The organism is Micromonospora sp. CNB394 (genome assembly GCF_000374985.1).
Lineage (GTDB): Bacteria > Actinomycetota > Actinomycetes > Mycobacteriales > Micromonosporaceae > Micromonospora > Micromonospora marina.
In genome coordinates, this window is sequence record NZ_KB895828.1 from 25,924 (window position 1) to 83,594 (window position 57,671).

General features: G+C 72.6%; 50 protein-coding genes, 1 tRNA gene and 2 pseudogenes (1 of these 53 running past the window's edge). 18 read left to right on the top strand and 35 right to left on the bottom strand.

Going from position 1 to position 57,671, the window contains the following annotated elements; all coding sequences use genetic code 11:
• The coding region (locus C569_RS32140) for a C40 family peptidase (RefSeq protein ID WP_018785153.1) at positions 1-689 on the top strand (689 nt) is incomplete at its 5' end.
• Positions 690-748: 59 nt separating this feature from the next.
• On the opposite strand, the gene C569_RS0107385 is transcribed toward C569_RS32140, so the two are convergent.
• The gene (locus C569_RS0107385; RefSeq protein ID WP_026267813.1) at positions 749-1,747 is read right to left on the bottom strand and encodes a TerC family protein; all 999 of its coding nucleotides are present in this window, start codon (positions 1,745-1,747) and stop codon (positions 749-751) included.
• 391 nt (positions 1,748-2,138) lie between these two features.
• Between C569_RS0107385 and C569_RS0107390 the strand changes: the two genes are divergently transcribed.
• Positions 2,139-2,432: an antibiotic biosynthesis monooxygenase gene (locus C569_RS0107390; RefSeq protein ID WP_018785155.1), complete on the top strand. Its 294-nt coding sequence runs from the start codon at positions 2,139-2,141 to the stop codon at positions 2,430-2,432.
• Positions 2,433-2,540: 108 nt separating this feature from the next.
• Here C569_RS0107390 and C569_RS0107395 read toward each other — a convergent pair whose 3' ends face one another.
• The 4 genes from C569_RS0107395 to uvrB all read right to left on the bottom strand — a co-directional run bounded on the left by C569_RS0107395 (position 2,541) and on the right by uvrB (position 6,883).
• A complete protein-coding gene (locus tag C569_RS0107395; RefSeq protein WP_026267814.1) occupies positions 2,541-3,440 on the bottom strand; it encodes a DUF5753 domain-containing protein in 900 nt (299 codons plus the stop codon).
• Between the two features lie 85 nt (positions 3,441-3,525).
• Positions 3,526-3,894: a VOC family protein gene (locus tag C569_RS0107400; protein WP_018785157.1), complete on the bottom strand. Its 369-nt coding sequence runs from the start codon at positions 3,892-3,894 to the stop codon at positions 3,526-3,528.
• 24 nt (positions 3,895-3,918) lie between these two features.
• On the bottom strand, positions 3,919-4,752 hold the full coding sequence (locus C569_RS0107405) for a helix-turn-helix domain-containing protein (RefSeq protein WP_018785158.1): 834 nt from the start codon (positions 4,750-4,752) through the stop codon (positions 3,919-3,921).
• Positions 4,753-4,777: 25 nt separating this feature from the next.
• The gene (gene uvrB, locus C569_RS0107410) at positions 4,778-6,883 is read right to left on the bottom strand and encodes an excinuclease ABC subunit UvrB (RefSeq protein ID WP_018785159.1); all 2,106 of its coding nucleotides are present in this window, start codon (positions 6,881-6,883) and stop codon (positions 4,778-4,780) included.
• Positions 6,884-7,228: 345 nt separating this feature from the next.
• Between uvrB and C569_RS0107415 the strand changes: the two genes are divergently transcribed.
• Positions 7,229-8,848 (top strand): hypothetical protein, encoded by a 1,620-nt coding sequence (locus C569_RS0107415; RefSeq protein ID WP_018785160.1) that lies wholly within the window; start codon positions 7,229-7,231, stop codon positions 8,846-8,848.
• 30 nt (positions 8,849-8,878) lie between these two features.
• Here the strand turns inward: C569_RS0107415 and coaE are convergent, their stop codons facing one another.
• The gene (coaE, locus tag C569_RS0107420) at positions 8,879-10,054 is read right to left on the bottom strand and encodes a dephospho-CoA kinase (RefSeq protein ID WP_026267816.1); all 1,176 of its coding nucleotides are present in this window, start codon (positions 10,052-10,054) and stop codon (positions 8,879-8,881) included.
• Positions 10,055-10,214: 160 nt separating this feature from the next.
• Positions 10,215-11,747: a 30S ribosomal protein S1 gene (gene rpsA / locus C569_RS0107425; RefSeq protein WP_051090457.1), complete on the bottom strand. Its 1,533-nt coding sequence runs from the start codon at positions 11,745-11,747 to the stop codon at positions 10,215-10,217.
• Positions 11,748-12,059: 312 nt separating this feature from the next.
• Between rpsA and C569_RS0107430 the strand changes: the two genes are divergently transcribed.
• The 7 genes and pseudogenes from C569_RS0107430 to C569_RS0107460 all read left to right on the top strand — a co-directional run bounded on the left by C569_RS0107430 (position 12,060) and on the right by C569_RS0107460 (position 16,222).
• On the top strand, positions 12,060-12,863 hold the full coding sequence (locus C569_RS0107430; protein WP_018785163.1) for a class I SAM-dependent methyltransferase: 804 nt from the start codon (positions 12,060-12,062) through the stop codon (positions 12,861-12,863).
• 131 nt (positions 12,864-12,994) lie between these two features.
• Positions 12,995-13,522, top strand: coding sequence for a Uma2 family endonuclease (locus C569_RS0107435; RefSeq protein WP_018785164.1), 528 nt, complete (start codon positions 12,995-12,997; stop codon positions 13,520-13,522).
• Between the two features lie 41 nt (positions 13,523-13,563).
• A complete protein-coding gene (locus tag C569_RS0107440) occupies positions 13,564-13,782 on the top strand; it encodes a DUF2945 domain-containing protein (RefSeq protein WP_018785165.1) in 219 nt (72 codons plus the stop codon).
• Positions 13,769-14,113 (top strand): annotated as a pseudogene (locus C569_RS0107445) (DUF3140 domain-containing protein); the annotation flags it as partial. The gene C569_RS0107440 and the pseudogene C569_RS0107445, both read left to right, overlap by 14 nt.
• A gap of 43 nt (positions 14,114-14,156) precedes the next feature.
• Positions 14,157-15,023 (top strand): CPBP family intramembrane glutamic endopeptidase, encoded by an 867-nt coding sequence (locus C569_RS0107450; protein WP_018785167.1) that lies wholly within the window; start codon positions 14,157-14,159, stop codon positions 15,021-15,023.
• A 40-nt stretch (positions 15,024-15,063) separates the two neighbouring features.
• Complete coding sequence (locus tag C569_RS0107455) at positions 15,064-15,813, top strand: SDR family NAD(P)-dependent oxidoreductase (RefSeq protein ID WP_018785168.1); 750 nt, start codon at positions 15,064-15,066, stop codon at positions 15,811-15,813.
• 16 nt (positions 15,814-15,829) lie between these two features.
• Entirely contained in the window at positions 15,830-16,222 is a 393-nt protein-coding gene (locus tag C569_RS0107460; protein WP_026267818.1) for a MerR family transcriptional regulator, read from the top strand.
• A gap of 105 nt (positions 16,223-16,327) precedes the next feature.
• Here the strand turns inward: C569_RS0107460 and polA are convergent, their stop codons facing one another.
• The 11 genes from polA to C569_RS0107515 all read right to left on the bottom strand — a co-directional run bounded on the left by polA (position 16,328) and on the right by C569_RS0107515 (position 28,851).
• A complete protein-coding gene (gene polA / locus C569_RS0107465; RefSeq protein ID WP_026267819.1) occupies positions 16,328-19,027 on the bottom strand; it encodes a DNA polymerase I in 2,700 nt (899 codons plus the stop codon).
• A gap of 72 nt (positions 19,028-19,099) precedes the next feature.
• Positions 19,100-19,852 (bottom strand): amino acid ABC transporter ATP-binding protein, encoded by a 753-nt coding sequence (locus C569_RS0107470; RefSeq protein WP_196806696.1) that lies wholly within the window; start codon positions 19,850-19,852, stop codon positions 19,100-19,102.
• A gap of 53 nt (positions 19,853-19,905) precedes the next feature.
• Complete coding sequence (locus tag C569_RS0107475; RefSeq protein WP_018785172.1) at positions 19,906-20,883, bottom strand: amino acid ABC transporter permease; 978 nt, start codon at positions 20,881-20,883, stop codon at positions 19,906-19,908.
• 4 nt (positions 20,884-20,887) lie between these two features.
• On the bottom strand, positions 20,888-21,793 hold the full coding sequence (locus C569_RS0107480; RefSeq protein ID WP_018785173.1) for an ABC transporter substrate-binding protein: 906 nt from the start codon (positions 21,791-21,793) through the stop codon (positions 20,888-20,890).
• A gap of 33 nt (positions 21,794-21,826) precedes the next feature.
• A complete protein-coding gene (locus C569_RS0107485) occupies positions 21,827-22,537 on the bottom strand; it encodes an ABC transporter ATP-binding protein (RefSeq protein WP_018785174.1) in 711 nt (236 codons plus the stop codon).
• Positions 22,527-23,372: an ABC transporter ATP-binding protein gene (locus tag C569_RS0107490; protein WP_018785175.1), complete on the bottom strand. Its 846-nt coding sequence runs from the start codon at positions 23,370-23,372 to the stop codon at positions 22,527-22,529. The genes C569_RS0107485 and C569_RS0107490 overlap by 11 nt, the downstream gene beginning before the upstream one ends.
• A complete protein-coding gene (locus C569_RS0107495; protein ID WP_018785176.1) occupies positions 23,365-24,504 on the bottom strand; it encodes a branched-chain amino acid ABC transporter permease in 1,140 nt (379 codons plus the stop codon). Before C569_RS0107495 ends, C569_RS0107490 begins: the two co-directional genes overlap by 8 nt.
• A complete protein-coding gene (locus C569_RS0107500; protein WP_018785177.1) occupies positions 24,501-25,451 on the bottom strand; it encodes a branched-chain amino acid ABC transporter permease in 951 nt (316 codons plus the stop codon). The genes C569_RS0107495 and C569_RS0107500 overlap by 4 nt, the downstream gene beginning before the upstream one ends.
• 106 nt (positions 25,452-25,557) lie before the next feature.
• Complete coding sequence (locus tag C569_RS0107505) at positions 25,558-26,718, bottom strand: branched-chain amino acid ABC transporter substrate-binding protein (protein ID WP_026267821.1); 1,161 nt, start codon at positions 26,716-26,718, stop codon at positions 25,558-25,560.
• A gap of 257 nt (positions 26,719-26,975) precedes the next feature.
• On the bottom strand, positions 26,976-28,193 hold the full coding sequence (locus C569_RS0107510; RefSeq protein WP_026267822.1) for a hypothetical protein: 1,218 nt from the start codon (positions 28,191-28,193) through the stop codon (positions 26,976-26,978).
• Between the two features lie 37 nt (positions 28,194-28,230).
• Positions 28,231-28,851, bottom strand: a complete 621-nt coding sequence (locus C569_RS0107515; protein WP_026267823.1) for an ANTAR domain-containing response regulator — start codon at positions 28,849-28,851, stop codon at positions 28,231-28,233.
• 104 nt (positions 28,852-28,955) lie between these two features.
• Between C569_RS0107515 and C569_RS0107520 the strand changes: the two genes are divergently transcribed.
• Both C569_RS0107520 and C569_RS0107525 read left to right on the top strand, forming a co-directional pair.
• A tRNA-Leu gene (locus C569_RS0107520) sits at positions 28,956-29,028 on the top strand.
• Positions 29,029-29,241: 213 nt separating this feature from the next.
• Entirely contained in the window at positions 29,242-29,814 is a 573-nt protein-coding gene (locus C569_RS0107525) for a hypothetical protein (RefSeq protein ID WP_231394738.1), read from the top strand.
• 6 nt (positions 29,815-29,820) lie between these two features.
• On the opposite strand, the gene C569_RS0107530 is transcribed toward C569_RS0107525, so the two are convergent.
• Positions 29,821-30,996: a PLP-dependent aspartate aminotransferase family protein gene (locus tag C569_RS0107530; protein ID WP_018785181.1), complete on the bottom strand. Its 1,176-nt coding sequence runs from the start codon at positions 30,994-30,996 to the stop codon at positions 29,821-29,823.
• Between the two features lie 83 nt (positions 30,997-31,079).
• Between C569_RS0107530 and C569_RS0107535 the strand changes: the two genes are divergently transcribed.
• Together C569_RS0107535 and C569_RS0107540 are read left to right on the top strand one after the other, a co-directional pair.
• Positions 31,080-31,559, top strand: a complete 480-nt coding sequence (locus C569_RS0107535) for an Lrp/AsnC family transcriptional regulator (protein ID WP_018785182.1) — start codon at positions 31,080-31,082, stop codon at positions 31,557-31,559.
• A 46-nt stretch (positions 31,560-31,605) separates the two neighbouring features.
• On the top strand, positions 31,606-32,631 hold the full coding sequence (locus tag C569_RS0107540; RefSeq protein ID WP_231394739.1) for an LLM class flavin-dependent oxidoreductase: 1,026 nt from the start codon (positions 31,606-31,608) through the stop codon (positions 32,629-32,631).
• Positions 32,632-32,849: 218 nt separating this feature from the next.
• On the opposite strand, the gene C569_RS0107545 is transcribed toward C569_RS0107540, so the two are convergent.
• The 5 genes from C569_RS0107545 to C569_RS0107565 all read right to left on the bottom strand — a co-directional run bounded on the left by C569_RS0107545 (position 32,850) and on the right by C569_RS0107565 (position 37,523).
• Entirely contained in the window at positions 32,850-33,836 is a 987-nt protein-coding gene (locus C569_RS0107545) for a sulfite exporter TauE/SafE family protein (protein ID WP_018785184.1), read from the bottom strand.
• A gap of 111 nt (positions 33,837-33,947) precedes the next feature.
• The gene (locus C569_RS0107550) at positions 33,948-34,418 is read right to left on the bottom strand and encodes an Rrf2 family transcriptional regulator (protein WP_018785185.1); all 471 of its coding nucleotides are present in this window, start codon (positions 34,416-34,418) and stop codon (positions 33,948-33,950) included.
• 70 nt (positions 34,419-34,488) lie between these two features.
• Positions 34,489-35,373: an acyl-CoA thioesterase II gene (locus C569_RS0107555; RefSeq protein ID WP_026267826.1), complete on the bottom strand. Its 885-nt coding sequence runs from the start codon at positions 35,371-35,373 to the stop codon at positions 34,489-34,491.
• Positions 35,374-35,428: 55 nt separating this feature from the next.
• Positions 35,429-36,877, bottom strand: coding sequence for a pyruvate kinase (gene pyk / locus C569_RS0107560; protein WP_026267827.1), 1,449 nt, complete (start codon positions 36,875-36,877; stop codon positions 35,429-35,431).
• Positions 36,878-37,157: 280 nt separating this feature from the next.
• Positions 37,158-37,523, bottom strand: a complete 366-nt coding sequence (locus C569_RS0107565) for a YciI family protein (protein WP_018785188.1) — start codon at positions 37,521-37,523, stop codon at positions 37,158-37,160.
• A gap of 194 nt (positions 37,524-37,717) precedes the next feature.
• Here C569_RS0107565 and C569_RS0107570 point away from each other — a divergent pair, with 194 nt between their 5' ends.
• Positions 37,718-39,304, top strand: a complete 1,587-nt coding sequence (locus tag C569_RS0107570; RefSeq protein WP_018785189.1) for a GMC family oxidoreductase — start codon at positions 37,718-37,720, stop codon at positions 39,302-39,304.
• Between the two features lie 69 nt (positions 39,305-39,373).
• On the opposite strand, the pseudogene C569_RS0107575 reads toward C569_RS0107570, so the two are convergent.
• The 4 genes and pseudogenes from C569_RS0107575 to C569_RS0107590 form a co-directional block, all read right to left on the bottom strand.
• Positions 39,374-40,048, bottom strand: a pseudogene (locus tag C569_RS0107575) (lipase family alpha/beta hydrolase); the annotation flags it as partial.
• 88 nt (positions 40,049-40,136) lie between these two features.
• On the bottom strand, positions 40,137-40,400 hold the full coding sequence (locus C569_RS0107580; protein WP_018785191.1) for a DUF6244 family protein: 264 nt from the start codon (positions 40,398-40,400) through the stop codon (positions 40,137-40,139).
• 152 nt (positions 40,401-40,552) lie between these two features.
• Positions 40,553-41,332, bottom strand: coding sequence for a hypothetical protein (locus C569_RS0107585; protein WP_018785192.1), 780 nt, complete (start codon positions 41,330-41,332; stop codon positions 40,553-40,555).
• A gap of 55 nt (positions 41,333-41,387) precedes the next feature.
• Positions 41,388-43,904: an FtsK/SpoIIIE domain-containing protein gene (locus tag C569_RS0107590; protein ID WP_018785193.1), complete on the bottom strand. Its 2,517-nt coding sequence runs from the start codon at positions 43,902-43,904 to the stop codon at positions 41,388-41,390.
• Between the two features lie 183 nt (positions 43,905-44,087).
• Between C569_RS0107590 and C569_RS0107595 the strand changes: the two genes are divergently transcribed.
• Positions 44,088-45,500, top strand: a complete 1,413-nt coding sequence (locus tag C569_RS0107595) for an alkaline phosphatase PhoX (protein WP_018785194.1) — start codon at positions 44,088-44,090, stop codon at positions 45,498-45,500.
• A 51-nt stretch (positions 45,501-45,551) separates the two neighbouring features.
• Here C569_RS0107595 and C569_RS0107600 read toward each other — a convergent pair whose 3' ends face one another.
• Positions 45,552-45,752, bottom strand: coding sequence for a DUF397 domain-containing protein (locus C569_RS0107600; RefSeq protein ID WP_026267828.1), 201 nt, complete (start codon positions 45,750-45,752; stop codon positions 45,552-45,554).
• On the bottom strand, positions 45,749-46,516 hold the full coding sequence (locus tag C569_RS0107605) for a DUF5753 domain-containing protein (RefSeq protein WP_018785196.1): 768 nt from the start codon (positions 46,514-46,516) through the stop codon (positions 45,749-45,751). The genes C569_RS0107600 and C569_RS0107605 overlap by 4 nt, the downstream gene beginning before the upstream one ends.
• Before the next feature lie 122 nt (positions 46,517-46,638).
• Between C569_RS0107605 and C569_RS34135 the strand changes: the two genes are divergently transcribed.
• Positions 46,639-46,986, top strand: a complete 348-nt coding sequence (locus tag C569_RS34135; protein WP_018785197.1) for a hypothetical protein — start codon at positions 46,639-46,641, stop codon at positions 46,984-46,986.
• Entirely contained in the window at positions 46,983-47,252 is a 270-nt protein-coding gene (locus tag C569_RS0107615; protein ID WP_018785198.1) for a hypothetical protein, read from the top strand. The genes C569_RS34135 and C569_RS0107615 overlap by 4 nt, the downstream gene beginning before the upstream one ends.
• Before the next feature lie 10 nt (positions 47,253-47,262).
• On the opposite strand, the gene C569_RS0107620 is transcribed toward C569_RS0107615, so the two are convergent.
• The 5 genes from C569_RS0107620 to gltB all read right to left on the bottom strand — a co-directional run.
• Positions 47,263-47,688, bottom strand: a complete 426-nt coding sequence (locus tag C569_RS0107620; protein WP_196806693.1) for a hypothetical protein — start codon at positions 47,686-47,688, stop codon at positions 47,263-47,265.
• Positions 47,689-47,695: 7 nt separating this feature from the next.
• Positions 47,696-50,374 (bottom strand): hypothetical protein, encoded by a 2,679-nt coding sequence (locus C569_RS0107625; protein WP_018785200.1) that lies wholly within the window; start codon positions 50,372-50,374, stop codon positions 47,696-47,698.
• 107 nt (positions 50,375-50,481) lie between these two features.
• Positions 50,482-51,267 (bottom strand): SGNH/GDSL hydrolase family protein, encoded by a 786-nt coding sequence (locus C569_RS0107630; protein WP_026267830.1) that lies wholly within the window; start codon positions 51,265-51,267, stop codon positions 50,482-50,484.
• Between the two features lie 272 nt (positions 51,268-51,539).
• On the bottom strand, positions 51,540-53,054 hold the full coding sequence (locus C569_RS0107635; protein WP_018785202.1) for a glutamate synthase subunit beta: 1,515 nt from the start codon (positions 53,052-53,054) through the stop codon (positions 51,540-51,542).
• Positions 53,047-57,671 carry the 3' portion of a glutamate synthase large subunit gene (gene gltB, locus C569_RS0107640; protein WP_018785203.1) on the bottom strand. Its footprint extends 61 nt past the window's final position, so only the last 4,625 of its 4,686 coding nucleotides appear in the window; its start codon lies beyond the right edge, outside the window; the stop codon is at positions 53,047-53,049. The genes C569_RS0107635 and gltB overlap by 8 nt, the downstream gene beginning before the upstream one ends.

A 57,671-nucleotide genomic window follows, 5' to 3' on the forward strand; every position in this document is an offset into this window, starting at 1 on the left:
CCGGTCCGTCCGATACCGGTCCGTCCGATACCGGTCCGTCCGATACCGGTCCGTCCGATACCGGTCCGTCCGATACCGGTCCGGCCGGCTCCGGTTCGGCAGCCGCCGACGGCCCGCTGACCGTCGACGTCGCCCGCACCGCGTTGCGCGCCGGGCCGGACGGCGACGCCACGCTCACCGGCGTGGTCCTCGGCACCCGGCTCACGCCGACCGGGCCTGCGGTGGACGGCAGGCGTCCGGTCCGCGTACCCGGGCGGGCCGACCCGCTCTGGGCGACGGAGGACGACCTGGTGCCGCTGCCCGCCGAGCGCCCCGAGGCCGAGAACGTGCTCGCGGTCGCCGAGCGGCTGCGCGATCTGGTCTACGTCTGGGGCGGCATGTCCACCGACGGCATCGACTGCTCCGGGCTGGTGCACCTGGCCTGGCGGCGGTACGGGGTCACGCTTCCGCGCGACGCCGACGACCAGGCGGCGGCGACGTCGCGGGTGCCACTGGACGCCGAACGCCCCGGCGACCTCTACTTCTTCGCCCGGCCCGGCCGGCACATCCACCACGTCGGGATCGTGTCGGCGGAGCCGCGCGGCGGCCGACGCCGGATGCTGCACGCCTGCTACCTGACCCGCCGCGTGGTCGAGGAGGAACTGCCGGCCGACCGGACCGCCACCCTCGTCGGCGCCCGTCGCGTCTGACCCCGGACGCGCCGAGGGGCGCCCCGGGAATGGGAGCGCCCCTCGCGGTGACGGGTGGGTCAGCGTCGGGCCTCGACCAGTGCCCGACGCCGGTCCCGGGACGACTTCGCCAGGCTGGCGGCCGTGGCCACGGCCAGGGTGCCGAGGATGACGGCGAGCGAGAGCCAGATCGGGATGTGCGGGGCCCACGCCACGTGCTCCCCGCCGTTGATGAACGGCAGCTTGTTGTCGGCCAGCGCCTCCAGCACCAGCTTCACGCCGATGAAGCCGAGCACCACGGCCAGCCCGTAGCTGAGGTAGATCAGCCGGTCCAGCAGGCCGCCGAGCAGGAAGTAGAGCTGCCGCAGCCCCATCAGCGCGAACACGTTGGCGGTGAAGACCAGGTACGGCTCCTGGGTGATGCCGAAGATCGCCGGGATCGAGTCCAGCGCGAAGATCAGGTCGGTGGTGCCGATCGCGATCATGACGATCAGCATCGGGGTGAACAGGCGCCGCCCGTGCTCCTGGGTGGTGATCTTCGCCCCGTCGTAGTCCCGGGACAGCGGCAGCGCGCGGCGGCTCCACCGGATCAGCACGTTCTCGCTGAACTCGTCCTCGTCCGGCTCGCCCTGCCGGGCCAGGTTCACCGCGGTGTAGATGAGGAACGCGCCGAAGATGTAGAACACCCAGGAGAACTGGGAGATCAGCGCCGCGCCGGCCGCGATGAAACCACCGCGCATGACCAGGGCCAGGATGATGCCGACGAGAAGCACCTTCTGCTGGTACTGCCGGGGCACCCCGAACCGGGCCATGATGATCACGAAGACGAAGAGGTTGTCGACCGAGAGGCTGTACTCGGTGAGCCAGCCGGTGTAGAACTCGCCGGCCACGCGACCACCCGCGGTCAGCCAGAGCGCGCCGCCGAAGATCAACGCCAGGCCGACGTAGAAGCCCACCCACAGGCTGGACTCACGGACGCTGGGCTCGTGGGGTCGTCGGCCGATGATGAACAGGTCGGCGAGCAGGATCGCGATCATCGCGATCAGCGTTACCGCCCACACCAATGCGGACACGTTCAAATTCATCCTCCGGCAGACACGCTGCGTCGGAACACACCGAACGCCGGGTGGGGTGCCGGGGTGCGTCGACACTGACAGGGGTGACTGACGGAGGTCTCTTCCGCCGGAGCCCGGTGACCGGTTCCGACCGCGGAGCCGGGTCGGGCGACCGGGGGTGCCGGGCGCTCTTCCGTGCTGACGACTCCGTCGCGGGGGAATACTCCCCTCCTCGATCGCCATTGTTCACCATCGCACCGAGGTGGCGCATCTCCGGACCGCTCGTCGATCTCCCGACGTGCTGCGGCTCACGTTGCGCGCGGCGTCCTAGGAGGCTAGCCACCCGAACCCGACGCGGCTATCCCGACGTCACCCGGGACGTACCCGCGATGCGACGGCATGGCAGGCTGCCAGCATGGTTCTTGAGGTCGCGCTGATCGATGTCACGCCCGGACACGAGGACGAGTTCGCCGCCGCCTACACGCGGGCGCGCCCGATCCTCGCCGGCGCCGAAGGCTGCCGCTCCGTGCGGATGACCCGGGGCGTGGAGTCCCCCACCCGGTTCGTGCTGCTCGTCGAGTGGGACTCGGTCGAGGCGCACGACGTGAACTTCCGCCAGACCGAGCGGTTCGCGCAGTGGCGCGGCCTGATCGGGCCGCACTTCGCCGGCCCGCCGCTGGTCGAGCACTTCATCGACGTTCCGGCCTGAACTGTCGTACCCCTGCCATAGCCTGCGCGCTGCGCGGCCACCGGTCCCGACGGGCATCGGGGGCACCGGGCCCGGTGGCCGCGCCTCGCCGGGAGCGGGCCGCGCGGCTCACTCCAGCTCGTGCGGATCCCGCGGCCGGGGCACCGACGCCGCACCGAGCCGCCGGGCCACCAGCTCGGCGGAGGCGTCCGCCGGCAGCGCCGAGGCCAGCAGTCGTTCGACGACCCGCTCGTAGTGGGCCACCTCCGCCTCGGCGACCAGCCGCAGGTCGGTGGTGAGCGTCTCCACCAGCACGGTGCGCGGGTCCTCGGGGTCGGGGTAGGCGTAGTACGAGAACGGCGCCAGCGGGTGCGGTCCGTCGCCGCCCGACGCCGCGGACGGCAACACCCGGACCGTGACGCGGGGCCGTTCGGCGAGCGCGGCCAGATGCCGCATCTGGTCGCGCCACACGTCGGCGGGCAGGCCGCCCGGGTCGCAGACACGCTCGTCCAGCAGCGCGGTGTAGTGCGGCGGGTCCGGCCGGATCAGCAACTCCTGGCGTGCGACGCGGCCGCGGACGTCGGCCTCCACGTCCACCTCCCCGGTCAGCGCCGCGCCAGCCGACACGCGCAACCGGGCGTACGCCGGGGTCTGAAGCAGACCGGGCACGAGCACGCACTGGTACTCGACGATGCGCGCCGCACCCGCCTCCAGCTCGGCGTACGCCCGCTGGCGCTCCCCCATCTCACCGAGCGCCTTCGACCAGCCCCGGCCGGTGGCGGCGTCGCGGGCGATGACGATCAGCTCGTCGCGCTGCGGCGACGGCACCTCGTAGACGTCGAGCAGGTCGAGCACGTCGGCCAGGTCGGGCCGGCTCTGCCCCAGCTCGATGCGGGACAGCTTCGAGGTGGACGCCCAGCCCAGCCGGGCGCATACCTGTTCGAGCGTGAGCGACTCGCGGCGACGCAGCCGGCGCAGCTCCACGCCGAGCCTCGCCCTGCGGACCACGGGACTTGCTGACAACGGCATGTACGCCTCCCGGGAGGGAGCGTACGCATCGCCGTCACTCTCGGCAATACCTCGCCCACACAGCGCAACCGCGCGGGCCGGCCCGTCAGGGGCGGTAGGTGCCGAACGACCAGACCAGCCCGATCAGGTCGCGGGCGACGTAGTCGCGGGAGCCGTAGTCGGTGTCGGACGGCGCCCGGACGATGTCCGCACCGGCCGCCCGGGCCCGCTCGTGATGCGCGTCGACGTCGTCGATCGCCAGGTAGACGACGTAGTCGTCGTCGGCCGGGCGGGACCGCGGCGCCGGCCCCGGGCCGAGCATCACCAGGTCGCCCGCGAACTCCAGCTCCACGTGGACGACGGCGCCGTCGGGCAACTCGTGCACCTCTCGCACGGTCAGGCCGAACGCGGAACAGAGGAAGTCGACGGCGGCTCGCACGTCGGGATACCGCAAGACGGGATACACGCTCTGCATGCCCTCAGTCTGCCGCCGGGGCGGTCAGGCCGGATTGGACGAATGGGATCCCGGCCCGGCCAGCGCGGCCGGGGTGGCGCCGGCGAACTCGTGGAACTCCCTGATCAGATGCGACTGGTCGTAGTAACCCCACCGGACGGCCCGTTCCGCCCACCCGGCGTCGTCCGGCCCGGCGGCCCCGGCGGTGAGCAGCGTCCGGCCCAGGCTCGCGTACGCCCGCTCGAAGCGCAGCAGGCGGGCGACGGTCTTCGGCGGCAGGCCGAACTCCCGCCGGAACCGGACCGACAGGTGGCGGCGGGACCAGCCCAGTTCCCCGGCGAGCGTGGCCACGCCGACCGCTCCCCCGCTGCCGTCCAGACGCCGCCAGGCCGCCAGCAGGTGCGGGTCCGGCGGCACGGTCGACACCAACCGTGCGGCCAGGGCGGCGTCGAGCCGGGCGAAGCGCTCCGGCCAGCCCCGCTCGCCGGCCAGCTCGTCGCGCAGCCGGGCCAGCCAGCCCGCCACCGCGTCGACCGGCACCACCCGGTTGGTCAGCTCGGCCAGCGGCAGCCCGAGCAGGCGGCGGGCTGCCGGGGCGGTCAGCAACACCTGCACTCCGGTGCCGGTCCCGGTCGTCCGGGTGGCGCACCAGCCGTCGGACGGACCGGCCAGGAAGGCGTTCGCGTACGCGCCCCGGGCCGGGGCACGCGGATCGGTCACGTCCAGCGGGTCGCCCCAGCCGAGGATCAGCACCACGAACGCGCCCGCCGCCTCCCGCCGGACCAGCGGGACGGGCGCCTCCTCGCGGTAGCCGAGGTAGCGGTCCACCCACCGGCGCAGCAGCGGATCGGGGCGCGCGGTGACGACCTCGGTCAGCATCGCGCCGCCTCGGCCGTCGCGCCGGTCACCGGACCCCTGCGGCGTCCATCCCGCGCAGCTCCTTCTTGAGGTCGGCGACCTCGTCGCGGATCCGCGCGGCCAGCTCGAACTGCAACTCGCGCGCGGCGGCGAGCATCTGGTCGTTGAGTTCCTGGATGAGGTTGGCCAGGTCCGCCCGGGCCATCCCCTCGCGCGACGGGGTCGCCGCGGCGCCCCGGCGGCTGCGCGTCTCCTTGACCGGCGCCTTGCCCCGGGAGAGCTGCCGCACGGCCCCGCCGACGTTGCTGTTCTCGGTGTCCTCCGCCTCGCGGTAGATGTCGTCGAGGATGTCGTGGATCTTCTTGCGCAGCGGTTCCGGCTTGATGCCGTTCGCTTCGTTGTGCGCGATCTGCTTGGCCCGGCGCCGGTTGGTCTCGTCGATCGCGTCCGCCATCGACGGCGTGATCTTGTCGGCGTACATGTGGACCTGGCCGGAGACGTTACGGGCCGCACGGCCGATGGTCTGGATCAGTGACCGGCCGCTGCGCAGGAAACCCTCCTTGTCCGCGTCGAGGATCGCCACGAGCGACACCTCGGGCAGGTCGAGACCCTCCCGGAGCAGGTTGATGCCGACCAGCACGTCGTAGTCGCCCTTGCGCAGCTCGCGCAGCAGCTCGACGCGGCGCAGCGTGTCGACCTCGGAGTGCAGGTAGCGCACCCGGATGCCGTTCTCCAGCAGGTAGTCGGAGAGGTCCTCGGCCATCTTCTTGGTGAGCGTGGTGACCAGCACCCGCTCGTCCCGCTCGGTACGCAGCTTGATCTCGTGCATGAGGTCGTCGATCTGCCCCTTTGTCGGCTTGACCACCACCTCGGGGTCGATCAGGCCGGTGGGCCGGATCACCTGCTCGACGAACTCACCCTGCGCCTGCTCCAGCTCCCACGGGCCGGGGGTGGCGGAGAGGAAGACCATCTGGCCCACCCGCTCCAGGAACTCGTCGAAGCGCAGCGGCCGGTTGTCGGCCGCGCTGGGGAGCCGGAAGCCGTGGTCGATGAGCATCCGCTTGCGGGAGGCGTCGCCCTCGTACATGCCGCCGATCTGCGGGATGGTCACGTGCGACTCGTCGACCACTGTGAGGAAGTCGTCGGGGAAGTAGTCGAGCAGGCAGTGCGGCGGGCTGCCCGGCAGCCGGCCGTCGATGTGCATGGAGTAGTTCTCGATGCCGGAGCAGAAGCCCACCTGGCGCATCATCTCGATGTCGTAGGTGGTGCGCATGCGCAGCCGCTGGGCCTCCAGCAGCTTGCCCTGCCGTTCCAGCTCGGCCAGCCGCTCGCCCAGCTCGGCCTCGATGTCGCGGATCGCCCGTTCCATCCGCTCCGGGCCGGCGGCGTAGTGCGTGGCCGGGAAGATCATCAGGCTGTCGACCTCGCGGACCACGTCACCGGTCAGCGGGTTCAGGTAGTAGAGCTTCTCGATCTCGTCACCGAACAGCTCGATCCGGACCGCCAGCTCCTCGTACGCCGGGATGATCTCCAGCGTGTCGCCGCGGACCCGGAAGGTGCCGCGCTGGAAGGCCATGTCGTTGCGCGCGTACTGGATGTCGACCAGACGGCGCAACAACTGGTCGCGGTCCAGCTCCTGCCCGACCTTGACCCGCACGGCCCGGTCGAGGTATTCCTCCGGCGTGCCCAGGCCGTAAATCGCCGAGACGGTGGCGACGACGATGACGTCCCGCCGGGTGAGCAGCGACATCGTGGCCGAGTGCCGCAGCCGCTCGACCTCCTCGTTGATCGAGGAGTCCTTCTCGATGTAGGTGTCGGTCTGCGGGATGTAGGCCTCGGGCTGGTAGTAGTCGTAGTAGGAGACGAAGTATTCGACCGCGTTCTGCGGCAGCAGCTCGCCGAACTCCTTCGCGAGCTGGGCGGCGAGGGTCTTGTTGGGGGCGAGCACCAGGGTCGGCCGCTGGAGCCGCTCGACCAGCCACGCCGTGGTGGCGCTCTTGCCCGTGCCGGTCGCGCCGAGCAACACCGTGTTGCGGTCGCCGCGCCGCACGCGACGCTCAAGCTCGTCGATGGCAGCCGGCTGGTCACCGGCCGGCTGGAACTCACTGACGACCTGGAAGCGGCCGTCGAGCCGGGGAATGTCGAGCGCCATGACACCAACGGTACGCCCGAGGTCCGACACTTCCGGCCACGACCACCGACCGTCCCTGATCAGCTTCGATATTCCCATTGTGTGGCTCATCTCACCGGTCTACCCTCGTACCGTAGGCCGCTCGCGGCGGCCGACCGGGCCGGTGATCGCCCCATGCGGGGCCGGTCGCCCCCGGCGCCAGGGCCGCAGCACCCGGGACGACCGGCGTGCGCGCCGACGGTGGTCGCGCGCAGCGCTGACCGGCCGCCGCGAGCGCCCCTGCTCGTCACCGAACCCCCGCTGCCGCGTTCTCCACTCGTGGGGACCTCTCCCGAGCGCCGGCCGCGACGCGAGCCCAACACCGGCATGCCCCAGCCCGACACCGGCACGCCCCAGCCCGACACCGGCACGCCCCAGCCCGCCGACGAGCCGGGAGGCCAGCGCGGCGTGAGCCGCCCCCACCGGCTCTCTGCGCGAGGCGACGGCGACCAGGCCGTACCCCGCGAACCGGGCCGGGGCCACCGGCGGGGCCGCACCAGCACACCGACCCGTCCCGCCACCGTGGCCGGCCGGCGCCGGCGCGCCGGCCTGCTCGCCGACCGCCGTCCCACGCTCACCACCCGGCCGGACGGCGACCCGGAACTGGACGGCGCCGACGACCCGCCGGACGGGCCGGACCGGCGCCGGATCGCGCTCGCCGCACTCGTGGCGGCGGCAGCGATCTCCGCCGCGACGCTCGTCGCCGGCCTGCTCACCTGGATCCCCGGCCGGACGGGCGAGACCGGAACGGCACGCCCGCTCACCGCCGCCGAGGCCGACCGGGTGGCCGCGCTACGGGTCACCAACCTGCGCGACGTACGCGCCGGCGTCCGGGTCACCGTCGGTGCCGGCACCGCCCGTACCGAACTGGTCGGCTGGGTCGACTGGGCCCGCCCCCTGGTCTATCTCGACGTCGGCGGTCCGGGCGCGGGCGGTGACCGCGGCCTGATCCAGGCCACCGCTTCCGCGCTGCTGGTGCGGCCCGACCCCGGCGCGCTCCCCACCCCGGCCCGGCCCCCGCTGGTGCCGCCGGCGGACCGGTGGCGGATGCGGTCCCCGGCCGGCGGGCACGGCCTCGGTGCGGTACGCGACCTGCTGATCGGGCTCGGCGCCGACCGGGTCGATCCGCCCGCCGAAGGCCGGTGGCTACGCGGCGACCGGACCGGCGGCGTCCCGGTGGACGTGCTCCAGGCGCCCCTCGCACCGCTCGGTGACCCGCGCCCGGCGCTGTGGGTCGACGCGGACGCCCGGCTGCACCGGCTCACCGGGCGGCTGGCCGACGGCACACCCGTCACCGTCGACCTGACCCGCGCCGACCGGGCCACAGTGCACCCGGTGGACGCCCTCGGCGGCCGGGCCGGGCAGCCCCGGGCGCCCACCGACGACGAGGCCGCCCGGCTGGCCGCGCTGCCCGCCCGGCTCCGGGCACTGCGCGGCGCGCCGGTGGCGGTGGACGCCCCGCTCGCCCCGTCGGCCAACCTGCGGGCCACCGGCACGGTGAACTGGGCGAGCCCGTCGGCGTACCTCGCGGTGATCGAGGAGGGCAGCGGCCGGCGTACCCTGCGGTGGGTCCGGCCGGGCCGGGTGGCCGAGGTGCCGCGCTCCTCCGACGGGCCCGCGACGCCCCCGGCGCCGGTGCCGGCCGCGCTGCTCGCGGCACCCGCGGGCCCGCCCGGCGACGACCTGGACCGGCTGCTCGACGCGGCACTGCGGGCGGCCCGGCGCGCGCCCGCCGGCGACGCCGTCCGGGTCCGCGAGGACCGGCTCGGCGGCCGGACGACGGTCGACGTGTTCGAGGTGCCGGGCGGCAGACGCTGGTGGCTGGACCGGGGCGGCCTGCCGCACCGGCTGGAACTGCGGACCGGGCCGGGGGTCTGGATCCGGCTCGACCTCACCGCGGGGCGCGCGGCGGGCAGCGGCGGATCCGCGGCCTCGACGGCCCGCTGAACCGGGCCCGGTGCGGTCCCGACGGCCCGGTCAGGGCCGCCAGCCGGTCTGCGCGGCCCACGCCTCGGCGCGCAGGTGTTCCTCGTCGAACCAGGGATCGGTCACCGTGCCCCAGGCGGCGTGTTCCGGCGCGGCCGCCGCCAGATCCCGCTTCACCTGGAGGTAGTCGGCCCGCCGCGCCGGGTCGGCGCGCAGGTGGTCGCGCATCAGCAGCGCGTACCGCCAGCCGGGCGAACCGGCCTCCCGCAGGTGCAGGCGCACCGGACGTCCCGGGTCCGCGCCGCCGTGCAGCCGCTTGGCCCAGCGCACCGGCTCCGGCTGCCGCGGGGCGTCCCACCAGTCGCCCGGAAGTCGCGGGAAACCCGCCTCGGCCAGCCGCTGCGCGAGCGGCCCGTCCGCCTCGTCGAGCGAGGACACCGTCACCTGGATGTCGATCACGTCCGGGGCGGCCAGCCCCGGCACCGCGGTGGAGCCGACGTGGTCGACCCGGACGTCACCGCCTGCCGCGTGGCGGATTCGGGCGGCCAGCCGGGCGTACTGCTCCGGCCACGCCGGGTCCGGCCCGCCGAACGCCGGGCCGGGCGCGACGGCGCGGCCCTCGCGGACGTTGCGCTCGTAGGGCAGCAGGCGGTCCCGCCACAGGGCGTCCACGGCGGCGTGCAGCTCGGTCAGTGTGCCGTCGTTCGTCAGCAGCACGTCGGCGACCGCGCCGCGGGTGGCGTCGTCGGCCTGCGCGGCGATGCGCCGCTGCGCCTCCTCCGGGGCCATGCCCCGGTCCCGGGTCAGCCGGGCCATCCGGGTCGGCACGGCCGTCCGCACCACGACCACCAGGTGGTACGTCGGCGCGAGCCCCACCTCGGCCAGCAGCGGTACGTCGTTCACGACGATCGCGTCGGCGGGAGCGGCGGCGACCAGTTCGGCGCTGCGCGCGCGTACCCGGGGATGGGTGATCCCTTCGAGCGTGCGGCGGGCGGCCTCGTCGCCGAAGACCAGCGCGCCGAGAGCGGCCCGGTCCAGCGCCCCGTCGGCGTCCACGACCTTGCCGGAGAAGGCGGCGACCACCTCGGCCAGCCCGTCGGTGCCGGGCGCGACGACCTCACGGGCGATGCGGTCCGCGTCGACGACCACCGCGCCCAGCGCGGCGAGGCGGCTCGCCACCGCGCTCTTGCCCGATCCGATCCCGCCGGTCAGCCCCACTTTCAGCACCCGGACAGTCAACCGGATCCGGTGCAGGCATGCCAAACCCGCCCGGCACACGACGCGGGCCCCGCCCCGGCGCTCCGCTGGTGCGGAACGCGGGGACGGGGCCCGTCGTCAGAGGCAGTCGCCGGTTCGTCCGGTGGGACGGACGGGCGTCAGCGTCCGGTCACTTGCCGCCGGCGAGCTTCTCCCGCAGCGCGGCGAGCGCCTCGTCGGTCGCGAGCGTGCCGGCCGGCTCCTCGGCCTGACGGCTCGGGGCCGAGGTCGAGGTCGAGGTGGTGCCGCTGGTGGCGGGCGGAGCCGGGTTGGCAGCGGCCTCGGCGTCGGCGGCGCGGGAGGTCTGCACCTGCTTGGTGTGGGCCTCCCAGCGCTGACGCGCCTCGGCGTACTGCTGCTCCCAGGTCTCGCGCTGCTTGTCGTAGCCCTCGAGCCACTCGCCCGTCTCCGGGTCGAAGCCCTCCGGGTAGATGTAGTTGCCCTGCTCGTCGTACGTCGCGGCCATGCCGTAGAGGGTCGGGTCGAAGTGCTCCTCGCCCTCGACGAAGCCCTCGTTGGCCTGCTTGAGCGACAGCGAGATCCGGCGGCGCTCCAGGTCGATGTCGATGACCTTGACCATGACCTCGGAGCCGACCTGCACGACCTGCTCGGGAATCTCCACGTGGCGCTCGGCCAGCTCGGAGATGTGGACCAGGCCCTCGATGCCGTCGTCCACGCGGACGAACGCACCGAACGGCACCAGCTTGGTGACCTTACCCGGCACGATCTGCTGGATCGCGTGGGTGCGGGCGAACTGACGCCACGGGTCCTCCTGCGTCGCCTTCAGCGACAGCGAGACCCGCTCGCGGTCCAGGTCGACGTCCAGGACCTCGACCTCGACCTCCTGGCCCACCTCGACGACCTCGGACGGGTGGTCGATGTGCTTCCAGGACAGCTCGGAGACGTGCACGAGGCCGTCCACGCCGCCCAGGTCGACGAACGCGCCGAAGTTGACGATCGAGGAGACGACGCCCTTGCGGACCTGCCCCTTCTGGAGCTTGTTGAGGAACTCGGTGCGCACCTCGGACTGCGTCTGCTCCAGCCAGGCACGGCGGGACAGGACCACGTTGTTGCGGTTCTTGTCCAGCTCGATGATCTTGGCTTCGAGCTCGCGGCCGACGTACGGCTGCAGGTCACGCACACGCCGCATCTCGACGAGCGACGCGGGCAGGAAGCCACGCAGCCCGATGTCGAGGATGAGACCACCCTTGACGACCTCGATGACCGAGCCGCGGACGACGCCGTCCTCGTCCTTGATCTTCTCGATCGTGCCCCAGGCCCGCTCGTACTGCGCCCGCTTCTTGGAGAGGATCAGCCGACCCTCCTTGTCCTCCTTCTGGAGGACGAGGGCCTCGATGTGGTCACCCACCGAAACGACCTCGGCCGGGTCCACGTCGTGCTTGATCGACAGCTCCCGAGAGGGGATGACGCCCTCGGTCTTGTAGCCGATGTCGAGCAGGACCTCGTCCCGATCGACCTTGACGACGGTGCCTTCGACAATGTCGCCGTCGTTGAAGTACTTGATGGTCTCGTCGATCGCGGCGAGGAAAGCTTCCTCAGAGCCGAGGTCGTCGACGGTGACCTTGTTGGCGCTCGAGGTGGCCTCGATGCTGCTCGTCATGTGGGCGGTTGCTCCGGTCGGATGGGTTGTCACAGCGGGCATGGGTGTCGCGGTGACTCTTCCGCGCCAGCGGATCCGTCGCCGGGCACACGAACGATCGACGCGAGAAGATCATTAGTGGCTCCGGTGACCGCGCACCTGCTCCCTGCCGAGGCACACGATCCGCGAGCGCATCGTCTAGCCTACCCGCTGCATTACCACAGCGTGCAAGCCCTCCCGGGTCCGTGCGAACTCATCCGCTGCGAAAGCGGAGATTTTGCTCGGTAAGGTGCCACAGCTGTCTCGTCCGTCACACCAGTCCCGGCCGCCACCCCCACCGCACCGGTCCGGGCCGTACGGACCTAGCGTGAACCCGTGGACGACGACAGGGTGACCCGCCGACGGGTCGACGCCGGCGAGATCCGCCGCGCCAACCGCGGATGGTGGGACACCGACGCCGACGCGTACCAGGCCGAGCACGGCGCGTTCCTCGGCGACGCCGACTTCGTCTGGTGCCCGGAGGGGCTGCGCGAGGCCGACGCCCGGCTGCTCGGCGACGTGGCCGGCCGGCGGATCCTCGAACTCGGCGCCGGGGCCGCCGCCGCCGCCCGCTGGCTCGCCGCCCAGGGTGCCCGGCCGGTCGCGCTCGACCTGTCCGCCGGCATGTTGCGGCACGCCGCCGGGGCCGCCGGCCGCACCGGGGTACGCGTGCCACTGGTGCAGGCCGACGCGCTCGCGCTGCCCTTCGCCGACGGGGCGTTCGACACCGTCTGCACGGCGTTCGGCGCGATCCCGTTCGTGGACGACTCGGCGGCGGCGATGCGCGAGGTGGCCCGGGTGCTGCGCCCCGGCGGCCGGTGGGTCTTCTCGGTCACCCACCCGATGCGCTGGATCTTCCTGGACGACCCGGGCGAGGGCGGACTGACCGCCGTGCACTCGTACTTCGACCGCTCCCCCTACGTCGAGCAGGACGAGCACGGCGTGGCCACGTACGTCGAGCAGCACCGCACCCTGGGCGACCGGATCCGGGAGCTGGTCGGCGCCGGGTTCCGCCTGCTGGACCTGGTGGAGCCGGAGTGGCCGGCCGGGCACGAGGGGGTCTGGGGCCAGTGGAGCCCGCTGCGCGGACGGCTGTTCCCCGGCACGGCCATCTTCGTCACCGAGAAGGCGGCCGGCTGACGCCGGACGGACGCGCGGTGCGATCGGGCCGGCGATGACGCCCCCATGCTGCCCTGGTGAGCGCCGAGCCGATCGCGACCCCATCCTCTCCATGGCGTCCGGACCCGCTTCGGCAACAGCGTGCCGACCACATGGTGGAGGAGTTGCTGACGCTGCCGCCCGACGCACCCCGCGTCGAACTGGTCGACGGCATCATCCACGTGACGCCCTTGCCTACTCTCCACCACCAGGACGTCGCCGGCCTGCTGACCTGGTGGCTACGATCCCACGTGCCGGCGCATCTGCGTGCGACCCAGGCGGTGAGCGTCGGGTTGGACATCGACGCCAGCCGCCGACCCGACGTCCTGCTCCACCGCGCCGAACTGCCGTCCGACTGCTGGCTGCTACGACCGGCGGACGTCGTCCTGGCCGTCGAGATCGTCTCCCCCGGCACCCGGCGGGTCGACCGGTTCGCCAAGCCGGGCGAGTACGCCGCCGCCGGGATCCCGTTCTACTGGCGGATCGAGCAGGATCCGGTGCACCTCTACGCGTACCGCCTCGGTGACCGGATCGGCCCGGGCGGCGAGCGGCAGTACGAACTGGTGGACGACGGCAGCGAGGTGATCGAGCTGTCCGAGCCCTTCGCGATCAAGTTGCCGGTCGCGGAGATCCGGCCCTGACGACGCCGTTACTCGGTATCCGCTCCGGGTAACCGCCCGGCATGGCCGAGAAGGAATTCCGCGCCGGCGACCACGTCTCCTGGGCCAGCCACAGCGGCCGGGCGTACGGCGTCGTCAAGGAGAAGCTGACCGAGCGCACCCACGTCCGCGGGCACACCGTGGACGCCTCGCCCGAGCAGCCGCAGTACCGGATCACCAACGACGACTCGGGCCGCGACGTGGCCCACCGCCCGGAGGTGCTTCGCCATGAGTCGCGCTGAGGACCCGCAGCAGACGTACCGGGAGTTCACCGACACGGTGAACATGAAGCCCGCCGAGCTGACCCGCTGGCTGGAGACCGACGAGTCCAAGCACGTCGGCTGGCACAAGCCGGGCACCAAGGGCGGCGAGTCGGTCGGCCACGACTCCGGCCGGCGCATCGTCGACCTGCTGCGCCGCAAGCGCGCCGACCTCACCGCCGCCGACTACAAACACATGCGCAAGGTGATCGGGTACGTGCACCGCCACCTGGCGCAACGCCCCGCAGGCGACGTCCGGGACACCAGGTGGCGCTGGTCGTTGATGAACTGGGGACACGACCCGCTCAAGGGCTGAGCCGCCGGTCCGTTCGCGGCGCGTTGGTACCGTGCCGGCGATGACGACAGACGTCTCGACCGCCGGCCGTCATCCCCGCGCCGGACAGGTGGTCCTCCTGGCCGGCCTCGGGCTCGTCGTCGTCTCGGCGGTCCTCCTGGTGGTCACCGGCAACACCGGCATCAGGTACAGCGCCGACCACGACGGCACCGTACCGATGTGGAGCCGGTGGATCCCGGCGCTGGCCGGGATCGCGCTGATCCGCCTGATCCCACCCACCTCCGATCCGAGGTGGCCGGACCCGGTCGCGCCGTACCGCGAGGCGGTGCCGCTGCTGCTGGCCGGGATCGCGTTCGCCGCCGTCATGCCGCTGCTGGGCGGCGAACCGGCGTACACCGTGTTGAAGCTCGCGCTGCTGCTCGGCGTACCGGCGGGGGTGTTCCTGGCCGCGCGCCGGTGGCCGCCGCGGTCGCGGCCGGGGCCGGCCCCGCCGGACGCCGCCCACCGGTGGGGTCCGGCGCTGCCGGTGGCGGTGTGGCTGGTGCTCAGCTACGCGACGCCGCTGGCCGTGCCGGCCAGCGACTGGGGGCGGACGTTCAGACCGGTGACGCTCGTCGTCATCCTGCTGGCCGGCTTCGCGGTGAACGCGCTGCTGGAGGAGGTCTTCTACCGGCGGTGGCTGCAGACCCGGTGGGAGTCGCTGCTGGGCCGCTGGCCGGCGATCGTGCTCGCGTCGATGGTGTGGGCGGCCTGGCACGTGGCCATCCAGGGCACCGGACGGCCCGGAGTCGACCTGGCCACTGTGGTCGTCAACCACGGCGTGCTCGGGTTGTTCCTCGGTTACCTGTGGTCCCGGTACCGCCGGATGTGGCCGCTGCTCGTGGTGCACGGCGCGCTGAACGCGATGCCCGCACTGACCGGTCTCTGACTTGACCATGCCGCAGGCGGCAGGGTCGGACGATGCCGGCATGGAACGCAGCACGCCACGCGCCGCCGTGGTCACCGGTGCGGGCACCGGCATCGGCCGGGCCACCGCACGCTCCCTCGCCACCTCCGGGTACGCCGTGCTCGCCGTCGGCCGGCGCGCCGCGCCGCTGTCGGAGACCGCCGCCGGCCGGCCGGACATCACCCCGCTGACCGCCGACGTCACCGCTCCCGACGGGCCGGACCGGGTCGTCCGCGCCGCGCTCGACCGGTACGGCCGCCTCGACGTCCTGGTCAACAACGCGGGCGTGGCAGGTGGAGGCCTGCTGGCCGAGCTGGACGAGGACGCCGCCCGGCGGCAGCTGGAGACGAACCTGTTCGCGCCGATCCGGCTGGCGCACGCCGCCGTCGAGGCGCTCGCCGCGACCCGTGGCGTGATCGTCAACGTCACCACGTCGGTCGGCCTGCGCGCCTGGCCGGGCAGTTCGGTGTACGCGGCGGGCAAGGCCGCGCTGGACTCGCTGACCCGTAGCTGGGCGGTGGAACTCGCGCCGCGCGGCGTCCGGGTGGTGGCGGTGGCGCCCGGCGCGATCGACACCCCCATCGGCGAGCACAGTGGCCTCTCCCCCGAGCGGCGCGCGGCGGTGCGGGACTGGCAGCTCGCGCACACCCCGGCGGGTCGGATCGGCCGGCCGGAGGACGTAGTCTGGGCGATCCGGCGGTTGTGCGAGCCGGAGGCGGGCTTCGTCACCGGTGTGGTGCTGCCGGTGGACGGGGGCGCGGTGGTCGCGTGAGAGGACGGTGGCGGCGGTGCGGATCGGCGCGGTGGCGACGGCGACGGGCTGCACGCCACGTGCCCTGCGGCACTACGAGGAACACGGGCTGATCACGTCGACCCGGGCGGCGAACGGCTACCGCGAGTACGACGACGGGGTCGTCACCCGGGTCCGCAACATCCGCCACCTGCTCGACGCCGGGCTGACGTTGGACGACGTGCGGGTCTTCCTGCCCTGCCTGGACGGGGACGTGGCGTCGGCGCCGCCGTCTCCGGCCGGGCTGCGGGTCGGCTGGCAGCGACTGGCTGTGCTGGAGGCCCGGATCGCGGCCCAGGTGGCCGTCCGCGACCGCCTGGCCGCCGCCCTCCAGGCCGCCGCCCCGGCGCCCCAGCCTCTGCTCTCGCCGCCGTCGCCTCCGGCGCGGTGATCAAGGAGTTTGGGTCACGCCCGAGGCCGTTCGGGGACACAAACTCCTTGATCACCGCCGGGGCGGGCGGGTGGTGGCCGGCGCGGGTGGGACGGCGGTGGGGGGTCAGTGGTCGGCGCTGTTCCAGTCGTGGCCCTCGCCCACCGACACCTCAAGCGGCACCGACAGCGGGTACGCCTCGCCCATCTGCTTGCGCACCAGCGCCTCCAGCGTCTCCCGCTCGCCCGGGGCGACCTCGAATACCAGTTCGTCGTGCACCTGCAGCAGCATCCGCGAGCGCAGCCCCGCGTCGCGCAGCGCGCTGTCGACGTGCAGCATCGCGACCTTGATGATGTCGGCCGCCGAACCCTGGATCGGGGCGTTGAGCGCCATCCGCTCGGCCATCTCGCGACGCTGCCGGTTGTCGCTGACCAGGTCGGGCAGGTAGCGGCGGCGACCCAGGATGGTGGAGGTGTAGCCGTCCTGGCGGGCGCGGGCCACCACTTCCTGGAGGTAGTCGCGGACCCCGCCGAACCCGGCGAAGTAGTTCTCCATCAGCCCGCGCGCCTCCTCGGCGCTGATGCCGAGCTGCTGGGACAGGCCGAACGCGCTGAGCCCGTACGCCAGGCCGTAGTTCATCGCCTTGATCTTGCGGCGTTGGTCGGCGGTGACGTCGCCGACCTCGACCGTGAAGACCGAGGACGCGGTGGCGGCGTGGAAGTCGTGCCCGGAGTTGAACGCCTCGATCAGCGCGTCGTCCGACGACAGGTGCGCCATGATCCGCATCTCGATCTGGCTGTAGTCGGCGGTCAGCAGGCACTCGTAGCCCTCACCGACCACGAACGCGCGCCGGATCCGCCGCCCCTCCTCGGTGCGGATCGGGATGTTCTGCAGGTTCGGCTCGGTGGAGGACAGCCGGCCGGTCGCGGCCACCGTCTGGTTGAACGTGGTGTGGATGCGGCCGTCGTCGGAGACGGACTTGAGCAGCCCGTCGACAGTCGACTTGAGCTTCGCCACGTCGCGGTGGCGCAGCAGGTGGTGCAGCAGCGGGTGCTCGGTCTGCGCGTAGAGCCACTGGAGCGCGTCGGCGTCGGTGGTGTAGCCGGTCTTGATCCGCTTGGTCTTGGGCAGGCCCAGCTCGGTGAAGAGGATCTCCTGCAACTGCTTCGGCGAACCCAGGTTGAACTCCCGGCCGACCACCTCGTACGCGCCCTGGGCGGCGGCCTTCACCTCGGCGGCGAAGTGCGCCTCCAGCTCGGAGAGGTAGTCGGTGTCGGCGGCGATGCCGGTGCGTTCCATGGTGGCGAGCACCCGCATCAGCGGCAGCTCCACGCCGGCCATCAGCCGCGCCGACTGCTCGCCGTCGCGGGACAGCTCGGCGTCGATCGCGTCGGCCAGGTCGAGCGTGGCGCGGGCCTGGAGCATCAGGTTCTGCTCGGCCACCCCCTCGTCGCCGAGCCCGTCCAGGGTGAGCTGGCCGGTCTCCGGCGCGTCGACGCGCAGCTCCCGGTGCAGGTAGCGCAGCGCCAAGTCGGTGAGGTCGTAGGAGCGCTGGTCGGGGCGGGCGAGGTAGGCGGCGATCTGGGTGTCGCGGGCGATGCCGTGCAGCTCCCAACCGTGCGCGGCGAACGCCAGCACCGCCGGCTTGCTGTCGTGCAGCACCTTCGGGCGCTCCGCGTCGGCCAGCCACCCGGCCAGCGCGGCCTCGTCGTCGGCGTCCAGCCGGCTCGGGTCGAACCAGGCGCCCGCGCCGGCGGCGGTGGCCAGCGCCATCCCGGTCACCGTGGCGGTGTGCCGGCGGTTGGGGCCGGTGTCGAGCGTCACCGCCAGGCCCACCGGTGCGCCCGCCGCCGCGTGCGTGCCGAGCCAGCCCGCGAGCGCGCCCGGCTCGGTGAGCACCTCGCCGGCCAGGTCGAAGCCCGCCTCGGCCTCCGGCTCGACCGCTTCGAGGTATTGGTAGAGCCGGTCGCGCAGGATGCGGAACTGGAGCGTGTCGAAGACCTGGTGCACCGCTTCGCGGTCCCAGCCCTGCCAGCGGGCGTCCTCGGGGCGGACCGGCAGCTCCAGGTCGGAGACCAGGCAGTTGATCTCGTAGTTGCGGATCACGTCGGCCAGCCGCTCACGCAGGCTGTCGCCGGCCTTGCCCTTGATCTCGTCGGCGCGGGCCACCACGCCCTCGACGCCGCCGTACAGGTTGATCCACTTGGCCGCGGTCTTCGGGCCGACGCCGGGCACGCCCGGCAGGTTGTCGCTGGTCTCGCCGACCAGCGCGGCCAGGTCGCGGTAGCGATCAGGGGTGACGCCGTACTTCGCCTCGACCGCGGCCGGGTCCATCCGGGCCAGGTCGGAGACGCCCTTGCGCGGGTAGAGCACCGTCACCCGCTCGCCGACGAGCTGGAACGCGTCCCGGTCGCCGGTGGTGATCAGCACGTCCATGCCCTGGTCGCGGGCCTGGCAGGCGAGCGTCGCGATGACGTCGTCGGCCTCGTAGCCCTCCTTCTCGACCACCGGCACGCGCAGCGCGGCGAGGACCTCCTTGACCAGGCTGACCTGGCCCTTGAAGTCGGTCGGGGTCTCGCTGCGGCCGGCCTTGTAATCGGAGTATCTCTCCGTGCGGAAGGAGCGGCGGGAGACGTCGAACGCCACGACGATGTGCGTGGGCTGCTCGTCGCGCAGCACGTTGATCAGCATCGAGGTGAAGCCGTAGACGGCGTTCGTCGGCTGCCCCGTGGTGGTGGAGAAGTTCTCCACAGGCAGGGCGAAGAACGCCCGGTATGCCAGGGAATGTCCGTCGACGAGGAGCAGGCGCGGCGTCGTAGCTGTCACGGCTGCGACTCTAGTCCGTACGCCCGACAACTCCGGCCTCCGGTGCGGCGCGCGCCGCACCGGAGGCCGAGGTCAGAGAACCTTGGCCAGGAACGCCTTGGTCCGCTCGTGCTGGGGCGCCGAGATCACCTCGCGCGGGTCGCCCTGCTCGACCACCACGCCGCCGTCCATGAACACGAGGTGGTCGCCCACCTCCCGGGCGAAACCGATCTCGTGGGTCACCACGATCATCGTCATGCCGTCGCGGGCCAGGTCCTTCATCGTGTCCAGCACCTCGCCCACCAGCTCCGGGTCGAGCGCGCTGGTCGGCTCGTCGAACAGCATCAGCTTCGGCCGCATGGCCAGCGCCCGGGCGATCGCCACCCGCTGCTGCTGGCCGCCGGAGAGCTGACCGGGGTACGCGCCGAGCTTGTCCCCCAGCCCCACCCGGTCCAGCAGCTGTGCGGCGTGCTCCCGGGCCTGCGCCTTCTTGGCCTGGCGCAGCAGCACCGGCGCCTCGGTGACGTTCTGGAGCACCGTCATGTGCGGGAACAGGTTGAACCGCTGGAACACCATGCCGATGGCGCGGCGCTGCGCAGCCACCTCCTTGTCCCGCATCTCGTAGAGCTTGCCGCCGCGCTCCCGGTAGCCGATCAGGTCGCCGTCCACCCGGATCCGGCCGGCGTCGATCTTCTCCAGGTGGTTGATGCAGCGCAGGAACGTCGACTTGCCGGAGCCGGAGGGCCCGAGCAGGCAGCACACCTCGCCGGAGCGGACCTCCAGGTCGATGCCCTTGAGCACCTCCAGCGGCCCGAACGACTTGTGCACCTGCTCGGCCCGCACCATCAGCCCGGACTCGGCCGACGGTGCGGTGGTCTGCGCGGGCACGATCAGCTCGGTCACTTCACCACCCCCGCGCCGCCGCCGGTCTCGGCCGTCATACCCCGCAGCTTCAGCCGGGCCCGGCCGCTCACGCCGTAGCCCTTGCCGAAGTGGCGTTCCAGGTAGTACTGGCCGACCAGCAGGATGCTGGTCAGGAACAGGTACCACAGGCACGCCGCGACGTACATCGGAAAGATCTGGAACGTCCGTTTGCCGACCGCGTCGAGCTGGAAGAACAGCTCCACGCTCACCGGCACGTAGAGCAACAGGGACGTGTCCTTGAGCATGGCGATGGTCTCGTTGCCGGTCGGCGGGATGATCACCCGCATCGCTTGCGGCAGCACCACCCGGCGAAGCAACTGGGCGCGGCTCAGGCCGAGCGCCTGGGCGGCCTCGGTCTGGCCGGGATCGACCGACTGGATGCCGGCCCGGACGATCTCCGCCATGTATGCGGCCTCGGAGAGCGCGAGGCCGAGCAGGCCGGCCATGAACCCGGTCAGGATGTCCCGGGAGGAGAAACCGAACAGCCGCAGTTGCAGGTTGTCGATGCCGAACAGCTGGCCGATCTGGGTGTCGAACGGCACCCCGAACTCGACCCGGCTCCACAGGATGCCGATGTTGCCGAAGACGGCCAGCAGCACCAGCCGGGGCACCGCCCGGAAGAACCAGGTGTAGAGCCAGGCCACGCCGCGCAGGATCGGGTTGTCCGACAGCCGCATCACCGCGATCACCACGCCGAGCGTGACGCCGATCAGCATTGCGCTGACGGTCATCAGCACGGTGCCGCGAAGCAGGCCCTCGATGATCGGCGGCCGGAACATCTTGTCGACCATGAAGGACCAGTTGAAGGCCTCGTTTGTGACCAGCAGGTGGACGAACATCGCGGCCAGGACGGATAGCACCGCCACCGCGACCCATCGTCCGGGGTGCCGCACGGGCACGGCCTTGATCGGTTCCGGCCGTGCCCGTGCGGTTGTCGCTTCCTCGGTGGTCATGTCGTCACGGGTTGATCGCGGGGTCCGTGATCGCGCCGTCTCCCACCTTCCACTTGTCGAGCACCTGCTTGTAGGAGCCGTCGGCGATCACGGCCTTGGTCGCGTCGCGCACCGCCTCGGCCAGCTGCGTCTGCTCCTTGCCCAGTACGTAGCCGTACGGCGCCGCTTCGTACTGCTTGTCCAGCAGTTCCAGGGCGTCGTTGGACTGCGTCACCGCGTACACGCCGACCGGGTAGTCGGCCAGCATCGCGTCGTCCTTGCCGGACACGACGGCGGCGGTGGCGGCGTCCTGACCCGGGAACTGGTCGATGGTGATCGCCGGCTTGCCCGCATCGGTGCACGCCTTGGACCGCTTCTGGATGTCCTCGACCTGGACCGTGTCCTTCTGCACCGCGATCTTCTTGCCGCAGGCGTTGTCCAGCGCGACCCCGGCCGGGTTGCCCTTCTTGGTCACCCACTGCGTGCCGACCTGGAAGTAGCTGACCATGTTCGCCTGGGCCTTGCGATCGTCGTTGATGGTGAACGACGAGACGCCCGCCTCGTACTTGCCCGAGTTGACGCCGTTGATGATGTCGCCGAAGGGCGCCGAGACGAATTCCGCCTTGAGGCCCAGCTTGGCCGCCACCGCGGTGAACAGTTCGACGTCGAAGCCGATCACGGTCTTACCGTCGGTGTCCAGGAACTCCGCCGGGGCGTAGGTGGAGTCGGTGCCCACCACGATCTTGCCGTCCGACTTGATCGCGTCCGGGACCTTCGCGGCCAGCGCGGCGTCGACCGACGACGAGACGCTGGGGCCGCCACCGGGCTGCGTGGTGCTCTCCTCCTCGCCGCACGCGGCGAGGGAGAGCAGCAGGACGGCCGCACCGGCGACGCCGAGCGCCGCCCGCCGTCCGGGGTTGGGGTGGAACATGGCTGTACTCCTAGGGTGCGAGGGGTCGGTCGGTCAGGCCACGCCGAGGTATGCCTCTTTGACCGAGGGGTCGTGCAGCAGGTCCGTGCCGGTGCCGCTCTTGACGATCCGGCCGGTCTCCAGCACGTACGCCCGGTGGGCGCGCGCCAGCGCCTGCTGGGCGTTCTGCTCCACCAGCAGGATGGTGGTGCCCTGCTGGTTGATCTCCGTGATGATCGTGAAGATCTGCTGGATCAGCATCGGCGCGAGACCCATCGACGGCTCGTCGAGCAGCAGCAGCTTCGGCCGGCTCATCAGCGCCCGGCCGACCGCGAGCATCTGCTGCTCGCCGCCGGAGAGCGTGCCGCCGGCCTGCTTGCGCCGCTCGGCCAGCCGCGGGAACAGGTCCAGCACCCGGGCCAGGTCCTGGGCGATACCGGCCTTGTCGCGCCGGGTGTACGCGCCCATGTCCAGGTTCTCCAGCACCGACATACCGGGGAAGATGCCCCGGCCCTCGGGTGCCTGGCACAGCCCGCGCCGGACCCGCAGGTCGGCCCGGAGCTTGGTGATGTCCTCACCGGCGAACTTGATCGTGCCGGAGGCGACCGGCCGGATGCCGGAGATCGCCCGCATGGTGGTGGACTTGCCGGCGCCGTTCGCGCCGATCAGCGCGACGATCTCCCCCTCGTCCACGGTCAGGCTGATGCCGTGCAGCGCCTGGATCCGCCCGTAGAGCAGGCTCACGTCCTCGATCTCAAGCAGCATCGTCCGGCACCCCCAGGTACGCCGCGACCACCTTCGGGTTGTCCCGCACCTCGGCGGGCAGCCCTTCGGCGATCTTCTTTCCGAACTCCAGGACCACGATCCGGTCGGTCACGCCCATCACCAGGCGCATGTCGTGCTCGATCAGCAGCACCGTGACGCCCTGATCCCGGATCTGCCGGATGAGCTGGAGCAGCTCCTCCTTCTCCGCCGGGTTGAAGCCGGCGGCCGGCTCGTCCAGGCAGAGCAGCGCCGGGTCGGTGGCCAGCGCGCGGGCGATCTCCAGCCGCCGCTGCTCGCCGTAGGACAGGTTGCGGGCGAACTCGTGCATCCGGTTGCTGATGCCGACGAACTCCAGCAGGCGCTCGGCCTTCTCCCGGCCCTCGCGCTCCTCCTTCCAGTGCCGCGGCAGGCGCAGCAGCGCGGAGATCACGCTCGTCTTGTGGTGCGCGTCCGCGCCCACCTGGACGTTCTCCAGCGCGGTCATCTCCGGGAAGAGGCGGATGTTCTGGAACGTACGGGCCATGCCCATCCGGGTGATCTGGTGGCGCTTCTTGCCACTGATCTTCTGGCCCCGGAACCGGATCTGCCCCTCGGTGGGCTGGTAGATGCCGGTCATCGCGTTGAAGCAGGTGGTCTTGCCGGCGCCGTTCGGGCCGATCAGCCCGAGGATCTCACCCTTGTAGAGGGTGAAGTCCACGTCGTTGAGGGCCACCACGCCGCCGAAGCGCAGCGTGACGTGGTCGACCTCCAGCAACGGCTCCCGCTCGTCGACCGTCTCGACGGCGGGGGCCGCCGCCTGGGCCGGAACGGCCGGGGTCTGCTCGGTGTCACTCACCGACGATCACCTCCTTGCGGCGGTCCTTGAACTCCGCCGCCCGTCGCCGGTTCGGGATCAGGCCCTGCGGCCGGAAGATCATCATTACCACGAGCACCAGACCGAAGAAGAGGAACCGGTACTCGTACAGCTCCACGCCGAACAGCTCGATGCCGCGGAACCGCTCGATCATGTACGCCACCAGGCCGCCACCGACGATCGCGCCGACGATGTTGCCCGAGCCGCCGAAGATGACAGCGGCCAGGATGATGATCGAGTTGAGCAGCTCGAAGTTCTGCGAGTTGACGAAGTTCTGCTTACCGGCGAACAACGCGCCGGCCAGGCCGGCGATGGCCGCGCCGGAGGCGAACGCCCACAGCTTGAACTTGAACGTCGGCACGCCCATCAGCTGGGCCGCGTCCTCGTCCTCTCGGATCGAGATCCAGGCCCGGCCGACGCGGCTGTGGGTCAGGTTCCGCACCCCGATCACGACCAGGATGATCAGCGTGAGCACCAGCCAGTAGTACGGGCGGGCGTCGAGCACGCCGAACCACGGCCGGCCGTCGGCGTACTCGCCGGGCGGGTGCGGGATCTGGTTGAAGCCGCGCTGTCCCTTGAGGAACTCGGAGCTGACCGCCGCGATCCGGATCATCTCGGCGAAGCCGAGCGTCACCAGCGCCAGGTAGTCGCCGCGCAGGCGCAGCGTCGGCGTACCGAGCATGACGCCGGAGACCATGGTCAGGGCGATCGCGATCGGCACCACCAGCAGCCACGGCCACAGCGTCTTGACGTCGCTGCTCGGCGACGTCAGCACCGCGACCGTGTACGCGCCGACGGCGAAGAAGCCGAAGTAGCCCAGGTCGAGCAGGCCGGCGAAGCCGACCACGATGTTGAGCCCGACCGCCAGCAGCACGTAGATCGAGACCGTGAACATCACCTGGGTGAAGTTCGCTCCCGGGGTCGGGATGGGCCCGAGGTACTGGTAGAACTCCTTGTTCGGCAGCGCGTAGAAGAACGCGATGACCGCGACGAGCAACACCCAGCGCACCCAACGCGGCGCGTGGTGCCAGCGCTCCGAGATCGCGTGCCGGCCCTGCCGCAGCTTGTCCGCCGCCGTCTCCCGCCGCTCCGGCGGGTCGATGGTGGTCGTCATGCGCGTGCCCTCCCCAGTGATTCGCCGAGCAGACCGGTCGGCCGGAACATCAGCAGCACGACCAGCACCGCGAACGCGGCGAAGTCCTTCCACTGACTGCCGAACAGGCCCGCGGCGTAGTTCTCCACGACGCCGAGCAGCAGGCCGCCGACGAGCGCACCGCGCAGGTTGCCGATACCGCCGAGCACCGCCGCGGTGAACGCCTTGAGGCCCAGCAGGAAGCCGACGCTGTAGGTGAGCGTCTGGATCCGCACGTCGTAGAGCAGGCCCGCGACGCCGGCCATGCTGCCACCGGCGATGAAGACCATCAGGATGATGCGGTCCTTGTTGACGCCCATCAGGGCCGCCGTGTTGGCGTCCTGGGCCACCGCGCGGATGCCACGGCCGGTACGGCTGCGGTTGATGAACTGGTCCAGCGCGAACATCATCACCAGCGCGGAACCGACGGTCAGCAGCTGCACCGCGTCGATCGGCACCCCGGCGATGTGGAACAGCGGCTTCGAGCTGACCAGGATGGGCGCGCCCTCCGGCAGGCGGCGGGTGTAGACGCCGAACGCCTCGGAGATGGCGATCGACGCACCGATGGCGGTGATGAGGAACGCCAGCGGCGGCGCGTTGCGCTTGCGCAGCGGCCGGTACGCGACCCGCTCGATCACCGTGGCGGTCCCCGCCGAGGCGATGGCCGCCACGATCATCGCCACCAGCAGGTAGAACAGGATCGAGCCGATGCCGCTGACCTGCGAGTTCTGGTCGAGCCCGAAGCCGTTCCAGGTCCAGATCGCGGCGAACGCGCCGGCGATGAAGACCTCGGAGTGGGCGAAGTTGATGAGCCTTAGCACGCCGTACACGAGCGTGTAGCCGAGCGCGACCAGGGCGTAGATGGCGCCCTGCGTCAAGCCGGTCGTGGTGAGTTCTCCGAAGTTGGAGAACAATCCGTCGAAGTCCAAGGGAGGGACGCTCCGTCGCTCAAGAGAAAAAGAGGGTGCGGCCGGGAGCCAGCTCCCGGCCGCACCCGCGATCACTACTCAAATCGCCAGTCCAGCGATCGACCGATCAGGACTTGGGGATCTCCTGGTCCGGGACGACCTTGCCGCCCTGCACCTTGAACGCCCAGACCTTGACCTGCGCCGGGTCGAGCTCGCCGCCCTCGACGAACTTGTAGCTGGCGGCCACGCCCTCGCCGCTGTAGCCCTTCACGAACTCCAGCAGGTCGGCGCGGGTGGTCTTGCCGTCCTTGATGCCCGCCAGCAGGATGTTCGCCGCGTCGTAGGCGGTGTCGCTGTAGGTGCCCGGGTCGGTGCCGTTGAGCGCCTTGAAGTCGGCGGCGAAGGTGCCGCGGGCCTCGGTGGACGGCTGGCACGGGCAGGTGAGGATGGTGCCCTCGGCGGCGGCCGCACCGGCGGAGGTGATGTACGCGCCGTCGTTCACGCCGTCACCGGCGACCAGCGGAGCGGTGACCCCGGCAGCGGTGAGCTGCTTACGGATCAGGCCGGCCTCCTGGTAGTAGCCGCCGTAGAAGACCGCCTTGACGTTGGCGGCCTTGACCTTGGTGATCACACCGGAGAACTCGGTCTGCTTGCCCTCGCCCTGGACCTTGTCGCTGCCCACGACCGAGGCGCCGAGGACCTTCTTGACCTCGTCGGCCAGGCCGGCGCCGTACGCGGACTGGTCGTCGATGACGTAGACCCGGTCGGCCTTCATCACGTTCTTGATGTAGTTACCGGCGGCGGGGCCCTGGCTCAGGTCGTTGCCGACCGCGCGGAAGAAGGTCTTCCAGCCCTGCTCGGCGAGGCTGGGACGGGTCGCGGAGGGGGTGATGGTGACCAGGCCCGCCTCGTTGAACAGCGGACCGGCGGCCTCGGACTCGCCCGAGTAGGCCGGACCCACGACACCCAGGATCTTGGTGTCGTCGATCGCCTTCTGGGCCAGACCCGGAGCCTGGTCCGGGCTGCCCTGCGAGTCGAGCTCGGCGAGCTCGACCGTGCAGTCCGGGTTCTCCTTGTTGTACTTGTCGACGGCCAGCTTGACGCCGTTCTTCTCGTTGATGCCCAGCGCGGCCGAGCTACCGGTCAGCGCGCCGAAGAAAGCGATCTTGCTCCCGCAGGCGCTGCCCCCGGAACCCTCATCGTCGCTGCCGCTGGAACAAGCGGTGCCACCGGCGACGAGCGCCAGCATGGCGACCCCGCCGATCACGCGTGCGAGCTTCTGCCTCAAGGCCCGAACCCTCCTCCGTCCATGATCCGAACCACCCGCCGCTGATTGGCCCTTGCGGGGTGGACGAACCAAGACCGTCGTCGCCGGTCTGGGGCGGGACGTTATCCCACCGCGAGCGGTGGCGTAAGACCTGTAAAGCCGGGTTGACCGAACCGTTACACGCCGTGGCGGATTCAAGCCGATCGCCGTAAGAACCGTAGGCGCGGCAGGGCTTTCACCGAATATTCCTCGGTAACGGGCCATGCCCTCTTCACCCGCTACCGATCGACGACTGACAACGCCCCCCACCAGGCACGGGACGCCTTCCCGTCATCGACGACCATGAGCATCCCGTCGTCGCGAACGGCCACCGCCAGCGCGGCGTCACCCCCGTCCGGCGCCGGCACCGGCGTGATCACCGGAAGCCACGACGCGCCGCCGTCGCCCGACATCCAGAGCCGTCGCGAAGCGCCGTCGCCGGTCACCGCGACGAGCCGCCCACCGGAGGCCGCGAGCGCATCCACCGACGACACCCCGGGGCCCGCCGAGCCGAACCCGCCGACCCGCCGCCACCCCTGCCCCGTACCGGCCGAGCCGCCGGACGACGGCCCGCAGCCGTCGCACGCGCGCCACACCGCGAACCGGTCACCCACCGGACCGGCCGCCACCGGACCGCCGTCGGCAGCCACCACCCGCTCCGCCGCCCCGGCGGCCCCCGCCGGCACCGGCAGAGCCACCCGCCGCCACACCCGGCCGTCGGCCGAGAACCAGGAGAGCGGCGTCCGGGCCGTCGCGCCGGGCGGCAGCAGCGACCCCACCACCAGCCAGCCCGGCCCCACCGCCGTCACGTCGTACGCCGCCGTCCGGCCCCGGCCGTCACCGGCCAGCTCCGCGACCCCCTCGCGCAGGACGAACCCCTCCGCGTCCGGCGACGACCACACCGCCGCACCGTCCGCGCGCGCCCCGGCGACCAGCCAGCCGCCCGGCCCCGCCGCCAGCCGCGACGCGCTCACCGCGCGCGGGCCGCCGAACAACTCGAACGCCGCCGGCACCTCCCGCAACGGCCCACCAGGACGCCACACCCACGTTCCGGTACGCGGATTGCCGTGCACGCCACCGGTCTTCGCACCCAGTGCGGCCATCCCGTCGTCGCGGCAGGCCACCGCGTAGAGCACGTGCTGGCGGCCGTAGAACGTCTGCGCGCGCACCGAAATCGGCGACCAGGTCACGCCGTCCGATGAGGACCACGCCGCCGGTCGGGTCTCCCCCGCCGGATCGACCAGCCCGCCCACCACGTACCACCGGCCGCCGCACCGCGTCGCGTCGCGCGGCACCGGCCGTCCGTTGGCGCCGGCGGGCAGGACCAGCTCCACGGGCTGCCACCGCGGGCTCACCGGCGCGGGCTGCGGCAGCGGTCGCGGGGTGGCGTGGCACGCCGCCAGCAGCAGCGCGGCGGCAGCGGCGACGAGGACCGGCCGGACGCGCGCGGGAGACATGGATCCGATCCTATCGATCGGACGCCTTCCGGGCGGGTCAGGACGCGGGCTGCTCCACCTCGCCGCCGGCGGTCTCGGCGAGGATCCGCTCGGCGACCTCCTTCATGGTCATCCGGTGGTCCATCGCGGTGCGCTGGATCCACTTGAACGCCTGCGGCTCGCTCATCCCGTACGTGGTCATCAGCGCGCCCTTGGCACGCTCGACGGTCTTGCGGATCTCCAGCCGGTCGGTGAGACCGGCCACCTCCGACTCCAGCGCGGCGATCTCCGAGTAGCGGGACAGCGCGATCTCCACCGCCGGCACCAGGTCGCTCTTCTGGAACGGCTTGACCAGGTAGGCCATCGCGCCCGCCGCGCGCGCCCGCTCCACCAGGTCACGCTGACTGAACGCGGTCAGGATGATCACCGGGGCGATCCGCGCGCCGGCGATCCGCTCGGCGGCGGCCAGCCCGTCCATGATCGGCATCTTGATGTCGAGGATGACGAGATCCGGCTTGAGCTCCTCGGCGAGCTTGACGGCGGTCTCGCCGTCACCGGCCTCGCCGGCCACCTCATAGCCCTCTTCGACGAGCATCTCGGCCAGGTCCAGCCGGATGAGCGCCTCGTCCTCGGCGATCAGAACGCGCTTGCGCTCGGCGTCCGCCTGCATCTCGCCCACGAGCCACTCCCACCGGTTCGAGCCCGACACCCGCCGTGCCGGGTGTCGCCGCCCCTAGCCTAGTAGGTAACCTATGGCTCGACGCGAGAGCGTGGCGTGAGCTCGTCCCCGTATTCCAATGGCAGAGAAGCGGAGCTCAAACCTCCGACAGTGTGGGTTCGAATCCCACCGGGGACACCCGAACTTGTCATACAGGCGTTCGACAATGCCTCTGTGCACTCGACCGTCCTTCGGGCACGAGCCCGTGAACTTCGTTCCAGGGGTGGCAGCATCCAGTCTGTCGCCCGGGCATTGTCGCTCCCCTACACGACCGTCTGGCACTGGTGCGTCGATCGCCCCGAGCGAGCAGTCGTAGGCACCGCCGCGCGTTGCTTCCGCTGCCAGAAGGGGGTGACGCATCCGCCGGACCCAGCTGCTTATGCATACCTGCTCGGCCTCTATCTGGGTGACGGGCACCTCGCAGTTACCCCGAAGGTGCCTGTTCTCCGCATCGCTTGCACCAGCACCTATCCGGATCTGGTCGACGCATGCGCCGAGGCGATGCTCGCCACGCTAGCTCTGAAGGTACAGCGGATCCCGAAAAAGGGCTGCATCTCGGTCGAAAGCAGCGGTCAGCATTGGCCATGCCTATTTCCGCAGCACGGGCCGGGCAAGAAGCACAAGCGCCCGATCGTCCTGGCCGACTGGCAGCGGGCCATCGTCGAGGCTCACCCGGGCGACTTCCTGCGCGGCCTGTTCCACTCTGACGGCTGTCGCTTCGCCAACCGGGTCGTGGTGCGCGGAAAGGAGTACGTCTATCCCCGCTATATGTTCTCCAACCGCTCCGCCGACATCATGGCGCTCTGTCAGTGGGCCCTCGACCTGCTCGGGATCGCATGGCGGATGAATCTGCCGTGGTCCCTGTCAGTCGCCCGCCGGGAGGCGGTCGCCGTGCTGGACCAACACGTCGGCCCGAAGTCCTGAGCAGCCTCAAATCCGCGACAACGCCCGCGCGAGATCCGCCCGCAGGTCCTCCGGGTCCTCCAGGCCGACCGAGACCCGCAGCAGCCCGCCGCAGGGCTTGGCGTCGCCCTCGACCGGCCGGTGGGTGAGCGAAGCCGGGTGCTGGATCAGCGTGTCGACGCCGCCGAGCGACACCGCGTGCGTGATCAGCTCGCAGGCGCCGGCGACCTCGGCCGCGGCGGGCGCGCCGCCGCGTACCTCGAAGGCGAGCAGGCTGCCGGTGCCGGACATCTGACGGCCGACCAGCCCGGCCGGGTCGTGCAGCGACGGGTGGTGGACGCGCTCGACGGCGGGGTGCCCGGCGAGCCAGGCGGCGAGTTTCTCCGCGCCGGCCTGCTGGGCGCGGACGCGCAGCGGGAGGGTCTGGATGCCGCGGTGCAGCAGGTACGCGCCGAGCGGGTGCAGGACGGCGCCGGTGACGGCGCGGACCTGGCGCAGCCGGGCGGCCCACTCGGATGCGCAGGCGACGACGCCGGCGAGGACGTCGCCGTGGCCGCCGATGCTCTTGGTGGCGCTGTGCAGCACGAGCGCGGCACCGTGGCGGGCGGGCTGCTGGAGCACCGGCGTGGCGACTGTGTTGTCGACGAGCAGCGGGACGTCACCGGCGGCGTCGGCGAGCGCGGCGATGTCGACCAGGTCCAGGCTGGGGTTGGCCGGCGTCTCGACCACGACCAGGGCGGTGTCGGGGCGGATCGCGGCGGCCACGTCGGCGGTGGTGGCCCAGGTGACTGTGGTGCCGAGCAGCCCGGTGGCGAGGACGTGGTCGGTGCCGCCGTAGAGCGGGCGGACGGCGACGACGTGCCGCTTGCCGTCGCGGGTGGCGGCGAGCAGGGTGGCGGTGAGCGCAGCCATGCCGCTGGCGAACGCGACGGCCTCGGCGGTGCCTTCGAGCTGGGCGAGGGCGGTTTCGAACCGGGCCACCGTGGGGTTCCAGAGGCGCTGGTAGACGGCGCTGCCGCCGGCCGGGAGGGTGCCGCCGGTGGCGAGTGTCTCGTAGTCGTCACCGCCGCCGGCCACCGAGGGCAGCGGGTTGGTGGTGGACAGGTCGATCGGCGGGACGTGGACGCCGAGCCCGGCGAGGTCGGCGCGCCCGGCGTGTACGGCTGCGGTGTCCACGGAAGTCATGCCGGAAGCGTCGAACATGACGATTGCGGGAGGCAAGAGCAACGAACAAGATTCTGCGAGATCCACTTCCATCCGGCTTTCCTTCGGTGAAGGATCGTCGCATGCCTGCCGCACCGAATGATGTACGGCCGTTCGCCGGCCTGGACGACGTCGACCGCGCGATCCTCACCGAACTGGCGGCCGACGGCCGGCTGCCGAACAACGCGCTGGCCGATCGCGTCGGGGTGGCGGCGTCGACGTGCCTGACGCGTACCCGGGCGCTGCGCGAGTGCGGGGCGATCCGCGGGTTCCACGCCGAGGTGGACCCGGCGGCGGTGGGGCTGCCGTTGCAGGCGCTGGTCTCGGTGCGGCTGACCGCGCACGAGCGGGCCGCCGTGGACGCGTTCCGGGCCCGGTCGGTGCGGCTGCCCGGGGTGGTGTCGGTGTTCCACGTGGCGGGCGCGGAGGACTACGTGCTGCACGTGCGGGCCGCCTCCGGGGACGCGCTGCGGGACTTCGTCCTGGACCATCTCGCTGTCGATCCGGCGGTGCAGCACACCCAAACCAGCCTGATCTTCGAGCAGGCCCGGGGTATGGGGTAGCGCACCCGACGGAACAATTCCGGCACGTGGCCTGTTGCACCCCGCTGTGATCGACGTACCCGTGTCTGTTCTTGATCTTGCCCCGGTGGCGGCGACCGGCAACGCCGGTGAGGCGCTGCGGTACACCACGGAGCTGGCCCGCCGCACCGAGGAGCTGGGCTACCGCCGGTTCTGGGTGGCCGAGCACCACAACATGCCCGCCATCGCGAGTTCCGCCCCGGCGGTGCTGCTCGCGCACCTGGCGGCGAACACCAGCTCGATCCGGCTCGGCTCGGGCGGCGTGATGCTGCCCAACCACGCGCCGCTTGTGGTGGCCGAGCAGTTCGGCACGCTGGAGGCCCTGCACCCGGGCCGGATCGACCTGGGCATCGGCCGGGCGCCCGGCACCGACCAGGTGACCGCGCTGGCGCTGCGCCGCACCATGGAGGGCCTGTCCGCGGAGCACTTCCCGCGCGAGCTGGCCGACCTGATGAACTACTTCTCCGGCGCCGAGCCGGGCCCGATCACCGCGACGCCGGGCCGCGGCCAGTCGCCGCAGGTGTGGCTGCTCGGCTCCAGCGGGTTCAGCGCGCAGCTGGCCGGTCTGCTCGGGCTGCCGTTCTCGTTCGCGCACCACTTCAGCTCGCAGAACACGATCCCGGCGTTGCAGCTCTACCGGCAGAACTTCCGGCCGTCGCAGTGGCTGGACCGGCCGTACGCGATGGTGGCGGTCAACGCGGTCTGCGCGGAGACCGACGAGCGGGCCGAGTGGCTGGCCGGGCCGGCCGGGCTGTCGTTCCTGAAGCTACGGTCGGGGCGGCCGGAGCCGCTGGTCACGCCGGAGGAGGCAGCGGCGTACCCGTACTCGGAGTTCGAGCGGGAGTTCCTCGCCCAGCGCCGCGACGGCCAGGCGACCGGTTCGCCGGAAACGGTGGCCCGGCAGCTCGGTGGGTTGCTGGAGCGCACCGGCGCGGACGAGCTGATGCTCACCACGATGGTGTACGACGTGGCCGACCGGGTGCGCTCGTTCGAGCTGATCGCCGAGAAGGCGGCGGGCGGGCTGCGCCGGGAGGCTGAAACACGCTCTTCATAGCCACGTCACCGCGTCGTCGCGCGGGACGCATAACTTTGTCCTCGGTGGTGGTACGGCATTCCCGGTCGGGACGGGTCGGGAATGCTGCGGTGTGGTGCACCGGGTCGCCGGCGGAGCGGATTCCGCGGCCGGCGACCCGGTGTCTGCCGTTTCAGCGCAGGTAGACGCCGCGGAACGCCCTGCGGGTGTGGGGGCGCGCCCCGGGGAGAGCTGAGGGCTCAGCCTTCGACGGCGGCGGCGAGCTTCCGCGACTCCGCCGCCTCGGCGGACTCCCCCGGCGCCGCCGCGGCGGGCTCTCCCGCCGGAGCAGGGCCGCCGGCGAGGGCCGCGTCGACGGTGGCGCGGGCCCGGCGGGTACGGCGCAGCGCCCGCACCGCCAGCCCGACGGCGACCAGCCAGGCGGCGGCGAGCAGCACGTACACCACCACCGGCACCGAGCCGCCCACGCCGCCGGCGCTCAGCAGCGTGCGGGCGTTCGTCAGCACGATCACGCCCCCGATCACCGCGCCGAGCAGCTGGGCGGGGACGATGCGGACCAGCCAGGCCGCGATCGGCGCGGCGATCAGGCCGCCGACCAGGAGAGCGGCCACAGTGGGCAGCAGGAAACCCTCGGAGCCCAGGCCGATGAGGAAGCCGATGCTGGCCGCGCCGGCCACCACGAACTCGGAGGTGTCCACCGAGCCGATGACCTTGCGGGGTTCCATCCGGCCGGAGACCAGCAGCGCCGGGGTGGCGACCGGCCCCCAGCCACCGCCGCCGGTGGCGTCGACGAAACCGGCGACCAGGCCGAGCGGGGCGAGGAAGCGGCTGCGCAGCCGGCCGGCGGCGCGGTTGGCGCGCAGCGGCCGGGAGAAGCGCACCAGCAGGTACGCGCCGAGGGTGAACAGGATGGCGGCCATCCACGGTGCCGCCGTCTCGGTGGAGATGGAGCTGAGGAACGTCGCACCGGCGAACGCGCCGACCGCGCCCGGGAGCGCGATGCGGCCGACCACCTTCCAGTCGACGTTGCCGAACCGCCAGTGCGAGAACCCGGCGGCGAGCGTGGTGCCGATCTCGGCCAGGTGCACCGAGGCGGACGCGGCGGCCGGTGCCACGCCGGCGAACAGGAGAAGCGTCGAGGAGGTCAGCCCGTATGCCATGCCGAGCGCGCCGTCGACGAGTTGCGCGGCGAGCCCGACGAGGGCGAGGACCAGCAGCTTGCGCACGAGCGCCCCCTGACTTTTCGGTATCTCCTATCGGCTTGGTCGACAATGCGGTACGAAGGCGCCCCGGGTCAAGTCCCCCATCCGGTTGATCAGAGACGCCGGACGGTGTGGTCAGCTCCAGGCGCGCGGGTCGGCGGCCAGCTCGTTGACCCGGCCCGGCAGCGAGCCGGCGGCGACGTCGGCGATGGTGACCAGTTCGAGGATCTCCCGCTCGCTGGCCCGCAACGCGATCCAGACGTCCTGCAACGCGCGGGCCGCACCCTGGTAGCCGAGCTGTTCCGGGCGCTGCCCGCGCACGTGCGCAAGTGGACCGTCGATGACGCGGATCACCTCGGCCAGGGAGATCTCCCCGGCCGGCCGGGCCAGCCAGTAGCCGCCCTCGGGGCCACGCTGGGCGTGCACGATGCCGCCCCGGCGCAGTTGCAGCAGGATGCTCTCGAGGAACTTCGGCGGGATGTCCTGCGCACGGGCGATCTGCTCGGCGGTCACCGGCCGGCTCCGCCCGGTCGTCCCCCGGTCCGCGACCGAGGCCAGCTCAGCGGCCGCGCGGAGGGCGTAGTCGACCCGGGCGGAGAGACGCATAGGGCCAGGTTAGTCCGCTGCGGCGCGGACCGGCCCGCCGACCCGCGCCCGGACGATCACCGACCGGCGTTCAGCCGCCGACGCGCCGCAGCAGCCCCTCCTGGACGGCGCTGGCGATGTGCCGGCCGTCGGTGGTGAACATCCGGCCCGTGGCCAGGCCGCGGGCACCCGACGCGGACGGGCTCCAGCAGTCGTACAGGAACCACTCGTCGGCGCGGAACGACCTGTGGAACCACAGCGCGTGGTCGAGGCTCGCGCCGACCACGCCGCCCGGCCCCCACACCTCGCCGTGCACCGACAGCACCGAGTCCAGCAAGGTCAGGTCGGAGGCGTACGTGAGGGCGCACGCGTGCAGCAGCGGATCGTCCGGCAGCTTGCCGTCCAGGCGCATCCACACCCGCTGGTGCGGTTCGGCCGGGCGGTCGCCGGGGCGGACCCAGCCCGGCTCGCCGACGTAGCGCACGTCGATCGGGCGCGGGATCATCCCCCAGATGCCGAGCCGCTCCGGGTAGCGGGAGAGCCGGTCGGTCATGGTCGGCACGTCGTCCGGGCCGGGCACGTCCGGCGGGAGCGGGGCGTGGTGGTCCAGCCCCTCCTCCTGACGCTGGAACGACGCCGACATGAAGAAGATCGGCTTGTCGTGCTGCAACGCCACCGAGCGGCGCACCGAGAAGGAACGGCCGTCGCGGACGTTCTCCACCTGGTACTCGATCGGCTCGGCCGGGTCGCCGGGGCGCACGAAGTAGCCGTGCAACGAGTGCACGGCCCGCTCGGCGTCGACGGTCCGGCCGGCCGCGACCAGGGCCTGGCCCGCGACCTGGCCGCCGTAGACCCGCTGCGGGCCCACCGGCGGGCTCATCCCCCGGAAGGTCATCTCCCCGGTACGGGCGAGGTCGAGCACCTCCAGGAGCTGGTCGACCGCCGCCTGCCCGGTCGCCACCGCACTGTCACTCACTGCGTCACCTTCGTTCGCGACTGCGGGGCTCGCAAACCCGGCTCACTCCTCGCGCTCACTGGAGAGCCCGGGCCGAAGCGGCGTCGACCAGCGAACCGAGCTGGTGCACGCGCAGCGTGTTGGTCGAGCCGGGGGTGCCGGGCGGGCTGCCCGCCACGATCACCACGTAGTCGCCCGGGTTGGCCCGGTCGAGGCCGAGCAGCGCCTGGTCGACCTGGCGGAACATGTCGTCGGTGTGCTCGACGAACGGCATCAGGAACGTCTCGACGCCCCAGGACAGCGCGAGCTGGTTGCGTACCTCCGGCACCGGCGTGAACGCCAGCAGCGGCAGGTCGCAGTGCAGCCGGGCCAGCCGCTTGACGGTGTCACCGGTCTGCGAGAACGCGACCATGGCCTTGGCGCCGATGGCCCGGGCGATCGACGAGGCGGCGACGGTCAGCGCGCCGCCGTGCGTACGCGGATCGTGCTGCAGCCGGGGGACGGCGATCGAACCGGCCTCGGTGGTGGTGATGATCTTCGCCATGGTGCTGACGGTGAGCACCGGGTACTTGCCGACGCTGGTCTCGCCGGAGAGCATCACCGCGTCCGCGCCGTCGAGCACCGCGTTCGCCACGTCGGAGGCCTCGGCACGGGTCGGGCGGGAGTTCTCGATCATCGAGTCGAGCATCTGGGTGGCCACGATGACCGGCTTGGCGTTCTCCCGGCACAGCTGCACGGCGCGCTTCTGCACCAGCGGCACCTGGTCCAGCGGCAGTTCGACGCCGAGGTCGCCGCGGGCGACCATGACGCCGTCGAAGGAGAGCACGATCGCCTCCAGGTGGTCGACCGCCTCCGGCTTCTCGACCTTGGCCAGGACCGGGCGGCGCACGCCCTCCTCGTCCATGATCGAGTGGACGAGCTTGATGTCCTCCGGAGAGCGGACGAAGGAGAGCGCGACCAGGTCGACGCCGAGGCCGAGGGCGAAACGCAGGTCCTCGGCGTCCTTGTCGGACAGGGCCGGGACGCTCACCGCGACGTTCGGCAGCGAGACGCCCTTGTTGTTGGAGACCGGGCCGCCCTCGGTGACCAGGCACCGGATGTCGTTGCCGGTGACGTCACTGACCTCGACCGCGACCCGGCCGTCGTCGATCAGCAGCCGGTCGCCCGGCTTCACCTCCTGCGGCAACTTGCGGTAGGTGCAGGAGACCCGCTCCTTGGTGCCCGTCACCTCGTCGCCGGTGATCACGACCGAGTCGCCGGTACGCCACTCGTGCGGGCCGTCGGCGAACCGGCCGAGACGGATCTTGGGGCCCTGGAGGTCGGCGAGCACGGCGACCGGCCGGCCGGCCGCCTCAGCCGCCTCGCGGACCAGCCGGTATACCGACTCGTGGTCGGCGTGACTGCCGTGGCTGAAGTTGAGCCTCGCCACGTTCATACCGGCTTCGACAAGCCCGCGGATACGCTCCGGGGAGGCGGTTGCGGGGCCGAGAGTGCAGACGATCTTCGCGCGGCGTGTCACGCCCATCAGGCTAGTCTCTCCTCCGGATCGGCCTCCCGGCCGACCCCTTGCGGACTGCGGAACAGTTGTCCAACGACGCGCGTCAACCGCGTGGGCGGGCGGTAGGCGTACCGCACCGGAACGTCGTGTGGCGGGCATCGGCGACCGCGCGGTGAGAAATCGTACCGCTCGCCGTCACGGGCCGGCCGGGGGCAGGGCCGGGCCGCCGCGCCCGGCCGTACGGCCGTGGGCAGGCCGGGGGTACGCGGCAGCGCACGGCGCCGCCGGAGAAGGCTCGCGCGGAGCCTCAGCTCTCCGTCTTGACCAGCGGGAACTCCAGTGAGCCGGCCGGGCAGAGGAAGATGAGCACCTCGACCCGGTAGAGCCCGGCCTGCACCGCCGGGTCGGCCTCCATGACGCTGCGGACGTCGTCCACCGAGCCGGTCCGGGCCAGGCCGAAGCCGATCGGCGGGTCGGGCTCCCGGGCCGGACCGTCCACCGACCCGTCCACGAGCACGATGCCGCGCCGTTGCAGCGCCTGCATGTGCTGGAGGTGCTCGGCCTGCAACCGCTGCACGGTCTCGTCCGGCAGGGCCCGCCCCGAGGGCCCCGGGTAGAGCACGATGCACTCGTACGTGTCAAGCGCGAAGTCGAGCTGTGGCGTCGCGGCCATGCGCACCTCCTGACCCCCGTTCCGCCCAGCCTCCCACGGCGACCCGGTGCGCGGGGGCCGCTCGCCGCAACTGCCCGGTGATGCCGCCGATCCCATGGCGCCGTCGGGGCCGCCCGACCCGGACGCCCGGCCCCTTTCGCGGAATGTGATCGAGCAACTACTGTCAGAGGGATTCTCGCGAGTGGGGGTCCGCTGTGGAGGAGTTCGACTACGTCATCGTGGGGGCCGGCGCGGCGGGATGCGTGCTGGCCAACCGGCTCACCGAGGATCCGGGGACGCGGGTGCTGCTGCTGGAGGCGGGCGGCTGGGACCGCAGCCCGTACGTGCGGGTGCCGAAGGCGTTCTCCCGGCTGATGGACGACGAGCGCACCGCCTGGCACTACCCGGCCACCACCGGGCCCGGCCGCCAGGAGATCTGGCAGCGCGGGCGGATGATCGGCGGCTCGACGTCGGTCAACGGCATGATCTGGAGCCGCGGCGCGGCCCGGGACTGGGCCGCCCTGGAACCGCTGGGCTGGGGCTGGTCGGCGATGCGGACGGTGTTCCCGCAACTGGAGGACCACCCGCTCGGGCCCGCGCCGCACCGGGGCACGGGCGGACCGGTGCGGCTGTCCATCGCCACCGGCACCGACCCGCTCGCCGAGGAGATGGTGGCCACCGGCGCCGAACTGGGCTGGCGCCGGGCCGACGACCTGGACGCCCACGACGACGAGCGGATCGGCTACCCCGCCGCCACCATCCACGCCGGACGCCGGGTCAGCGCCGCGGACGCGTTCCTGCACCCGGTCCGGCGCCGGCCCAACCTGACCGTCGAGGTCGGCGCCGTCGTCCTGCGGGTGCTCGTCGAGGGCGGCCGGGCCACCGGCGTACGGGTGGCCCGGGGTGGCCGGGAGACCGAGTACCGGGCGGCCGGTGAGGTGATCCTCGCCGCTGGCGCCCTCGCCACCCCGCACCTGTTGCAGGTCTCCGGCATCGGCCCGGCGGACACGCTTCGCGCGGCCGGGGTGCCGGTGCTGCTCGACCGGCCCCGGGTCGGCGCCGGGCTGCGCGAGCACCGGTCGATGGTGCTCCAGTACCGCCTCGCCGGACCCGGCGGCCACAACATGACCATCGGCAGCCCGCTCGGGCAGGCCCGGGCGACACTGCGCTGGCTGCTCACCCGGGGCGGCCCGCTCGCCCTGCCGGTGCTGGACGTGGCGGCCCACCTCAAGTCCCGGCCGGAGCTGGAACGCCCGGACGCGCACCTGCTGATGGCGCCGTTCTCGGCCGCCCCGCCGCGCCCCGGCAGGGCGCTGGTGCTGGAACGGGAGCCGGGCGTGATGTGTCTGGGCACCGTCACCAGGCCGGACAGCGAGGGCAGCCTGACGATCACCGACGCGGACCCGCGTACGGCGCCGGCCATCGTGGCGAACTACCTGACCGCCGAGCACGACCGGCGGGTGGCGGTGGACCTGTTCCGCCGGATGCGCGAGTTCTTCGGCACCGGGCCGATCGCGAAGCGGATCAAGGCCGAGACGGTGCCCGGCCCGGCGGCCACTACCGACGCGGAGATCGTCGACGCGGCGGTGGCACGCGGATACTGCGGCTACCACGCGGTCGGCACCTGCGCGATGGGCGACGGCGACGACCACGTGGTCGACCCCGAACTGCGGGTCCGCGGCGTGGACGGGCTGCGGGTCGTCGACGCCTCGGTGCTGCCGGTGATGGTGGCCGGCTGGACCAGCGCGCCGGTGAGCGCGCTGGCCTGGCGGGCCGCCGACGTGATCAGGGACGCGGACTGACCCGCCCGGCGCCGCGCCACAGGGCCGGGCGCGCCCGGGCGCGCGCGACGGCGGGCCCGGGCACGTCCGTCAGACCGCGAAGCAGTTCGGCCGGACCGGGGCGCCCGCGAGCACCTGGCGCACCGCCGTGTACGTGGTGCCGTCCAGCACCAGCCCGAGGTGGCCGACGACCCGTAGCGGGCACCACGCCTGTACGAGGATGTTCGTGGCGCCGTCGGCGAGCACGGCGTTGTCGACCGGCCGGACCAGTTCGTCCTGCCAGGTGCGTACCGTGGCCCAGCGCACCGGGCCGGGGGTGTCGTCCCCGGCGTTGAGGTCGGCGAGGAAGCTCGACCCGATGGTCATCTGCTGGCAGGCGATCACCCCGGCGCAGCTGCCCAGCCCCAGGACGGCGAGAAGGTTCGCGACGTAGGTGCCGTACTGCGGGCTGCCCAGGCTGACGTACTGGTCGACGGTGGCCGCGCCGCCGAGGTACTTGACGTACCAGCGGCTGACCAGGCCGCCCTCGGAGTGGCCGACCAGGTCGACGCGGGCCGCGCCGGTGGTGGCGCGCACCCGGTCCACGTAGGACGACAACGCCCGGGCCGACTCGCGGATGTCGCCGAGACCGAGGCTCGGCAACTGGAAGATCGAGACCCGGTAGCCGTCGGCGCGCAACCGGGCGGCGATCGGTCCGTAGGCGATGGCGATTCCACTCAGGCCACCGACCACGACGACCGGGTCGGCGGCAGCGGCGGCGGCCCGTTGCGCTGCGGTGACGGCGGTGGCCGTGAAGTTACGCGGCGGTAACCCTTGTCGCGCCCTGCGCGCAAACCGGCATGCCGGACCGGGCTCAGTTGCCCAGCGCCTGAACCTTCGCGATGGTCTCCTGCACGTGCTGCCGGGCCGGCTCCCCGCCCTGCGCGGCCTGCGCCAGCGCCTGCCGGTAGGAGTCGATGACCCCGATCAGCGGGCCCGCCGTGGCTCCCTCCAGCGCACCCGCCACCAGCGCCCGCGCCTCAGCCGCGTCCTGCGCGGCAGCGGCGGTGCGCGCCTTGGCCTCGTCCAGCTTCCGTGCCGCCGCCGCCAGCCTGGCGATGATCTCCGCCGCGCTCACACGCCCTCCCCCAGCTCCACCCGTCCCCGCACCCTACCGTCCCACCCCACCCCACCACCTTCGCGATCTTGCACTTTCCGCCCGCCCACAAGCCACGTGTGCCGCACCGTCGGGGCCGCAACTCCATCATCGACGGAGGAAAGGGGCAGGGGTCAGCGGAGGAGGCGGAACAGGAGGAGGTAGAGGCAGAAGAAGGACGGGGAGACCAGCGCGCAGATCACGAAACCGAGCGGAACGTACCGCCCGGGCAGCGGTGCGTCACCCTCCAGCGCCGGGCGGCCCCAGCGGGCGAGCACGACCTGACCGGCCACGAAGGACAGCAGCGGCACACCCGCGCAGGACAGCGCCGCCACCAGGTCCAGCCCGGACACCGGCATCGACGAGCCCACGATCGCGATCAGCATCAGCAGCGAACCGGCGAGCGCGCAGCCCCCGTACACCGCCACCGCGCGGGCCGGCGCCGACCAGGTGGGCAGCAACACCGGCGTGCGGGCCAGCGCGTCGGCCTGCTGCCCGTACCCGTCGGCCTCCTCGGCGAGCCGGCCGGCCGCCGCCAGCTCCGCCGCCGGGTCACCGGCCCGCGGCGCCGGAACAACCCCCGAGGGGTACGCCCCGACCTCCGGCCGCCCCGGCGCGGCGGCTGCGCCGCCGGTCCCCCCGTCCCCCGGTCCGGGTGCGGGACCGGGCGCTCCCCCGCCGGCCGCCATCGCCGGTGCCGGCGCCTCCGCCGGGACCGACGTCATCGGCACGCCGATCGCCTGCCCGAGCCGGTCCAGGTGCTGCCCCTGGGCGGCGAGCCGCTGCCCGAGCGAGTCGACGGCGCTCTGCAGGCCACGGCGGCGCTCCGCCTCGGCGGCGATCTCCCGCTCCCCGCCCCGCTGCCGCGTCGACAGCTCCCGCAGCAGCGCCGCGTACTCGTCGAATCCGCTCATGTGTTGTCTTTCGTCAGCGACTGCGGGGCTCGCAAACCCGGCTCACTCCTCGCGCTCACGGGGAGCCATCACCCCCGGCGAACGGCACGATCAGCGCGGTGCGGTGCTCGTGCCGGTCGACGAGCAGAGCACGGCCGTCGCGCGGGACGTACGCGAGGTCGTGCACGCCGAGGTGCAGGCCCAGGTCGGCGGCGGGGACGTTGAGCGCGACCAGACCGGTCACGTCGTCGCGGTGCCCGCTGCCGCCGAGGTCGTCGGCGAGCCGGCGCAGCCCGCGCCACCAGCCGAGCACGTGCACGCCGCGCGCCGGGCCGTGGCGCAGCACGGCGCGCAGGTCGTCGTACCCGGATCGGAACGTCGCCGGATCGGAGGCGGCGAGCGTGGTGGCGGCGGCGTCCATCCCGAACACCACCAGGTAGGTGCGCCCGGTCGCCGGGGCGTCGCCGGTCGCGGCGTCGGCGAGCTGGGCGCGCAGCGCGCCGGCGTCGAGGCGCCGGACCGGGTGCCCGGCGGCGGCGAGCGTCATGGCCAGGTCGTCGGCGGCGTCGGTGGTGCCCGGCGCCAGTGGCGCGAACAGGAACCGGGCGGTGCCGGGGGCGTGCTGGCGGGCCAGGGCCAGGGTGGCCGACCGGAGCACGTCCGCGCCGGCCGGGGCGGTGCCGACCACTGCCAGGTGCCGGCCCGGGCTCGCGTCGAGCCCGAACCCGGCCGGGCTGCCGGGGACGTCGACCACGCGGCCGACGAGCGCGTACGGCGGGTCGGCGCCGGGCGTCAGCGCCGTCCAGGCGGGATCGTCGGTGAGCAGCGGCGTCTCGTGTCCCCGGAAGACGGCCGGCGGGCGCGACCCGGCCGGGCGGGCCGCGTGCAGTTCGTGGCGCAGTGCGGCGAGGTCGACCGAGGCGGCGTGCGCGTCGGGGAACCGCACCTCGACGTCGGAGCCGGGCACGCCCGCGCCGGTGTTCACCACGGCGGCGCCGACGGTGAGCCCGCGTGCGGCGTCGTTGCGCGGGTCCAGCACGGCGTCGCCGCCGGGCAGCGCGATACGCAGCGGGAACTGCCCGAAGATGGCCTCGGCCCGGCCGTAGAGCGCCTCGATGCCGGTGGTGCTCTGGCTCGCCAGCACCAGGTGCAGGCCGTACGAGCGGCCCTTGCGGGCCAGCTCCTCGATCAGGTCGACCGCCTGCCGGGCGAGCGCGTCGTTGCCGGCGAACAGCACGTGGAACTCGTCGACCACTGTGACGATCCGGGGTGGCCGGGCGTCGGGCGGCAGGTCCGCCAGGCGGCTGACCCCGTGCCGCTTCAGCAGGTCGGCGCGGCGGCCCAGTTCGGCGCGCAGCTCGCGCAGGACCGCCACGCCGTACTCGCGGTCGGACTCGATGCCCACCGCGTCGGCGTGCGGCAGCCAGGACGGGTCGCGGCCGGTGGGCACGAACTCGGTGAAGCTGACGCCCTCCTTGAAGTCGAGCAGCATCAGCCGCAGCTCGGCCGGGGAGTAGCGGGCGGCCAGGCCGTAGAGCACGTCGAGCAGCAGGACCGTCTTGCCGGCGCCGGTACGCCCGCCGATCAGCCAGTGCGGGGTCACGTCGTCGAACGCCACGCTCAGCGGACGGCGTCCGGCCCGGCCGAGGACGGTACGCAGCCCGGAGGCGGCGGACCCGGCCCAGCGCTGCGCCGGGAGCAGGTCGGCGAACGTGACGCCGTCCTGGACGGCGGCCTCGGCGTACCGGCGGGCCAGCGCGGTGACAGAGGCGTGCGACGGGTCGCCGTCGAGCACCACGGGCGCGGCCAACCCGCTGCCGTCGGTGCTGAACGGACGCCCGGGCGGGTCGCCGACGAGGGTGTAGCGCTCGGTGACCCGGAGCTGGGTGGTGGCGCCCAGCGGCGGCGCGGCGCCCGGCCCGGCCGGTGGATGGCCGGCCAGCAGCACGCAGACGGCAGCGGCCGGGCCGGCGTGGGTGAGCGCGGCCAGACGGGCCAGTTCCCGGGGCGGCGGCGCGGACGCGGCGACCACCACCAGCAGCTCGCGGTCCTCCGGCGCGGACCGCTGGGCGGTGCGCGCGTGCCGCTCGGCCGCGTCGAGCAGGGCCGTCGTCTCCGCCTCGGTGGTCGCCGCCGGGGCGAGCACCCCGGCGTCCTGCAGCGGGCGCAGCGGCAGGAACACCGCGCCGAAGGCGGCCTGGTCGATCCCGGCCACCCGGATCGCGCCGGCCGGCGCGGCGGTCAGCAGCCGTACCACCACCGCGCGCAGCAACTCGCCGACGCGCGGGTCACGGGCGTCCGCGTCGACCGCCAGGTGCGCGCCCGCACCCACCGGCACGAGCACCGGGAACGCGCCGTCGACTGTGGTCGCCGCGCCGAGGCGTACCGGAACGGGGTGGGTGGCGACGCGGGCGGTGCCGGGCACCGCGGCGGCCAGCTCACCGCCGAGGCGGGCCAGCCGCGCGACCAGTTCGGGGCTGCCCACCGGCGCCGGACCGGCGGCGCCCAGCAGCCGCCGGGCCGCCTCCCAGTGCCGCACCGCCCGTCGATGCCGATCGACCGCCTGCCGGTACGCCGTCGCGAGTCTGCCCACCGTCCGCCCTCCGACGTCTGCGATCGAAAGGGAACCCTAACGGACGCGCGCCGCACCGGCACGGGGCGCTCCGCACCGGGGATTCGTCAGCTGTTCACGCGCCGGCGGGCGGGCGCGCCGCCCGCCGTTCCCCCGGCCCGGCTTGCCTTCCCCCAGGCAATGTGTGCACAGGAAGGCGACGACGTGACCACCTCACCTCTTCCCCGGCGGTCCCTGCTGCGCGGCGGCGTGGCCGGCGGACTCGGCATCGTGGTGGCCGGCAGCCTGGAGGCCATCGCCGGCCCGGCCGCGGCCCGGCCCGCGTGCCGCCCCGCAGTCGGCTACGGCGACCTGGTGCCGGATCCGGCCGGTCTGCTGGCGCTGCCGCCGGGCTTCTCGTACACGGTCGTCGCACAGGCGGGCGCGACGCTGCTGGAGTCCGGGCAGCCCACCCCGAGCGACGCGGACGGCACCGGCTGCTTCCGCGGTCCGCACGGCTCGGTGCTGGTGAACAACCACGAGATCGGCGGCGAGGAGCCCTACCCGGTGCCGGCGCTGTCAGGCCTCACCTACGACCCGGGCGCCCGCGGCGGCACCACCACCATCGAGGTGGACAAGCACGGGCGGCGGCTGCGCGAGTACGTCAGCGTGGCCGGCACGCACAACAACTGCGCCGGTGGCATCACCCCGTGGGGCACGTGGCTGACCTGCGAGGAGACCGAGCAGCGGGCCGGTGGGCGGTTCCTGAAGGACCACGGGTACGTCTTCGAGGTCGACCCGCACGACCGGTCCGCCAACACCGATCCGGTGCCGCTGACGTTCCTCGGGCGGTACTCGCACGAGGCGGTGGCGGTCGACCCGTACACCCACTCGATCTACCTGACCGAGGACGCGAGCGGGCCCAACGGCCTGTACTTCCGGTGGACGCCACCGCCCGGCTTCCGGGCCGGCAAGGGCGCGCTGCGGGCGCTCGCCCAGCGGCCCGACGGCGCGACCGCCGGCAGCCTCGCCGCGATGCGCTGCCTGCGCGGCGACGGCCACGTGGCCGACCTGTCGGAGGCCACCACGCCCGGTACCCGCTACCGGGTGGAGTGGGTCGAGGTGCCCGACCGCGACGCCCGGACCGTGTCCGTGCGCAAGCAGTTCACCGATGACGAGGTGACCCGCAGCCGCAAGCTGGAGGGCGCCTGGTGGGGTGACGGCGGCGCCTACTTCGTGGCCAGCTACGCCCGGCTCGACGACGGCAGCACAAACGAGCACGACGGCCAGGTGTGGTTCTACGACCCGCGCCGGCAGACGGTGACGCTGAAGACCATCTTCGGGGTGAACACCGACCCGGAGGCCGACGACGGCAACTACGACGGGCCGGACAACATCACCGTCTCGCCGTACGGCGGGGTGATCCTGGCCGAGGACGGCGAGGGCGTGTCGCACCTGGTCGGGGTCACCGAGCAGGGCAAGGCGTACCCGCTGGCGCGCAACGAACTCAACGACAGCGAGTTCACCGGGCCGACGTTCAGCGCGGACGGGAAGACGCTGTTCGCCAACATCCAGTCGCCGGGGTACGTGTTCGCGATCACCGGCCCGTGGGGGCGGCCGAGCAACGCACACCGCTGAGGGGGCGGCCGGCGGTTCCCGGGCGGGAACCGCCGGCCGTCCGATCTGCTGTCACTGGCCTTCGCGTACGCCGATCTCCTTGGCCAGGTCGACGAAGCGCTGCCAGGCGACTGGTTCGAAGGCCAGCATTCCACCGGCACGGTCCTTGGTGTCTCGGACCAGCACGACGCTCGCGAGGTTGTCGGCGACCTCCACACAAGAGCCGCCGTTGTTGCCGCTCTTCGTGCTCTTGCGCCATCGCGCAGCGGTCATGTCCATGATCCTGCCGCTTCCCTGATCAGGTCTAGTGACTGGGTTCGGGAGAGGGCCTCGCCCCTGATGCGCTCCCACCTACGGCTGAGCGTAGCAACGGCCGCAGCCTCATTAAGGAGCTGCGCGGACGCCTGGCTGTCGACGTGCGCGACATGCTCACCGGTGGGCAGTTCGGCGAGGATGAAGCCACCACCGAGCCCTGGGTACATGCCGATGTCCCTCGGCACGACGTGTATCTGCACACCGGGCAGGGCTGCGCAACGGACCAGGTGCTCAAGCTGCTCCCGCATCAGCTCCCGGTCGCCGTAGGCCGACTGATGCAGCACGCCCTCGAAGATGACCGCGACAACCAGGGGCGGCCGGTCCCGACGGAGGATCGCCTGTCGTTCGAGCCGCGAGGCGACCAGCTCATCGATCTCCGCTGCGGTCAGCGCCTCGCCGGCCAGCGTCGCACGTGCATATGCCTCGGTCTGCAATAACCCGGGCACCCATGTGTGCTCGAACCAGCGGATCGACACGGCGTCCCGTTCCCAGTCGACCCACTCACGCAGCCACGGCGGTTCACGGCGCTTGAGGACGTCCGGCCAAAGATCCCCGACGTCCCGGCCGAGGAGCGCCGCCACCTGGGCACGTCGCCGCGGCTGCGGAGTACGTCCCGGAGAGACCCAGCGGGCCGCCGTCTTCGGATCCACGCCGGTCTGAGCTGCAAGGCTCTCCGCTGTCTCACCGGCTTCGGCCATCGCCACCTGGAGCGCGTGGTTCATCCTTCCTCCCTCATGGACGTCCAGGACACCCCGACACCATACGACAACGCTGTGTATTGGTCCCGTAGCCGTCGGCAAGGTGAGGCACAGGTTGATGCCGCCGATATCCCAAGGGGGAACCCATGCCCGACGACAGGCCGAAGGCGAGGCGTGCCGGCGCACCGCCGACCACGCCGACGCACACTCGACTGATCAAGGCGGGCGACCTCCTGCGCCTCGGCCGCGCGGCGAGCGTGCAGTTCTGCCGCCCAATCACGGTGCGCGTCATTCGGGAGATCGCCGAGCGCCACCCGTACGACGGTTGGGCGTGGATCGAGGCGTACGAGTTGAACGGCAAGGGCGTCGCGGTCGCCAAGCGAGAGCTGTTCGTGCGGCTCGCCGGGCTGCGCTGGCTTAATGCCGGTGCCGGGCAGGGGGCGGCCATTGGGCACCGTGTTCGGATCGCCGCCCGGCCACGGGTGCCGGCATGAACACCGACACCCGTCCGCATCTGCCGATCCGCCCGCTCTGGATCTGCAAGCGCTGCGCCCACCCGTGGCCGTGCGCGGAGGCTCGGCTGGCGCTGCTGACCGAGTACGCGGCTGATCGCCTCGCCCTGTCGGTCTACCTGTGCGGACAGCTCTACGACGCGGCCCAGGAGCTGCATCGCCTCAATCCGCACGAGGCGCCGAGCCCGCAAGCGCTCTTCGCCCGCTTCGTCGGCTGGGCACCGTTACGCACGTCGCCGTTTCGTTGAGCACGAAGCGCTACGCCTCCACAGCTCGATCCTTCGACCTCGACCCGAGCGCTTCGGCGATGGCGGCGAACTCCGCGTGAGCTGCTTGCAGGTCGTCGACGATCTCCTGGGCGATCACCTCGGGTGGCAGTAGCGAGTCGGCATCCTCCTGCGAGGCGTCCTTGAGCCAGGTGATGTCGAGGTTGACCTTGTCCCGGGCAATCAACTCGTCGTACGAGAACGCGCGGAAGCACTCGGTCTCCACCCGCTCGGCGCTCTCCTTGCCCGGCAGGTAGCAGTCGACGAAGTCCTGGAGGTGCTGGCGTCGCTGTGGGTTCTGCTTGAGTGTGAAGTGCCGGTTGGTACGGAAGTCGTACACCCAGAGCTTCTGGGTGTACGACTCCTCACAGGCACGCTTGCGCTCGAAGAAGAGCACGTTGGCCTGCCCACGTACCAAGACCTGCTCAGCGTGTGGCGGCGCGGCAGCCGGGGTCGGGGCCTGCGTCGGCCACCCCGCAGTGGAACACCTCGACCGGGGCGGCGTCCACATCGGGCACCTTCGCCACGGTGAGCAGCGCCAGCCGCTTCGCCACCGGTTCGCCGGAGTCCGGGGCGTACCGGATCAGGCCGCTGACCCCCGGGTAACCGCCGGCGGCGTTCTGCCGCAGCACCTCGGCGTGCACCCCGACCGGATTCACCGAGCGGGGCTCCCAGCGGCGGCCGGTGTCCGCGTGACGCAGCCGGGCGGCGAGGCTCTCCAGCGCGCGTACCGTCATCATTGTCGCGTCGTAGGCCAGGCTGACCCGCTCGCCGACCGGCGGGCCGGTCCCGGCGCGGCAGCGGGGCGGGTCGAGCAGTCCGTCCGCGCCGATCCAGGTGAGGAAACTGCCCCGGGCGTCGTCCCGCCCGGCCTGCGCGGTCCGCAGCGCCGCGCAGGTGGCCAGCGCTGCCTTCGACACGTACGTGACCGGCAGGTTGCCCGGCGCGCTGGCGCGCAGCCCCGGGTTGGCCATGTAGCGGTTCACCGAGTCGTCGGCGACCAGGTGCCGGGGCGGGTTCGCGCCGCACTCCTTGAGCGCCCGCATGAACCCGTCGAACTCCGACCAGCGGCCGGCGAAGAAGAGCATCCCGGGGTAGCCGCACTCCTGGGTGAGCCGCCGTCCACTGCGCCACTCGTCGAGCCGGGTGATCCGGTCACCGAAGCGTTCCCGCAGGCCGTCGACGAGGGTGGCGACGTAGAGGTCGTCGGTGAGCGAGCTGCGGTCGCCGGTGGTCCAGTAGACGTGCGCCTCCCCCACCCGCAGCACCTGCCGGGCATACGCCTCGACCATCCGGGCCTGGTCCCGGTTCGGCGCCGACATGGCCAGGTAGAGGCTGGAGTTGGCGTCCATCCGGTCGGCCGACAGCGTGGGGGCGAGCACCGGCAGGCCGACCCGGTTGAGTTCGCGCAGTGCCGCCGCCGTACTGGTGCGGCTGTCCACCAGCCCGACCACGCCCAGCACCGTGGGGTCGTCGCGGGCCAGCCCCTCCAGCATCCGTACCGCGTCGCCGGCGTGCCGCATCTGCCGCCCGGCGTTCGCCACCACGATGTGCAGCAGCGCCGCGTCGTCCGCCGCCGCCGACTCCTGCAGCAGGGCGTACTGGGCGGTGGCCATGCCCTCCAGTTCCTCCCGCTCGGAGACGTAGGACTCCTCGTCCGCCCGGGTCCGGTTACCGGTGAGGCTGCCCAGGTAGACAAGCGTCAGGTAGGGGCGGCGGTGGTCGCTGCGCCGCCACACCTCCTCGGCGGCCCGGTTCTGGGCGAAGATGCGGCGCTGTACGGCGCGCAGCCGGTCCTGCCCGGGCTCGCTGTTGAAGACCTGCCCGGCGGTGTCGCTGTAGCCGACGCACTCCCCGCCCACGAGCCGGACGGAGACCCGGTCGGCGGGCCAGGGGCGGCAGTCCGGCGCCCACCGTCCGTGCGCCCACACGCCCAGCCCGGCGACGAGCGCCAGAGCCACCGCGGCGGGCAGGAACCGCCGCGCCCACCAGGGCGGGTCGGGCGCGACCAGGGCCGGCGGGACGCCTCCCACCGGGACGTCGACGTCCCGGTCGTCCGCCTCCAGCAGCATCAGCCAGGCGCCGGGGCGGCGCAGCCGTCGGTTCTCCGGCAGCGCCTCGGCCCACTCCTCGTACACCTCCTCGGCCTGGGTGAGCGGCCGGGCCGCGGCCGGTTCCGGCGGCGGGTCGGCGGCGACCGCGACGACGAGCAGCGGGTCGTTGCGGCCGGTCTCGTTGCGCACCTCGTCGACGAGCCGGACCAGCGTGTGCCCGACGTTGTCCGGGCGGGCGCCGTCGAGCACCAGCATCGGATAGGCGGTACGGCGCCAGTCTCCCGGCCGCCAGAACCGCCGCCGGTACGCCAGGCGCAGGTCCTCCAGGAACGCGTGCAGCAGCAGCTTCTCCACCTGGGCCGGGTGTTCGCCGTCGCGCCACCCGGCGGTGAGCCGCTCGGCGAAGCCGAGGAACGTCACCGACTGCCGGGGCGCCAGGTACTGCTGACGCATGAACCAGCGGTACTGCCGGCCCACGAGCGGCACCCGGCCGGACACGGCGATCCGGAACACCACGCTGGGCACGGCCCGCCACAGCAGCCAGAGCAGCAGATGCACCGCGGTGCCGAGGCCGGAGTCGCCGCCGACCTGGGGGTCGTCACCGGCCCGCCGTCCCCGCCAGTCCCGCAGGCGGCGCACCAGCGCGGCCCGGCCGCTGTCGGCGGCGTCCAGGTCCACGGCGAGCGTCTGGTGCATCAGCCAGTCGGCCAGCGGGTAGTGCCGGAACCGCAGCCGGGGAGCGCCGAACGCCTCCACCGAGAGCTGCCGGTGCAGTTCGCGCAGGACGGCCGCGACGTCGTCGCCGGCGGGCCGGTCGGCCAGGTCCAGCACTGCGTGCGGCACCCGCCGCCCGGCCCGGCGCGCCGCGAACCGCCGCAGCAGGGCCGCTGTCGCACCGTCGGCGGCGGGCCGGACCAGCCAGAGCAGCGGCAGCCGGCGGTCGCCGCGGCGTGGGCGGCGCAGCAGCCGGGCCAGCAGGGTGAGAAGTTCCGGGCCGCCGGACGGGAGTTGCTCGCGGACCGGCCGCGGCCGGGTCACCGGTTCGCGCATCGTCACCTCCGGGTGGCACAGGGTGTCACACCATTGTCGACGCTCGATGCAACCGCAGGAGGGCCCCGCTCGACGGGTGCCGAGCGGGGCCCTCCTCGTCGTACGGATCAGCCGATCGCGGCGGTCAGCGCGGCCAGGTAGCCGTAGCGGTAGCCGCTGGCGTTCGGGTGGTACGCCTCGATGACGCCGCTGACGTCACGGATCCACGGATCGGCGGCGCACACGCCGTGGCCGGTGAAGACCGTCCGCGCGTCGACGAACGTACCGCCGGCCGCGCCGGCCCGGCCGGCGATGACGCCGTTGAGCGTGTCGGCGGCCTGGTTGAGGATGGTGCGCTTGTAGCTGCTCATCGCGAACAGTCCGCAGTAGCCGGTCTCGAACAGCCGCGGGTAGCCGAGCACCACCAGCCGGGCATTCGGCGCCCGGTTGCGGATCGCGGTGTACGTGGCGTCGAGGCGGGCCGGCAGCGTCGTGGTGGCGAACGCCTTGGACTCGTTGACCGCACTCTCGCAGCTGGACGTGCTGCCGAAGCGGCAACTGGTCATCACGTCGGCGAAGCCGGCGTCGTTGCCGCCGATGGTGATGGTGACGAGCGTGGTGCTGCTGCTGAGCTGGCCGACCTGGTTGTTCAGCACGTCGGCGGTGACCGCGCCGCCGCAGGCCGGGAACTTGAAGCTGGTTACCGAGTGGGCTGCGGCCCACAGCGGGGCGTACGACTTCTGGCTGCGCAGACAGGTGGACAGGTCGTACGGGCCGGCGCCGACACCGGAGGAGTAGGAGTCGCCGAGGGCGACGTAGTTGACGGTGGCCGCCCGGGCGACGCCGGGCAGGAGCACGGCGCCGAGGACGGCCGCCAGGACGGCGGCGAGCACGGTACGGACGCGACGGGGCATGGTAGAGCCTCCACGGGGCAGGGGTGGTGGAGCCCGTTGACCGCGCGCGTGGCCGAGGGATCGGTGCTGTTACTGGTCGGTAATGCTATCGAAACATTCACCGAAATAGAACAGGTGAGTTCGGCGAGCCGGGGAAGATTCGTTCACATGCGTCGACCCGGTTGCCGGTGACGCCGCAGCGCGTCCCGCCGTGCGACCGCCGCCGCCGTGCGGACGGCGATGTTAAGAAGGGCCCCCTCCTCTACCGGAGGCGTTAAGAGGGGGCCCTTCCTTCAGCGCGCGGCGAGTGGCTGGCGGGCCGGGTCGACCGGGGCGGGCAGCTCGCCCACCCCACCGAGGTACGTGTGGATCGCCGCCGCGGCGGCGCGTCCCTCCGCGATCGCCCACACGATCAGCGACGCGCCCCGGTGCATGTCACCGGCGACGAAGACGCCGTCGGCGGCCTGCCAGTCCCCACGGGCGTCGACCGCGCCCCGGCCGTTGCGGGTCACCCCGAACTGGGCCAGCAGCGGCTGTTCCTCGGTGCCCTCGAAGCCGATGGCGAGCAGCACCAGGTCGGCCGGGATCTCCCGCTCGGAGCCGGGCAGCGGCGTGACGATGCGGCGACCGTCCACCTTCTTCACTGTCACCTCGGCGATCCGGACCGCGCGGACCTGGCCGGTGCCGTCGTCCACGAACTCCTGCACGGCGACCGCGAAGACCCGCTCGCCGCCCTCCTCGTGCGCCGGGTAGTTGCGCAGCAGCCACGGCCAGGTCGGCCACGGGTCGCGGGCCGCGTCGCGCTCCGTGGGCGGCTGCGGGTAGAGGTCGAGCTGGTGTACGCCGGCCGCGCCCTGCCGGTGCGCCACACCGAGGCAGTCCGCGGCGGTGTCGCCACCGCCGATGATCACCACGTGCTTGCCGGCGGCGTCGATCGGCGTACCGTCGGGCAGCGCGGCGAGGGCGGGCCGCCCGTCCCCGGCGGCGGCCACCACGCGGTTCGCGGCGACCAGGTGCGACATCGCCTGGTGCACGCCGCGCAGTTCCCGGCCCGGCGTCTCCGGGGTGTCCCGGCCCTGCAACGCGCCGCAGGCCAGCAGCACCGCGTCGTGCTCGGCGCGGATCTGCTCGGCGGTCACGTCGACGCCGACGTGCACACCGGTCCGGAAGCGCACGCCCTCGGCGGTGAGCTGGGCCAGCCGCTTATCGATGTGCTGCTTCTCCAGCTTGAAGTCGGGGATGCCGTAGCGGAGCAGGCCGCCGATCGCGTCGTCGCGCTCGTACACGGTGACCGTGTGACCGGCACGGGCGAGCTGCTGCGCGGCCGCCAGCCCGGCCGGACCGGAACCGACCACCGCCACCGACCGGCCGGTCGGCGTGGAGGCGGGCCGGGGTCGCAGGCCGTCGCGGGCCACCGCCGCGTCGGCGATCTCCACCTCGACCTGCTTGATGGTGACCGGCTGCTGGCCGCCCAGGCCGAGCACGCAGGCCGCCTCGCACGGCGCCGGGCAGAGCCGGCCGGTGAACTCGGGGAAGTTGTTTGTGGCGTGCAGCGACTCCACCGCCGCGTCCCAGTTGCCGGTGCGGACCAGGTCGTTCCAGTCCGGAATCCGATTTCCAAGAGGGCACCCGGCGGTGTCGCTGTGGCAGAACGGGATGCCGCAGTCCATGCACCGGGTGGCCTGCTCGCGGATCAGCTCCTCGCCGGCCGGCGGGTACACCTCACGCCAGTCGGAGATGCGCACCGGCACCGGACGGCGGGCCGGCAGCCGCCGGTCGTAGCGGAGGAAACCGTTCGGGTCAGGCACGAGCCACCTCCTGGGCGACCACCCGGGGCGCGGGTGGCAAGGACGCGGCCGGCTGAGCCGCCGGGGCGGCTGTCGCCGCCAGTGCACTCATCACCGCGTCGTCGACGTCTCGGCCGGCGGCTTCGGCGGCCCGCATGATCTCCATGACCCGGCGGTAGTCCCGGGGCACCACGGCGGTGAACTCCTCCACCGCCTGCGGCCAGCGCTTGAGCAGGTCCTCGGCGACCGCCGAGTCCGTCTCGGCGAAGTGCCGCTGGACCAGCTCGTGCAGCCGGTCGCGTTCCTCGTCGCGCAGCGGCGACAGGTCGACCAGCTCGGCGTTGACGAGCCGCTGGTCGAGCCGGTGCACGAACGCGGTGCCACCGGACATGCCGGCGGCGAAGTTGCGCCCGGTCGGCCCGAGCACCACGACGGTGCCGCCGGTCATGTACTCGCACCCGTGGTCGCCGAGGCCCTCGACCACGGCCACGGCGCCGGAGTTGCGGACCGCGAACCGCTCGCCCACCCGGCCGCGCAGGAACACCTCGCCGCCGGTGGCGCCGTACAGGATGGTGTTCCCGGCGATGATCTGGTCCTCGGCGCGGCGGCCCGGCTCGGCGTCGACGCCGACGAACGGCGCGGCGGCGTCCGGCCGGACCACGATCCGGCCGCCGGACAGTCCCTTACCGACGTAGTCGTTGGCGTCGCCGTACAGGCGCAGCGTGACACCGCGCGGCAGGAACGCGCCGAACGACTGGCCGGCGGTGCCGTGCAGCAGGAATTCGACGGTGTCGTCGGGCAGGCCGTCGCCGCCGAAGCGGCGGGTCACCTCGCCGCCGAGCATCGCGCCGACGCTGCGGTGCTCGTTGCGGACCTCGACCTCGACCCGGACCGGGGTACGGTCGCGCAGCGCCGGACCGGCCAGTTCGATGAGCCGGTTGTCAAGCGCCGCGTCGAGGCCGTGGTCCTGGGCGCGTACGCCCCGGCGGGCCGCGCCCTCCGGCAGCTCCGGCAGGTGCAGCACGCGGCTCAGGTCGAGCCCGTGGCCCTTCCAGTGGTCGATCGCGCCGGCCACGTCGAGCAGCTCGGTGTGGCCGATCGCCTCGTCGATGCTGCGGAAGCCCAGCTCGGCCAGGTAACCACGGACCTCCTCGGCGAGGAAGAGGAAGAAGTTCTCCACGAACTCGGGGCGGCCGGTGAAGCGTTCGCGCAGCACCGGGTTCTGGGTGGCGATGCCGACCGGACAGGTGTCCAGGTGGCACACCCGCATCATCACGCAGCCCTCGACGATCAGCGGCGCGGTGGCGAAGCCGAACTCCTCGGCGCCGAGCAGCGCCGCGACCAGCACGTCCCGGCCGGTCTTGAGCTGGCCGTCGACCTGCACCGTCACCCGGTCGCGCAGCTTGTTGAGCAGCAGCGTCTGCTGCGCCTCGGCCAGGCCCAGCTCCCACGGCGTACCGGCGTGCTTGAGCGAGTTGAGCGGGGACGCGCCGGTGCCGCCGTCGTGCCCGGAGATCAGGATGACGTCGGCCTTGAGCTTGGCCACGCCCGCCGCGACGGTGCCCACGCCCACCTCGCTGACCAGCTTGACGTGCACCCGGGCGGCCGGGTTGACGCACTTCAGGTCGTGGACGAGCTGGGCCAGGTCCTCGATGGAGTAGATGTCGTGGTGCGGCGGCGGGGAGATGAGGCCGACACCCGGGGTGGCGTGCCGGGTCCGGGCGATCCACGGCCAGACCTTGTTGCCCGGCAGCTGACCACCCTCGCCGGGCTTCGCGCCCTGCGCCATCTTGATCTGGAGGTCGTCGGCGTTGACGAGGTATTCGCTGGTAACGCCGAACCGGCCGCTGGCGATCTGCTTGACCGCGGAGCGCCGCGCCGGGTCGTGCAGCCGCTCGACGTCCTCCCCGCCCTCGCCGGTGTTGGACTTGCCGCCGAGCCGGTTCATCGCGACGGCGAGCGTCTCGTGCGCCTCCGCCGAGATCGACCCGTACGACATGGCGCCGGTGGCGAACCGCTTGACGATCTCGGTGGCCGGCTCGACCTCGTCCAGCGGCACCGGCGGGCGTGCACCGGTGCGCAGCGTGAACAGCCCGCGCAGCGAGCCGGCCTGCGCGGCCAGCTCGTCGACCTTGGCGGTGTACTGCCGGAACACGTCGTACTGGCGGCTGCGGGTGGCGTGCTGGAGCAGGAAGACCGTCTCCGGGTTGAACAGGTGCAGCTCGCCCTCGCGGCGCCACTGGTACTCGCCGCCGACCTCCAGCCGGTCCGTGGCCTGCGCGCCCGGCGCCGGCCAGGCCCGCGTGTGCCGGGCCGCCACCTCGGCGTGGATCTCGTTCAGTCCGATGCCGCCGATGGTGCTCGGCGTGCCGCGGAAGTATCTGTCGACCAGGCGGGTGTCCAGGCCGACGGCCTCGAAGACCTGCGCGCCGCAGTACGACGACACGGTCGAGATGCCCATCTTGGACATGATCTTCAGGACGCCCTTGCCGAGCGCCTTGACGTAGTTGCGGACGGCCTTCACCCGGTCCACGCCGGTCAGTACGCCGGTGGAGATCATGTCCTCCACCGACTCGAAGGCCAGGTACGGGTTGACCGCCGCCGCGCCGTACCCGATCAGCACGGCCGCGTGGTGCACCTCGCGGCAGTCGCCGGACTCGACGACCAGCGCCACCTGGGTACGGGTCTGCTCGCGAACCAGGTGCTGGTGCACCGCGGCGGTGAGCAGCAGCGACGGGATCGGCGCCAGGTCGGCGTTGGAGTCCCGGTCGGAGAGCACCAGGATGCGGACGCCGTCCTCGATCGCCTCGGAGACGTGCCGGCAGATCTCGGTCAGCCGCGTCTTGATGCCGGCGCCGCCGTCGCGCAGGCGGTAGAGCCCGGAGACCCGGACCGCCTTGAAGCCGGGCAGGTCGCCGTCCTCGTCGATGGACAGGATCTTGGCCAGCTCGTCGTTGTCGATCACCGGGTACGGCAGCACGATCTGCCGGCAGCTCGCCGGGCCCGGGTCGAGCAGGTTGCCCTCCGGCCCGATGGTGGACGCCAGGCTGGTCACCAGCTCCTCCCGGATGGCGTCCAGCGGCGGGTTGGTGACCTGCGCGAAGAGCTGATGGAAGTAGTCGTAGAGCAGCCGCGGCCGGGTGGACAGCGGGGCGATCGGCGTGTCCGTGCCCATCGAGCCGATCGGCTCGGCGCCGCTGCGGGCCATCGGGCCGAGCAGGATCTTCAGCTCCTCCTCGGTGTAGCCGAACGTCTGCTGGCGGCGGCGTACCGAGTCGTGGGTGTAAACGATGTGCTCGCGCGGCGGCAGGTCGTCCAGTTCGATCAGGCCGGCGTGCAGCCACTCCTGGTACGGCTGCTCGGCCGCCAACTCCGTCTTGATCTCTTCGTCGGAGACGATCCGGCCGTTGACGGTGTCGACGAGGAACATCTTGCCCGGCTGGAGGCGGCCCTTGGCGACCACCGTGGCCGGGTCCAGGTCGAGCACGCCCGCCTCGCTGCCGAGCACCACCAGGCCGTCGGTGGTGTGCCACCAGCGACCCGGGCGCAGGCCGTTGCGGTCCAGCACCGCGCCGACGACCTCGCCGTCGGTGAACGCGACCGACGCCGGGCCGTCCCACGGCTCCATCAGGCTGGCGTGGAATCGGTAGAACGCGCGCTTGTCGGCGCGCATGTCCGGGTCGTTCTCCCACGCCTCGGGGATCATCATGAGCACCGCGTGCGGCAGGCTCCGCCCGGCCAGGTGCAGCAGTTCGAGCACCGCGTCGAAGTTGGCCGAGTCGGACGCGGCGGGCGTGCAGACCGGGAAGACCCGGCGGATGTTGCCGGGGATGCTCGGACTCCGGAGCAGGGCCTCGCGGGCCTGCATCCAGTTCCGGTTGCCGCGGATCGTGTTGATCTCGCCGTTGTGCGCGATGAACCGGTACGGGTGCGCCAGCGGCCAGGACGGGAACGTGTTCGTGGAGAAGCGCGAGTGCACCAGCGCGATGGCGCTGACCACCCGCTCGTCGGTCAGCTCCGGGTAGAACGCCGGGAGCTGGTCCGGGGTGAGCATGCCCTTCCACACCATGGTGCGGCCGGACAGCGACGGGAAGTACGCCGGCACGCCCCGCTCGGCGGTCTCCCGCTCGACCTGCTTGCGCAGGCAGAACGCCACCCGGTCCAGGTCGAGCCCGGTCAGCGGGGAGCCGGCCGGGCCGTCCGGCGAGCCGGTCAGCCGGTTCGCGGCCACGAACAGCTGCCGGACCCGGGGCATCGCCGCGAGCGCGGTCTCGCCCAGGCCGGACGGGTCGGTCGGCACCTCCCGCCAGCCGAGCACGTCGGCGCCCTCGACCAGCGCGTACTTGTCGATCACCTGGCGGGCGCGGGCCTCGGCCGCGTCGTCGTCAGGCAGGAACACCAGGCCGGTGGCGTACTGGCCGGCCGGGGGCAGCGGGAAGTCGACGGTGGCGCGCAGGAACGCGTCCGGCACCTGGATCATGATCCCGGCGCCGTCCCCGGTGTTGTGCTCCGCGCCCCGGGCGCCCCGGTGGTCCAGCCGGCACAGCGCCCCGAGGCCGTTCGCGACGACCTGGTGCGAGCGCCGTCCGTGCAGGTCGGCCACGAAGGCCACGCCGCAGGCGTCGTGCTCGTACGCGG

Bases quoted from the DNA above. Each gene is read 5' to 3' on its own strand.
- C569_RS0107440 (WP_018785165.1), top strand. From the start codon at position 13,564: ATGGCCGAGAAGGAATTCCGCGCCGGCGACCACGTCTCCTGGGCCAGC.
- C569_RS0107455 (WP_018785168.1), top strand. From the start codon at position 15,064: ATGGAACGCAGCACGCCACGCGCCGCCGTGGTCACCGGTGCGGGCACC.
- C569_RS0107565 (WP_018785188.1), bottom strand. From the start codon at position 37,523: ATGGCCGCGACGCCACAGCTCGACTTCGCGCTTGACACGTACGAGTGC.
- C569_RS0107625 (WP_018785200.1), bottom strand. From the start codon at position 50,374: ATGCGCGAACCGGTGACCCGGCCGCGGCCGGTCCGCGAGCAACTCCCG.
- C569_RS0107400 (WP_018785157.1), bottom strand. From the start codon at position 3,894: ATGCAGAGCGTGTATCCCGTCTTGCGGTATCCCGACGTGCGAGCCGCC.
- rpsA (WP_051090457.1), bottom strand. From the start codon at position 11,747: ATGCCCGCTGTGACAACCCATCCGACCGGAGCAACCGCCCACATGACG.
- C569_RS0107485 (WP_018785174.1), bottom strand. From the start codon at position 22,537: ATGCTGCTTGAGATCGAGGACGTGAGCCTGCTCTACGGGCGGATCCAG.
- C569_RS0107470 (WP_196806696.1), bottom strand. From the start codon at position 19,852: ATGGTGCGGGCCGAGCAGGTGCACAAGTCGTTCGGGCCGCTGGAGGTG.
- C569_RS0107390 (WP_018785155.1), top strand. From the start codon at position 2,139: ATGGTTCTTGAGGTCGCGCTGATCGATGTCACGCCCGGACACGAGGAC.
- C569_RS0107550 (WP_018785185.1), bottom strand. From the start codon at position 34,418: ATGCGTCTCTCCGCCCGGGTCGACTACGCCCTCCGCGCGGCCGCTGAG.
- C569_RS0107535 (WP_018785182.1), top strand. From the start codon at position 31,080: ATGCCTGCCGCACCGAATGATGTACGGCCGTTCGCCGGCCTGGACGAC.
- C569_RS0107405 (WP_018785158.1), bottom strand. From the start codon at position 4,752: ATGCTGACCGAGGTCGTCACCGCGCGCCCCGATCCGCTGCTGCGCCGG.
- C569_RS0107495 (WP_018785176.1), bottom strand. From the start codon at position 24,504: ATGACGACCACCATCGACCCGCCGGAGCGGCGGGAGACGGCGGCGGAC.
- C569_RS0107415 (WP_018785160.1), top strand. From the start codon at position 7,229: ATGCCCCAGCCCGACACCGGCACGCCCCAGCCCGACACCGGCACGCCC.
- C569_RS0107395 (WP_026267814.1), bottom strand. From the start codon at position 3,440: ATGCCGTTGTCAGCAAGTCCCGTGGTCCGCAGGGCGAGGCTCGGCGTG.
- C569_RS0107435 (WP_018785164.1), top strand. From the start codon at position 12,995: ATGGTGGAGGAGTTGCTGACGCTGCCGCCCGACGCACCCCGCGTCGAA.
- pyk (WP_026267827.1), bottom strand. From the start codon at position 36,877: ATGGGCGTGACACGCCGCGCGAAGATCGTCTGCACTCTCGGCCCCGCA.
- C569_RS0107450 (WP_018785167.1), top strand. From the start codon at position 14,157: ATGACGACAGACGTCTCGACCGCCGGCCGTCATCCCCGCGCCGGACAG.
- C569_RS0107600 (WP_026267828.1), bottom strand. From the start codon at position 45,752: ATGACCGCTGCGCGATGGCGCAAGAGCACGAAGAGCGGCAACAACGGC.
- C569_RS0107605 (WP_018785196.1), bottom strand. From the start codon at position 46,516: ATGAACCACGCGCTCCAGGTGGCGATGGCCGAAGCCGGTGAGACAGCG.
- uvrB (WP_018785159.1), bottom strand. From the start codon at position 6,883: ATGGCGCTCGACATTCCCCGGCTCGACGGCCGCTTCCAGGTCGTCAGT.
- C569_RS0107585 (WP_018785192.1), bottom strand. From the start codon at position 41,332: ATGAGCGGATTCGACGAGTACGCGGCGCTGCTGCGGGAGCTGTCGACG.
- C569_RS0107530 (WP_018785181.1), bottom strand. From the start codon at position 30,996: ATGTTCGACGCTTCCGGCATGACTTCCGTGGACACCGCAGCCGTACAC.
- C569_RS0107630 (WP_026267830.1), bottom strand. From the start codon at position 51,267: ATGCCCCGTCGCGTCCGTACCGTGCTCGCCGCCGTCCTGGCGGCCGTC.
- C569_RS34135 (WP_018785197.1), top strand. From the start codon at position 46,639: ATGCCCGACGACAGGCCGAAGGCGAGGCGTGCCGGCGCACCGCCGACC.
- C569_RS0107475 (WP_018785172.1), bottom strand. From the start codon at position 20,883: ATGACCACCGAGGAAGCGACAACCGCACGGGCACGGCCGGAACCGATC.
- C569_RS0107480 (WP_018785173.1), bottom strand. From the start codon at position 21,793: ATGTTCCACCCCAACCCCGGACGGCGGGCGGCGCTCGGCGTCGCCGGT.
- C569_RS0107510 (WP_026267822.1), bottom strand. From the start codon at position 28,193: ATGTCTCCCGCGCGCGTCCGGCCGGTCCTCGTCGCCGCTGCCGCCGCG.
- C569_RS0107615 (WP_018785198.1), top strand. From the start codon at position 46,983: ATGAACACCGACACCCGTCCGCATCTGCCGATCCGCCCGCTCTGGATC.